Source organism: Mucilaginibacter robiniae (genome assembly GCF_012849215.1).
Lineage (GTDB): Bacteria > Bacteroidota > Bacteroidia > Sphingobacteriales > Sphingobacteriaceae > Mucilaginibacter > Mucilaginibacter robiniae.
This window is the reverse complement of the sequence record NZ_CP051682.1, coordinates 1,325,653-1,383,323: the sequence shown is the minus strand read 5'-3', so window position 1 is coordinate 1,383,323 and position 57,671 is coordinate 1,325,653. Positions and strand designations below refer to the sequence as shown.

At 42.1% G+C, this 57,671-nt stretch carries 55 protein-coding genes and 1 pseudogene (2 of these 56 only partly in view); 24 read left to right on the top strand and 32 right to left on the bottom strand.

All coding sequences use genetic code 11. From position 1 onward, the window contains the following. A protein-coding gene (locus HH214_RS06145; protein ID WP_169606494.1) for a hypothetical protein crosses the window boundary here: on the bottom strand, positions 1 to 233 show its 5' portion. The gene continues 124 nt to the left of window position 1, outside the view; only the first 233 of its 357 coding nucleotides appear in the window; its start codon is at positions 231 to 233; the stop codon falls past the left edge of the window. 623 nt (positions 234 to 856) lie between these two features. Between HH214_RS06145 and HH214_RS06140 the strand changes: the two genes are divergently transcribed. From HH214_RS06140 to HH214_RS06130, 3 genes are read left to right on the top strand one after another with little or no spacing between them, the layout of a single operon-like run. Then, positions 857 to 2,827, top strand: a complete 1,971-nt coding sequence (locus HH214_RS06140; RefSeq protein WP_211166316.1) for an McrB family protein — start codon at positions 857 to 859, stop codon at positions 2,825 to 2,827. Then, the gene (locus HH214_RS06135; RefSeq protein WP_169606493.1) at positions 2,820 to 4,058 is read left to right on the top strand and encodes a 5-methylcytosine restriction system specificity protein McrC; all 1,239 of its coding nucleotides are present in this window, start codon (positions 2,820 to 2,822) and stop codon (positions 4,056 to 4,058) included. The genes HH214_RS06140 and HH214_RS06135 overlap by 8 nt, the downstream gene beginning before the upstream one ends. Next, positions 4,055 to 4,774 carry a DUF2971 domain-containing protein gene (locus tag HH214_RS06130; protein WP_169606492.1) on the top strand — a complete coding sequence of 240 codons (720 nt, stop codon included), beginning with the start codon at positions 4,055 to 4,057 and terminating at the stop codon, positions 4,772 to 4,774. The genes HH214_RS06135 and HH214_RS06130 overlap by 4 nt, the downstream gene beginning before the upstream one ends. A 78-nt stretch (positions 4,775 to 4,852) precedes the next feature. On the opposite strand, the gene HH214_RS06125 is transcribed toward HH214_RS06130, so the two are convergent. The 13 genes and pseudogenes from HH214_RS06125 to HH214_RS06065 all read right to left on the bottom strand — a co-directional run bounded on the left by HH214_RS06125 (position 4,853) and on the right by HH214_RS06065 (position 15,511). Further along, the gene (locus tag HH214_RS06125; protein WP_169606491.1) at positions 4,853 to 5,419 is read right to left on the bottom strand and encodes a hypothetical protein; all 567 of its coding nucleotides are present in this window, start codon (positions 5,417 to 5,419) and stop codon (positions 4,853 to 4,855) included. A 1-nt stretch (position 5,420) separates the two neighbouring features. Next, positions 5,421 to 6,299, bottom strand: coding sequence for a toll/interleukin-1 receptor domain-containing protein (locus HH214_RS06120; RefSeq protein WP_169606490.1), 879 nt, complete (start codon positions 6,297 to 6,299; stop codon positions 5,421 to 5,423). Between the two features lie 22 nt (positions 6,300 to 6,321). Beyond that, positions 6,322 to 7,356, bottom strand: coding sequence for a hypothetical protein (locus HH214_RS06115; protein WP_169606489.1), 1,035 nt, complete (start codon positions 7,354 to 7,356; stop codon positions 6,322 to 6,324). A 40-nt stretch (positions 7,357 to 7,396) separates the two neighbouring features. Further along, positions 7,397 to 9,049 (bottom strand): annotated as a pseudogene (locus HH214_RS06110) (DNA translocase FtsK); the annotation flags it as partial. Then, on the bottom strand, positions 9,042 to 9,734 hold the full coding sequence (locus tag HH214_RS06105) for an ion transporter (RefSeq protein ID WP_169606487.1): 693 nt from the start codon (positions 9,732 to 9,734) through the stop codon (positions 9,042 to 9,044). The gene HH214_RS06105 and the pseudogene HH214_RS06110, both read right to left, overlap by 8 nt. Positions 9,735 to 9,736: 2 nt before the next feature. Next, on the bottom strand, positions 9,737 to 10,315 hold the full coding sequence (locus HH214_RS06100; protein WP_169606486.1) for a peptidoglycan-binding domain-containing protein: 579 nt from the start codon (positions 10,313 to 10,315) through the stop codon (positions 9,737 to 9,739). A 5-nt stretch (positions 10,316 to 10,320) separates the two neighbouring features. Then, positions 10,321 to 10,692 (bottom strand): hypothetical protein, encoded by a 372-nt coding sequence (locus HH214_RS06095; RefSeq protein ID WP_169606485.1) that lies wholly within the window; start codon positions 10,690 to 10,692, stop codon positions 10,321 to 10,323. Further along, on the bottom strand, positions 10,689 to 11,810 hold the full coding sequence (gene hxsC, locus HH214_RS06090) for a His-Xaa-Ser system radical SAM maturase HxsC (protein ID WP_169606484.1): 1,122 nt from the start codon (positions 11,808 to 11,810) through the stop codon (positions 10,689 to 10,691). The genes HH214_RS06095 and hxsC overlap by 4 nt, the downstream gene beginning before the upstream one ends. Then, on the bottom strand, positions 11,807 to 13,309 hold the full coding sequence (gene hxsB / locus HH214_RS06085) for a His-Xaa-Ser system radical SAM maturase HxsB (RefSeq protein WP_169606483.1): 1,503 nt from the start codon (positions 13,307 to 13,309) through the stop codon (positions 11,807 to 11,809). The genes hxsC and hxsB overlap by 4 nt, the downstream gene beginning before the upstream one ends. A 2-nt stretch (positions 13,310 to 13,311) precedes the next feature. Further along, positions 13,312 to 13,833 (bottom strand): class I SAM-dependent methyltransferase, encoded by a 522-nt coding sequence (locus HH214_RS06080; protein WP_169606482.1) that lies wholly within the window; start codon positions 13,831 to 13,833, stop codon positions 13,312 to 13,314. Then, positions 13,826 to 14,194, bottom strand: a complete 369-nt coding sequence (gene hxsD, locus HH214_RS06075) for a His-Xaa-Ser system protein HxsD (RefSeq protein ID WP_169606481.1) — start codon at positions 14,192 to 14,194, stop codon at positions 13,826 to 13,828. The genes HH214_RS06080 and hxsD overlap by 8 nt, the downstream gene beginning before the upstream one ends. Positions 14,195 to 14,196: 2 nt before the next feature. Then, positions 14,197 to 14,415, bottom strand: coding sequence for a hypothetical protein (locus HH214_RS06070; protein ID WP_169606480.1), 219 nt, complete (start codon positions 14,413 to 14,415; stop codon positions 14,197 to 14,199). A 67-nt stretch (positions 14,416 to 14,482) separates the two neighbouring features. Beyond that, entirely contained in the window at positions 14,483 to 15,511 is a 1,029-nt protein-coding gene (locus tag HH214_RS06065; protein WP_169606479.1) for an HNH endonuclease domain-containing protein, read from the bottom strand. 89 nt (positions 15,512 to 15,600) lie between these two features. On the opposite strand from HH214_RS06065, the gene HH214_RS22220 reads away from it, so the two are divergent. Then, positions 15,601 to 15,735, top strand: coding sequence for a hypothetical protein (locus tag HH214_RS22220; RefSeq protein ID WP_256367687.1), 135 nt, complete (start codon positions 15,601 to 15,603; stop codon positions 15,733 to 15,735). Positions 15,736 to 15,748: 13 nt separating this feature from the next. On the opposite strand, the gene istB (HH214_RS06060) is transcribed toward HH214_RS22220, so the two are convergent. After that, positions 15,749 to 16,501 carry an IS21-like element helper ATPase IstB gene (gene istB / locus HH214_RS06060; protein ID WP_169605652.1) on the bottom strand — a complete coding sequence of 251 codons (753 nt, stop codon included), beginning with the start codon at positions 16,499 to 16,501 and terminating at the stop codon, positions 15,749 to 15,751. Positions 16,502 to 16,517: 16 nt separating this feature from the next. After that, complete coding sequence (gene istA, locus HH214_RS06055) at positions 16,518 to 18,047, bottom strand: IS21 family transposase (RefSeq protein ID WP_248282179.1); 1,530 nt, start codon at positions 18,045 to 18,047, stop codon at positions 16,518 to 16,520. 49 nt (positions 18,048 to 18,096) lie between these two features. Between istA (HH214_RS06055) and HH214_RS06050 the strand changes: the two genes are divergently transcribed. Further along, the gene (locus HH214_RS06050; RefSeq protein WP_169606478.1) at positions 18,097 to 18,906 is read left to right on the top strand and encodes an SDR family NAD(P)-dependent oxidoreductase; all 810 of its coding nucleotides are present in this window, start codon (positions 18,097 to 18,099) and stop codon (positions 18,904 to 18,906) included. Positions 18,907 to 19,102: 196 nt separating this feature from the next. Here HH214_RS06050 and HH214_RS06045 read toward each other — a convergent pair whose 3' ends face one another. Together HH214_RS06045 and HH214_RS06040 are read right to left on the bottom strand one after the other, a co-directional pair. Beyond that, on the bottom strand, positions 19,103 to 19,522 hold the full coding sequence (locus HH214_RS06045) for a lyase family protein (RefSeq protein ID WP_169606477.1): 420 nt from the start codon (positions 19,520 to 19,522) through the stop codon (positions 19,103 to 19,105). A gap of 25 nt (positions 19,523 to 19,547) precedes the next feature. Continuing rightward, positions 19,548 to 20,429, bottom strand: a complete 882-nt coding sequence (locus HH214_RS06040; protein ID WP_169606476.1) for a lyase family protein — start codon at positions 20,427 to 20,429, stop codon at positions 19,548 to 19,550. Positions 20,430 to 20,964: 535 nt separating this feature from the next. Here HH214_RS06040 and HH214_RS06030 point away from each other — a divergent pair. Continuing rightward, positions 20,965 to 22,029 (top strand): sodium:calcium antiporter, encoded by a 1,065-nt coding sequence (locus tag HH214_RS06030; RefSeq protein WP_169606474.1) that lies wholly within the window; start codon positions 20,965 to 20,967, stop codon positions 22,027 to 22,029. A 370-nt stretch (positions 22,030 to 22,399) separates the two neighbouring features. Here HH214_RS06030 and HH214_RS06025 read toward each other — a convergent pair whose 3' ends face one another. Further along, positions 22,400 to 23,602, bottom strand: coding sequence for a GTP-binding protein (locus HH214_RS06025; RefSeq protein WP_169606473.1), 1,203 nt, complete (start codon positions 23,600 to 23,602; stop codon positions 22,400 to 22,402). Between the two features lie 74 nt (positions 23,603 to 23,676). Between HH214_RS06025 and HH214_RS06020 the strand changes: the two genes are divergently transcribed. From HH214_RS06020 to HH214_RS05990, 7 genes are all read left to right on the top strand, one after another. After that, positions 23,677 to 24,096, top strand: a complete 420-nt coding sequence (locus HH214_RS06020; RefSeq protein WP_256367686.1) for a MerC domain-containing protein — start codon at positions 23,677 to 23,679, stop codon at positions 24,094 to 24,096. Positions 24,097 to 24,286: 190 nt separating this feature from the next. Beyond that, positions 24,287 to 24,934 carry an ABC transporter ATP-binding protein gene (locus tag HH214_RS06015; protein WP_169606472.1) on the top strand — a complete coding sequence of 216 codons (648 nt, stop codon included), beginning with the start codon at positions 24,287 to 24,289 and terminating at the stop codon, positions 24,932 to 24,934. Next, positions 24,935 to 26,146, top strand: a complete 1,212-nt coding sequence (locus tag HH214_RS06010; protein WP_169606471.1) for an ABC transporter permease — start codon at positions 24,935 to 24,937, stop codon at positions 26,144 to 26,146. Continuing rightward, on the top strand, positions 26,146 to 26,646 hold the full coding sequence (locus HH214_RS06005) for a hypothetical protein (protein WP_248282218.1): 501 nt from the start codon (positions 26,146 to 26,148) through the stop codon (positions 26,644 to 26,646). Before HH214_RS06010 ends, HH214_RS06005 begins: the two co-directional genes overlap by 1 nt. A 246-nt stretch (positions 26,647 to 26,892) precedes the next feature. Next, the gene (locus HH214_RS06000; RefSeq protein ID WP_169606470.1) at positions 26,893 to 27,138 is read left to right on the top strand and encodes a hypothetical protein; all 246 of its coding nucleotides are present in this window, start codon (positions 26,893 to 26,895) and stop codon (positions 27,136 to 27,138) included. After that, positions 27,138 to 28,106, top strand: a complete 969-nt coding sequence (locus HH214_RS05995) for a CobW family GTP-binding protein (protein WP_169606469.1) — start codon at positions 27,138 to 27,140, stop codon at positions 28,104 to 28,106. The genes HH214_RS06000 and HH214_RS05995 overlap by 1 nt, the downstream gene beginning before the upstream one ends. A 208-nt stretch (positions 28,107 to 28,314) precedes the next feature. Then, on the top strand, positions 28,315 to 28,749 hold the full coding sequence (locus tag HH214_RS05990; protein WP_169606468.1) for a Fur family transcriptional regulator: 435 nt from the start codon (positions 28,315 to 28,317) through the stop codon (positions 28,747 to 28,749). A 335-nt stretch (positions 28,750 to 29,084) separates the two neighbouring features. Here the strand turns inward: HH214_RS05990 and msrB are convergent, their stop codons facing one another. The 7 genes from msrB to HH214_RS05955 all read right to left on the bottom strand — a co-directional run bounded on the left by msrB (position 29,085) and on the right by HH214_RS05955 (position 37,182). Then, entirely contained in the window at positions 29,085 to 29,600 is a 516-nt protein-coding gene (gene msrB / locus HH214_RS05985; RefSeq protein WP_169606467.1) for a peptide-methionine (R)-S-oxide reductase MsrB, read from the bottom strand. Then, on the bottom strand, positions 29,600 to 30,187 hold the full coding sequence (gene msrA / locus HH214_RS05980) for a peptide-methionine (S)-S-oxide reductase MsrA (protein WP_169606466.1): 588 nt from the start codon (positions 30,185 to 30,187) through the stop codon (positions 29,600 to 29,602). The genes msrB and msrA overlap by 1 nt, the downstream gene beginning before the upstream one ends. 143 nt (positions 30,188 to 30,330) lie before the next feature. Further along, on the bottom strand, positions 30,331 to 31,311 hold the full coding sequence (locus tag HH214_RS05975; protein WP_169606465.1) for an amidohydrolase family protein: 981 nt from the start codon (positions 31,309 to 31,311) through the stop codon (positions 30,331 to 30,333). 160 nt (positions 31,312 to 31,471) lie between these two features. Then, positions 31,472 to 32,035, bottom strand: coding sequence for a lipocalin family protein (locus HH214_RS05970; RefSeq protein ID WP_169606464.1), 564 nt, complete (start codon positions 32,033 to 32,035; stop codon positions 31,472 to 31,474). Between the two features lie 227 nt (positions 32,036 to 32,262). Further along, positions 32,263 to 33,549 carry a PepSY-associated TM helix domain-containing protein gene (locus HH214_RS05965; RefSeq protein WP_169606463.1) on the bottom strand — a complete coding sequence of 429 codons (1,287 nt, stop codon included), beginning with the start codon at positions 33,547 to 33,549 and terminating at the stop codon, positions 32,263 to 32,265. Between the two features lie 40 nt (positions 33,550 to 33,589). Then, complete coding sequence (locus HH214_RS05960) at positions 33,590 to 34,822, bottom strand: DUF4374 domain-containing protein (protein ID WP_169606462.1); 1,233 nt, start codon at positions 34,820 to 34,822, stop codon at positions 33,590 to 33,592. Positions 34,823 to 34,830: 8 nt separating this feature from the next. Continuing rightward, positions 34,831 to 37,182 carry a TonB-dependent receptor gene (locus HH214_RS05955; protein WP_169606461.1) on the bottom strand — a complete coding sequence of 784 codons (2,352 nt, stop codon included), beginning with the start codon at positions 37,180 to 37,182 and terminating at the stop codon, positions 34,831 to 34,833. A 675-nt stretch (positions 37,183 to 37,857) separates the two neighbouring features. On the opposite strand from HH214_RS05955, the gene HH214_RS05950 reads away from it, so the two are divergent. From HH214_RS05950 to HH214_RS05925, 6 genes are all read left to right on the top strand, one after another. Further along, a complete protein-coding gene (locus tag HH214_RS05950) occupies positions 37,858 to 38,721 on the top strand; it encodes a glycerophosphodiester phosphodiesterase family protein (RefSeq protein ID WP_169606460.1) in 864 nt (287 codons plus the stop codon). A 66-nt stretch (positions 38,722 to 38,787) separates the two neighbouring features. Then, positions 38,788 to 40,035, top strand: a complete 1,248-nt coding sequence (locus HH214_RS05945; protein ID WP_169606459.1) for a YdcF family protein — start codon at positions 38,788 to 38,790, stop codon at positions 40,033 to 40,035. 21 nt (positions 40,036 to 40,056) lie between these two features. Further along, positions 40,057 to 40,929 carry a hypothetical protein gene (locus tag HH214_RS05940; protein WP_169606458.1) on the top strand — a complete coding sequence of 291 codons (873 nt, stop codon included), beginning with the start codon at positions 40,057 to 40,059 and terminating at the stop codon, positions 40,927 to 40,929. 378 nt (positions 40,930 to 41,307) lie between these two features. Then, complete coding sequence (locus tag HH214_RS05935) at positions 41,308 to 44,568, top strand: SusC/RagA family TonB-linked outer membrane protein (protein WP_169606457.1); 3,261 nt, start codon at positions 41,308 to 41,310, stop codon at positions 44,566 to 44,568. A 20-nt stretch (positions 44,569 to 44,588) separates the two neighbouring features. After that, positions 44,589 to 46,118 carry a RagB/SusD family nutrient uptake outer membrane protein gene (locus tag HH214_RS05930; protein ID WP_169606456.1) on the top strand — a complete coding sequence of 510 codons (1,530 nt, stop codon included), beginning with the start codon at positions 44,589 to 44,591 and terminating at the stop codon, positions 46,116 to 46,118. Between the two features lie 172 nt (positions 46,119 to 46,290). Beyond that, entirely contained in the window at positions 46,291 to 47,193 is a 903-nt protein-coding gene (locus HH214_RS05925; RefSeq protein ID WP_169606455.1) for a metallophosphoesterase family protein, read from the top strand. Between the two features lie 93 nt (positions 47,194 to 47,286). Here HH214_RS05925 and hmpA read toward each other — a convergent pair whose 3' ends face one another. Then, complete coding sequence (hmpA, locus tag HH214_RS05920) at positions 47,287 to 48,492, bottom strand: NO-inducible flavohemoprotein (RefSeq protein ID WP_169606454.1); 1,206 nt, start codon at positions 48,490 to 48,492, stop codon at positions 47,287 to 47,289. 122 nt (positions 48,493 to 48,614) lie between these two features. Here hmpA and HH214_RS05915 point away from each other — a divergent pair, with 122 nt between their 5' ends. Together HH214_RS05915 and HH214_RS05910 are read left to right on the top strand one after the other, a co-directional pair. Beyond that, positions 48,615 to 49,052: an RrF2 family transcriptional regulator gene (locus HH214_RS05915; protein ID WP_169606453.1), complete on the top strand. Its 438-nt coding sequence runs from the start codon at positions 48,615 to 48,617 to the stop codon at positions 49,050 to 49,052. A 194-nt stretch (positions 49,053 to 49,246) separates the two neighbouring features. After that, the gene (locus HH214_RS05910; protein WP_169606452.1) at positions 49,247 to 49,939 is read left to right on the top strand and encodes an SIMPL domain-containing protein; all 693 of its coding nucleotides are present in this window, start codon (positions 49,247 to 49,249) and stop codon (positions 49,937 to 49,939) included. A 289-nt stretch (positions 49,940 to 50,228) separates the two neighbouring features. Here HH214_RS05910 and istB (HH214_RS05905) read toward each other — a convergent pair whose 3' ends face one another. From istB (HH214_RS05905) to HH214_RS05895, 3 genes are all read right to left on the bottom strand, one after another. After that, positions 50,229 to 50,981 (bottom strand): IS21-like element helper ATPase IstB, encoded by a 753-nt coding sequence (gene istB, locus HH214_RS05905; protein ID WP_169605652.1) that lies wholly within the window; start codon positions 50,979 to 50,981, stop codon positions 50,229 to 50,231. A gap of 16 nt (positions 50,982 to 50,997) precedes the next feature. Beyond that, the gene (istA, locus tag HH214_RS05900; RefSeq protein ID WP_248282179.1) at positions 50,998 to 52,527 is read right to left on the bottom strand and encodes an IS21 family transposase; all 1,530 of its coding nucleotides are present in this window, start codon (positions 52,525 to 52,527) and stop codon (positions 50,998 to 51,000) included. Positions 52,528 to 52,667: 140 nt separating this feature from the next. After that, the gene (locus HH214_RS05895; protein ID WP_169606451.1) at positions 52,668 to 53,090 is read right to left on the bottom strand and encodes a lecithin retinol acyltransferase family protein; all 423 of its coding nucleotides are present in this window, start codon (positions 53,088 to 53,090) and stop codon (positions 52,668 to 52,670) included. A 141-nt stretch (positions 53,091 to 53,231) separates the two neighbouring features. Here HH214_RS05895 and HH214_RS05890 point away from each other — a divergent pair, with 141 nt between their 5' ends. Together HH214_RS05890 and HH214_RS05885 are read left to right on the top strand one after the other, a co-directional pair. Continuing rightward, positions 53,232 to 53,585 (top strand): helix-turn-helix domain-containing protein, encoded by a 354-nt coding sequence (locus HH214_RS05890; RefSeq protein WP_169606450.1) that lies wholly within the window; start codon positions 53,232 to 53,234, stop codon positions 53,583 to 53,585. Continuing rightward, positions 53,575 to 54,153 (top strand): ImmA/IrrE family metallo-endopeptidase, encoded by a 579-nt coding sequence (locus tag HH214_RS05885; RefSeq protein ID WP_169606449.1) that lies wholly within the window; start codon positions 53,575 to 53,577, stop codon positions 54,151 to 54,153. Before HH214_RS05890 ends, HH214_RS05885 begins: the two co-directional genes overlap by 11 nt. Before the next feature lie 161 nt (positions 54,154 to 54,314). Here HH214_RS05885 and HH214_RS05880 read toward each other — a convergent pair whose 3' ends face one another. After that, complete coding sequence (locus tag HH214_RS05880; protein ID WP_169606448.1) at positions 54,315 to 55,535, bottom strand: site-specific integrase; 1,221 nt, start codon at positions 55,533 to 55,535, stop codon at positions 54,315 to 54,317. A 118-nt stretch (positions 55,536 to 55,653) separates the two neighbouring features. Beyond that, positions 55,654 to 55,989, bottom strand: a complete 336-nt coding sequence (locus tag HH214_RS05875) for an Arm DNA-binding domain-containing protein (protein WP_169606447.1) — start codon at positions 55,987 to 55,989, stop codon at positions 55,654 to 55,656. Between the two features lie 896 nt (positions 55,990 to 56,885). Here HH214_RS05875 and HH214_RS05870 point away from each other — a divergent pair. Next, a protein-coding gene (locus HH214_RS05870; RefSeq protein ID WP_169606446.1) for a S41 family peptidase crosses the window boundary here: on the top strand, positions 56,886 to 57,671 show its 5' portion. The gene runs 582 nt beyond the window's last position; 786 of the gene's 1,368 nt are visible here — the first part of the coding sequence; the start codon lies at positions 56,886 to 56,888; its stop codon lies off the right edge, out of view.

Here is a 57,671-nt window from a genome sequence, read left to right as displayed (position 1 = left end):
TCGCCCAGTTTTTCCAGCAAGGTATAGATCTTATGTCCATCCTTGTGGTCTACCGCTTCTTTTAATTTTTCAAGGTCATGAACGATCGGTGCAAACCCTCTGCGGCCACTCAGCGTCTTGATCCAGGTGCTGATCTGGGTGGTAGAGCCGGTAGCGGATTCGTTTTCGATACTGTGTTCAATGGCGTCAATGGTTTTTTCCAAATGTTCCGCTTCTGTTTTTTCTTCTGCCATGTTTTCTATGATAAATGAACACGGACAACAGCCGTTGCCTGGCCGGTGTTTGAGAGCAGGCGTACTAATTATCGGCCTGTAGCCCGCTCCATCCCCGGGAAGGGGTCTACCGAAGGGTGTATCCCCCGGGCTTTAGCTTACCGGTAGCAGATCACCTCACTATACAAGCCAGAAAGAGCAAAATTGCCAGGGCTTTTTTTCGAAATTAAGAAACCGAGTGAGGTACATGGCGCGCTTGCACTCCCAACAAGCCGTTTCGATCTGGTCGAATTGTGGCTTGCTTAAATATGCTGACCTATCTAAAAAAACTTCATAGATTTTGCATTCTTTAATATGGTTCATACCTCTGCTTCATTTTAGGATGATACTAAGAAGCCCATTGGTGACTATCACCATACGGATGAGTACAGCAGACAAGGATGTGGATAATGTTCAGTTATCCTTTATTGGCAAGCGAGCCATGATTTTATAATGCGTAGTTTGCCGAAAACTACATTAAATCTTTGTTACATTTACGATTTGTTTGGGCTGAAGATTGATATTGAACAAACAGTAAGAGCAAAAGTCAATCGAGAGCGAAAATTGGATTGATCAAATATATCTGAAAACCTTCCTTTCACAAAATGAACGATTACATTGATTACTATGACTGGGTACCCTTCTTTCGAGCCTTGAGTGAAGGTATTGCAGGTTTGGCTAACGCGGAGAATAGAGATGAACTGCTTAGCGAAAAGGCTCGGCTGACTTTCGATTCCGGTAATTCGATCTTGGGTTTTGATTTCACTGACCCATTTTCTTATTTATATGCATTGGCCCAGCGGAACACGGCTAAACAGTCTGATCTCTATTTCGAACGGGCGCGCATGGCCTTTGGGATCACGATTCCAATTCCGACCGATCTGATCTTTCCAACACCGCAACCCAATGCCCTTAGTTTGTTTTACGATGCCGGCAAGTATCATGACAACAACGGGACCGTGATCGGCAGTAACCCGATCTGGGAACTGTTCCTATCCTTACACCGCCATGAACCACCCGACCCAATGGCATTTAAACGTGTGTTGAGCTTGAAAAACGTTGGAGTGGTAAAACTCACTCAGATCATTTTTTTGGTAGATCCCGAACATTATATTCCGTTTGATAACCGAATGAATTCCTTGCCCGTTCCTGACTTCGCCAATTTAGCACTCACGGTAGCAAAAATTTCGGAAGTGGGCCTGCCAGCTTATTTAGAAGCCATCGACAAACTGAAACGTTGGTTTCCGGGGTGCCGGCTTTATGAGATCAATTTGTTGAACTGGTTGATAAATACGAGTGAACCAGATAAATTGATGGTCGAGAAGAAATACGCAGTAATCAGCAGTTATGCGGATGGTCAGGAAAGCAACGATCAATTTGACGACTTTGTGGCAGAGAACGCCGTCTGGACCGGTGGCCCGGAGAGCAGAAATGGTCATAAGGTATATCCGCTGGGTAAGTTCGATCGGGGCGATATTGTTCTGGTACGCAGAGGCACTGTAAGGCTCGGCGGTATCGGGATCATACTTCGGAACGGGTATTTATTGAGCGGCTGGGATGAGGATAAGAATATTCAGATTCTTTGGCTGATCCGGCAGAATAGGAAGATCAGCGATACTAAGCTCGGCCAATGGGATGGTTTTGTCGAAGCCACCGCGAAAACTTTAGCTTGCTTTAGGGATGTTTACCCTGAAACTTTTCAAATTATAGATCAGATCCGCCAAAAACAAAGAAAGATCATGAATCATCGTCTTAACAAACAAAAGAATATTATTTTGAGTGGTCCACCGGGAACGGGTAAAACACGTAAAGCACTCCAGATCGCCCAATGGTTAACGAATGATGGAGATAAAACAGTGAGCCTACTCCAGGCGATTGACGGCCGGATCATTCCGAATACGGACCCAAGTATCGAGCAGATACCCGAGGCCGAATTGATCCAGTTCCACCCATCCTATACTTACGAAGACTTTGTAAGGGGAATTGTGACCGTTACAGAGCAGGAGAAGCTAATCTATCGCGTGGAGAACCGAACACTTGCTAAAATGGCCATGGAAGCTGCCAAGCCCGAAAATAGTGACAAACCTTATGTGCTGATCATCGATGAAATCAATCGTGCTAATTTATCAAGTGTTCTTGGCGAGCTTATTTATGCACTTGAATATCGCGGGAAAACGGTAGATACCTTGTACGCTTACGAAGGCGATACTGGATTAAATTTGCCGGAAAACTTGTATATCATCGGGACGATGAACACCGCTGATAGAAGTATAGGTCATATTGATTATGCCATCAGACGCCGATTTGCTTTTATACCGGTCCCTCCAGAGGTGACTGCAATATCAACGAATGTTGGCCGTAAACTTTATGATGGTGTACAAGCATTATTCGACCATCATACCTCGCCGGAGTTCGACCCTGCTGATGTACGTATTGGACATAGTTATTTTTTGGGTGAGGAAACGGGGTTAGCCATGCGCCTCAAATATGAAATAAAACCGATCTTATTAGAGTATGTTCGGGATGGCATTCTGTTAGAGCCAGCTAAACCGCTGATCGAAAACTTACATGTCTGAAAAATTGATCTATACGGCTGAACATAGCAAGGTGTCCATGACCACTGAGGAATTGTTATTGCTCGAAAAACATGGCAATACCAAACTTATCGAGCATATCGACTTCAAAGCGGAAGTAATACACACCGGTTATTTTATAGGCCTGGATACATTATCACCTTTAGATAAACCCTTATATGTCGGACCTAAACGCGAGGCAGGCAAGCGGCTTGATTATTTAAAAATGCTTTCTGTCTGTCTGCACCACCCCTTGATCAATGTGCACAGCCAAGACCTGTTCGACATCCGCTTTCAGCAACAAACTATCCGCATTCTGCAACAGGATGATTTATTGACACCATTACTGATCGTTCAATTTTTGCGCGCGACCGAGCGGGTTGTTCGCAAGAGTTTACAAAAAGGTTATTACAGCCGAACGGAAAACAAGACCGCAAAAGTCAAAGGCCGGGTATTAGTGGCGGACACGATCAAGCGCAATCATTACCGCAATAATTATCTGCAAACGTGGTGTAAGTATCAGGAGTTTGGCATAGACACCGCACCGAACCGGATCTTGAATAAAACTTTGCAATTTGTTCAGCGTTATGCACAATTATTTCCCGCGGATATCCTTTCGTTAGGTGCAAAACTCCGGTTTTTACAGCCCGCATTTGCAAGAGTGGGTACGGATGTTGAGATGAATGAGATCGAACATTACCGGCCTAATCCCTTTTATGCAGAATACGGCGATGCGATCGCTTCGGCAAGGCTGTTACTAAAGCGCTTCGGCTATCAGCTCAACGCACTACAGTCAGATACTTACACCGACATGCCTCCATTCTGGATTGATATGTCCAAGCTATTTGAACTCTACGTGTTGGGGCAGCTGCAGAAAGTCATTGGCTCGCAAGAGGTCATTTTCCAAGCTGATGGGAAATTCGGTTATCTTGACTTCCTGCGCACCAGTCAGGGTGAAGAAATGATCATTGATGCCAAATACCGATACCTTTATGGCGAAAAACGGTATGAAATAGAGGACGTTCGTCAGTTAAGTGCTTATGCCAGAGACCGTGGTCTCCTGGCCCAGTTAAAGCTACCTAAAACAGAATGGTCTAAAATGGTTTTGCCTTGTCTGATCATTTATCCTGATCCGGAAGCTAGTCCTGAGCTTGAACGCAGCTCCTTACTAGATGATCCTATAAAACAATTTGAAAGTTTTTATCGTCAAGGAATTTGCTTGCCTCGACTATGAAATGGAAGCTGGAATTTTTAAGACTCTTGCTAAGCCGAGACACAGGGCAAGCTTTTGAATTGAAAGCGGTTAATTTGCCATCGATGTTGTATCGTTACCGCAGTTTTAGTGAACATAACTTGGATAACTTGGCAAGTGGCCATGAGTGGATGAGTTTGCCGTTGGATTTCAATGATGTTTTTGATGGTTGTGTCACCAATGTTAAACGTGATATCGATAAGGCGCTCCGCGAATCAGCTGGGGATGGTGAATGGGGTGACCCCGATGACGTCATAACAATGCTTAAAGAGGCTTTTCAGATTGACGATATCGCGGAGATAATGATCCATGGAGTCAATAGGAACCTTCGTGGGAAAGATGTGCATATTTGCTGTTTTTCTGAGCGGATTGACAGTAGTGTGATGTGGGCGCACTATGGTGTAAATCACACCAGGTATTGTGCAGCTTATGACTTCAGCGAGGCTGCGAACGCTAAACATATCTTCCCTGTCTTCTACGAGCCTGTCATTTCTTCCACTATTAATCCAAAATTGGGCGATGAACCGGCATCGGATCATTATCCCTTATTATTTAAGGATAAGGATTGGAGTTATGAGCGGGAGTGGCGATTGATCTATTATGACCTTTTGCAGAAAAATGCAAATTCTCAATTGCTGAAAATGCCGCCCGTGGCAGTATTGTATGCCGGGGGCATTATGCACAGGAGAACAACTTGACGTACTTCGTGCTCAGGCTAATACGTTGAATGTGCCCTTGTATTTGATGAAGATCAACTATGTTAAACGCCAGCTTTTTTACGAACTGGGGTAATTCAGGGGCTGCTCAAATATGGGCGCGCCATAAAACAGGATTTTTTTGATGTTCAAACCTGCGTTTGCCACGCCGCGTCCAAATGCGGTAGCGGTCATAGCGATAGTGTCCGGCTGGTAATCAGAAAATAAAACGATCAAAGTTTTGTCGGCTGTTATAAAAGCATCAAGAATATTGAACTGTTGTCTCAATCCTTCCAAATAGGCCGTTTCACTGACCGTATTATGATTGGTCAAGGTGACATCATAAAGCGCTGCCGCTTTGATCGTCCCCTTTGATAAGGCCCGTAATTGCTGGATGATATTGGGGTTGAACATTTCAATTTTACCAAACAAGGCATTGCGTAGTTCGTGCATTTGGAAACCCAATACCTGCCAGCGTGTAAGATCTGTTTCCTCCAGCCACTCGGCAGCTTGGCTCATCGTTCTCAGTTTAGACAACATTGACTCCACCGTCAGATAATGCTCGTCCAGGTTTTGGCCGTGCAGCAGGTCGGCTTCGATGTTCGCGGCTTTGCTTTCCCAGTCGTCAGTAAATTCTTGAAAGTTCATGTTAGGAAGTATAGTTAATGAATTCAATTTTTATAGGGAGCGCACGGAGGATTTCTGTCAACCCTTCAAATTGGGATTTCGGATGTTTGTAGACGAATTGTTGCAACAATTGCGGCACTTGCGTGGTTTCTCCCGGCTCGGCGATCACTAGGACAATGATTCGAAAGCGATCCCCTTTATCGTAGTGTTCTGTCATCGCATAATCAACTTCGGTCGCCAAATACTTTTCGTCGATGTAATTGCCGGTGATGAAGAAGATCGCTGCGCAGGAATCTTTAAATCCCTGGGCGATACTGCGGTGCAATTTGTCACCGGCTTTCATATCGTCTTCGTCCATCCAGGGTTCAAAGCTTAACGTTTTAAGGATGTCGCGATAGGCTCTTACAAGCGGTTTGTCGGCCGATTTATGGCTCAAAAAAATACGTTTAGGTTGGTTTTCCATTAATTGGTCGTAGGTAAAAATAAAGTTGACCGAAGTCTTCGTTTCTTTGAAAACATCCCATTGACTGACCTCCGGAACGAGATCCAATTCGCCTTTAAAAAGGTCGATCGTAAGCTTGCTTGGAATACTCAGGTCTAGAAAGATCACATTCTCACGTGGCTCAGGCGGCTCGTCCTCCTTGAGCATACCGATCAATTCATCCTGAAAATAGGCTTTAAAAACATCCAGATTTAGCGTCCATTTCTTAGCGTTAAACGTTAACCAACGTTGCTCCTGTTCCGGCAAATGGGTCTTCAGGTAGTTGATGGCTTCACGATCAGATAGTTGGTATGGGGAATGAAAAGTGATCATCACACCGTCATCTTTATAACTATCATCGAACCGGCAGAGTTCCCAGACCGTTTTGTCGCCAATAAATGTGCCGTTGAAATGGAGCATAGGATTTAATTATCCGGTAAATTTAACTAAGCTTTTGGGCAGTTTCCAAAAGGAAAAGCGCATAGCCCTTGGGTTTAAGATGCGGACTTTTAAAATACGTCGGAACTTGATAATGGCTGCTGGTCGCTCCGGTAAGCGCGAATACCGCATTGCCGATTTCGGCAAAGTAAAACATGGGTTTGGCGAAATATACTTTGATCGTTGATACTGTAAATGGCCAGTCTGGGTGATCGCTCGCACAAATGATTTGCGAGCGTGCTGTAGTAACTAATTTCAAGTAGGCCAACGATAATTTGGGAATTGGTAAATAACTATCAGCCGCGGAAACGCTGGGTTCCGTGTATTTCAGACTGCCCAGGTCTTCTTCCTTTAGCAGAATAAAACTGGAGAAATCTCCGTAATACTGACGACCTAAGCTATCGAGGCCATGGGTAAAAAATCGCGAGATGGCCCGGACGCCTTTTTCGATACAAATAATAGCTGCTTTGATCGCGCGCTGATCTTCTTGTTCGTAACTTAGGCCGGAAGTGTCCACGCCTTGATTAAAATCGTAAATAAAATCGGAAAAAAGTTCGAAAGGGTTAACCGCCGGATTGAAGTTGTCCAGAACGATGGTGTCAATATAGAAATAGCGTTGAGCGACCGCGAATTCGGTCAAGATATCCAGCAAGCTATGGAAAGCCGGGTCGTTTTTGAGGTAAGCCAAGTCGTCGGCGACCATAGGGACACTGTTCATCAGTGGTACCTCATCCGCATAAGTCAGCAGTTCTTTCAACAATTCCTCGATGCCATGCCCATTACGGTATTTGCTAAAATATCGATGAGCTTTGACCTGTTCCGGGAACTCCCCGTGGAGATGTTTATGTTTGAGTAGTAACAGGATCTTTAATAAACGCTCGAAACCAGCGGCGAGCAATTGCAAGGTAACATGGTTATTCGCACCGATAAATTTGGTCGACCGTAAATTAAGTAAACCGGTTTCAATGAAGCGGAAAGAAGCTTCTACTTCTTGCGTTACGGCGACGACTTTACTTAAATTCTTTCCAAGATCATTCATGCTTCAAAAGAACGGACTTGGTACGCAATCTATTTGCGCACTAATAATTTTTGTTGAACAATCTCGCCCAAAAACCTTTCGGCTTGGGCTCTGGTTCCGGGATAATGACCGTTGGAACGGTAGTTGCCGGTTTTTCGGCGATGGGTTCGGGGACCATAGTTGGCTGAATTATTTCGGGTTCAGGTGCTGAACCGCTCAGGAACTGTTCGAGTGAATATTCATCAGCGAACAACACATCGCGCGCTTTGCTGCCTTCAAAAGGTCCAACGATGCCGGCGGCTTCGAGTTGATCGATGATGTGACCGGCGCGGTTGTAGCCTAATTTGAGTTTGCGTTGGATCAGGGAGGTCGAACCTTGCTGGTGCAGGACAATCAGCCGGGCAGCGTCTTCAAAAAAGGGGTCACGGTCGTTTGGGTCAAAAAGCAGTGGCGCTGGTTCAGTATTGTACTCGGGTAAAAGTAGCGGGCCGGCATAACCGCGCTGATGGCCGATGAAATCACAGAGGCGTTCGATCTCGGCGGTTTCGATCAAGGCGCCTTGCAGGTGAACGATTTCGGTACCGGTTCCCAAGAGCATAGCACCTTGGCCGTTCAATAGTTCGGCGCCGCTGGCGTCGATGATGATGCGGGAATCGATATTGGAGGCCACACGGAACGCCACACGTGAACTGAAGTTCGCTTTAATGCTGCCGGTAATGATCTTGACCGACGGTCGTTGGGTGGCGATGACCAGGTGGATACCGGCTGGTCGCCCCAATTGGGCCAGGCGGTTGATGGGTACTTCTGCTGTCAGCAGATCAGCAAACTCATCGATGACGGTAACGATATAGGGCAGGTAGCGGTGTCCATCGTTCGGGTTAAGTTTTCGGTTAATGAATTTACGATTGTATTCCTGAATGTTCCGTACGCTGGCAGCTTTCAATAGGTCATAGCGCTGGTCGAGTTCGATACACAGACTATTAAGTGTGTCAACAGCTTGAGCAACTTCCGAAATAATGGGATTGGCCTGGTCGGGTAAGGCGGCGAGAAAATGCCGTGCGATCTTGCGGTAAGGGCTGAATTCCAGTTGATTGATATCGATCAACACCAATTTTAACTCGGCAGGGTGCTTTTTATACAGTAAGGAAGCAATCAATGTGTTCAGGAAAACTGATTTACCCTGACCCGTTGCCCCGGCCACCAGCAAATGAGGTAAAGCAGCCAGATCAGCCAAATAGACCGCATTATCCATCGTTTTACCCAGGGCTATTGGTAAGTCCATGCTGGTTTGCTGGAATTTTTCGGTAGCTAAGACGCTACGCATAGCCACAACGTCAGCTTGTTCATGCGGGATTTCGATCCCCATCGTGCCTCTGCCCGGAATCGGTCCAATAACTTTGACATGCGCTGCCAAGTATAGGCCTAAATCTGATTGCAAACCTTTGATCTTGGCGACCCGGCTACCCGGCGCAGGCGTAATCTCATAAAGTGTTAGAGTCGGCCCGATGGTCGCCCGGATCTTTTCCAGTTGCACATCATTGTGTGCTAATATATCAACGATCTTCTGCTTATTAGCTTCTAATATTTCAGGGTTCAGCTTAGGCTGTGAAACTGGCATTGACAACAGGTCAAACGTCGGGTAGATATACCTTGACAAATCAAGTTTGGGGTCGTATTGACCGAATTGTTCGATCAGTTCATCGATATTATACATGCTGAATCTCCTTTCCACAATGCGGACAGCAGGTTGCCGCCACGCTCCACCACATCGTTTCCGGGATACTGGAGAACTTATCCGGCTGCGCATCGTGTTCCACAAAATACATCAGGCTTGCCGCCAGGATGATCAAAGTCAACACCATGAGCATGCTGATCAACAGCTCGTTCTTTTTAGATGCGAATACCCGCCGGATGACCCGGGACGCATTCAGGAAACGCGCCAGTTTAAAAAATCTGACGAACCGGATTATCCGCAGCGAACGTAATGACCGCAAATCCAGCCTGGTCAGCGGCAAATAGAACGGTAGGATCGCTGCAAGGTCCACCAGCATCCCTGGCGAAGTGACATAGCGTAACCTTCCCCGGACCGGATGCCGGTAGCGCCGCATAGTCGTACACGACCAGATACGCAGCAGATATTCCATACTGAATAGTAGGACAGAAAACAATTCAAAATCCCGGAACCATTGGCCATAACTTACATATAGACTTTGTACCGTCTCCAGGCACACCGCTAGTAAATTCAGCAGGATCAGCGTCACAATGAAACCATTCACCACCCGGTCCCAAACCGTACCACCATCCCCAGGATCGAGCAGCAAATGCACCTGTCTCTTTAAACGATGATAAGGACTGTTCCGCTTCTTTTTCGCGATAGCGATAGGTGAAATACTGATCATGATCAGGGACGTGACAGGAATGATAAAGTCGTGCTGCCGGCTTTGCCGTCTTGTGGCAGATCCATGACCTTCTGAAACTTTTTGACAGCTACCTCGGTCTGCTCGCCGAAATAGCCGCTTACCGGTACCACATAACCTTTTGCTTTCAGTAATTCCTGCATATGTTTAACGTCATCACCTATCATGCCTTTGACCAGCACACGTGCTGTGTCAATGGTGGTCAATGAGGAGCCCGAATAGACGCGTCTGACAGGTGGTGCCGGCGATGGAGCGCGGTAAACCGGGTCGGGCGGTGTATAACTGGGTGAAGAAGAGGCGTGAGAAGCATGCGATGCGTGGGATGCATGAGACGAATGTGAGGTATGCATCATTAACATACTGTCGTCCGGGGCGGCCATGTTCAACTTGAGCACCAGCTTCGGTTTCAGGCGATTTTTACTGACAGCGATATGGGCATCGTTATCTTCGATAGCGTTATGAACCGGAACAACGGCTTTAGCGCGCTGGTTATTTAGCAGTCCGATCGAGGCCAAGGCCAGCGATAGCGCTTTGAATTTTTTAGGGTTGGGTTGAAGTTTCATACATTTTATTTTCGTTTGCTTTTACCAAGTTGATAAGCGCCGTACACGATGCCCCCGCCGACTACCAATGCACCCAATCCACCGATGCCGCTGTCATCACCGCCACCGTAATGACCGGATACATGAGAGCTGTGCGACACGTGCGAGCTATGGGAACTGTGCGAACTATGCGATACGCAGCGTGCCTGGCCGGCGTCAAAATAACGACTGAATTTTAAAACCAGTCGCGGCTTAAGTTTACGCAGGCGGGCCACCACCGGCTCCAGTTCCTGGTTAGCAACAGGCAGGGGTGCCGCGGTGGCTTGCGGAGTGCGCAGCGCCGAAGCTGCTGCCAGGATCAAGGCGGCACGCTGCGCCAGGTTTGGGAATTTTTTCATGCGCTTAAAGGTTGAATATAGGCACTACATTTTTTCAGGTTCCAGGTGAATAGCCCGCCGCAGTCATCCAGTTTACTGCAGCTTTCACAAGCCGGCAGGTAATCGTTCTTCCAATCTGAAATGGATTTGCGGGCATAAGGCCACAATCTTTCCGGCATAACGCATAATTGTGCATTATAAATAGAAACATGCATACCCTGACCGGCCAGGAACTCCACGGCCTCGGTCAGTTCGTTATTATAGTCATAGGGATCGATCCACAACTGTTCGATGTTGTGTGGCGTATAGCCCGTATATTCCAGGCCCATGAACGTGACATGCTCGGCGAATGGCAGGTTCTTAAAGATGTACCGCGCCAAACGGGTCAGCCGCGGGATGGATTGCTGATGGAGTACCACGCGGATCTCCAGGCGTATCCCGTGGCGGGCCAGATTATGCAGGCCCAATATCGTCTGGTCGAAGGCCCCGCGGGCCTGCACGATATGATCGTGCACCTGGTAGTAGTCAGCATAGACCGGGATACCCAGCATGAGGCGCGGGTTGTCGATCCGGGCCAAGCGTTCCGCCAGATGGTCCCAGGCAAATGAACGCCCGTTGGTCAGGACATGCACTTCGGTGTCGGGGAGCTCCCGCGTGATCAGCTCGAGCAGTTCAAAAAAGCGTTCCCCCATCAGGGTCGGTTCACCGCCGGAAACGGTCAGTTCGACACAGTCTTTCGGAATCAGCGGGATGACCCGCCGGTATAGTTCAAACAGGTAAGGTATATCATTTTTGTCTTTGGGCGGTTGCGAGCACATCAGGCAATTGCTGTTACAGCGCTCGGTGGCCAGGATCGTATTATAAAACGAATTTGTGCGATAAACCGTACGGACTATGCCATCCGGTCCGATGGAAACAATGTCGCCGTCTGCAAGATGGTCTAAGGACGAAATATTAAAAACGGTCGGTAAGCCGGTATAACTGGCAGGTGCGCAACTCAGGATAGCCAGGTAATCGCCATACGGCGCAGCGTCACCGATAAAGATCAGTTGTTCGCCCTGTTTTTCAGGATTACGCGTAATGATGCCCACCAAAAGCTCATTGATATGGAGCGGAATTCCTTTAGCCCTGAAGATCATGATGCCCTCCTTTGTGAGACCCAGCCTTCAAAGATCTGTTTCACCTGAGGGTCGCTGTCCATCAGCTCGATCAGATACCGGATGAGTTCCATATTCTTTTGGCAAAAAGTACTTGTCGGACGATAGCCCCAAACGCTGCCCTGCGTCGCGTGATTGTGGACGGGGTCAGCTCCGCAATAGGATTGAAAAGCACATTCCGAACAGCCGGGCAAGGCTTCGTTCACCATGACGTCTGCAAGTTCCTGCGCTTTCTCCCCATAAAAAACAGCTTCATAATCATGGGTGTCCAGGTGGCCTAAGCGAAAAGTATAGTCACCTGACTCCGCCAGCATGCGGCTTTCGTCACTGGCATAGACAGCACCATCATAATTAAACAAGATAGCGTTGGTAATGGAACCTGCCGGAGAATTTAGATCAACATAACCTACCGGAAACGGTGTCAGGATCTTTTTGAGGATGATGGTCGCATATTCTTCGCGGAAAAATTCCCCGTCGCGGTTGTAGTTCAAGATATGCTGTAACGCGGTCTTATAGAATGTGATGAAGCGCTCGATCTCATATTTATTCTTCTTTTCATTTTTCAAGGCAAACCCGTACGGTGAAATCGGCCGCAAAAAGATACTTCGGAAACCTTGCTGAAAGTATTCGTCCACGATGGCCAGCGGATGGTCTAAGGACAGGTTTGTGGTCGTCATCAATGCAGACAGGTTACCCGGTCCGAGCCATTGCCGGGCCATCTCTATACCCTTTATCGTCAGTTCATAACTGTTGTTGCCAGGGCGCCTCCGGTTTTGGTTATGGATGAAGCCCGGCCCATCGAGTGAAGTGGACAGCAATACGTTGTTAGCCTGGCAGTAAGCCAGAACATCTTCGTCCAACACTGCCAGATTGGTGCAGATCACATAGGTCATTTGCTTGCCTTTTTCTAAAGCCAACGGCTTGGTGCGTTCGATGGCATAGACGATCTTATCAAAGGCCAGCAGCGCCTCGCCGCCCTGGAACTCCATGGTCAGGTACTCTCCAGGTGACCGCAGCATGAGATCGATCCCTTTGTTGATATGTTCATAGCGCATATCAAATTCGTCTTTATTGCTCGTGACCCGCGATACCTGGCAATAGTGGCAAGTATGTTCGCAGCGCAGCGTGATCACGAACAAATGCAGGCTGGTGAATTGGTCCAAAAAAGACTTTTTGGTACGATAACGTGTAGCAAGCACATCGATTAATGGCGGTAGCTGTTGTTCGGCAATAAAGAAACCGGCGATCAGGTCACCGTACAGTTCTGCCTCGTCCTCACGCCGTAACTTCCGCTGAACGATTCGTGCCGCCGTCCCAGTGGGTACGACCAAATGATCGCCTACTTCGTTGACCAATACTTCTTTCCGGTCATTTAGCCGGTGGAAACGAAAAGGCAGTAAAAAATATACATTACCTGATCCGGCATAAAAATCCGGAGCTTTGAATTTGCGAGTGTTACGCTGTATTAAGGTTTCAACCATTACTATATTTTCAAGAAAGCTTTTACCGCACCCCGGTCTTCATTATTAGCCGAATGCTTACAGCGTTTAAAATCATATACCAAAAGCTCAGTCTCCCTGAACAACTCCTTTATTTCTCCGTCTGTAGGCAAGGTTCTAAAATTCTCACCGTGACAGGCCGGCGTTTCGATTAGCAAAAAAGCGCCTGTATGCATCGCTTTCAAGAGGGATCTCAAAAATGTAACATTAAAAAAATGAACAATACAAACGAACTTGAACGAAGCAATCTCAACATCTAGAGGTGCCTTCAGGTCCACAGTTTGCAACCTGACATTGGTAACTTCCCCGGACTGTGCTATCATATGCAGCGCAGATTCATCAATATCGACTGCCAGCACCTCCCGAAAATATTGCGCCAGAAAAAAGGTGTTCCGGCCGCTGCCGCTGGGTGCATCCAGACACTTATCTTGCGCAAAATCATGCTGGACATGATAAGCCTTGATGACCCGTTTGACGAAAGGCGAAACAGCCTTATCATCATTCATAAACGGAAAAACCAACTGGATCACTGATCTCACCGGGCGGCTCCTCGTCCAGTTCGCCATGTGAGAAAGCCTTTGCGATCAATAGGTCCCGTACATTTTGCGTCTCTCTTGTCACGATGTCCCGCAAATTAAAATCCACCAGGTCCCGCTCTAGCTTTTGCAAAAAAAGTTTAAGTTCTTCCGCAGGCATTTCGCCTACTGGGGTGAGTTGAATCTGATAATAGCCATCGGTTAAGGAAACTTCCGTATGAAAGCGGTCGCCATACCAGTACAGGCACTTAAAAACCGCCTCTTTCGAAAACAACTTTTCATCTGCAAATACGACGATACGGCCATTTGCAATGTAGTTCTGCACCTTCATGACTAGCGATGGCGGGAATGATGTGAATGATGTGAAACGTGGGATGCATGTGAGGCGTGCGAGGCATGATTGGAAACCCGCACCTCAGCTTGCGGATCTTTAAAGTTTAGTTTTAAAACCGGCATCGTCTTGGGCTTTTTACCTACAACGGTTAATGATCTTAAAACGGTTTTCTTTGCAAACGCACCGATCTGGTTGGACTTTCGTTGAAAATTTGACATATTGTGTAAGGTTATTTATTTAAAGTTAGTAATAATATATTAAAATACAAATTGTTAAAAACGGCGCTCAACCCAAGAGTTCAAACCCATTATTCCGTGCGATCGTTGCCATCGGCTGTATTTGCTCAAAAACTCTTTGTTGCTCGAATAGTGATACATCCGGCACGATGGTCAGATAGTCTTCTAAAAATTTATGCTTGGGTGCTTTATGCTGTATAATTTCTAAAGCAGACCGTTGCAATTCAAAGTATGGCTCAAAATAACGCTCTAGTGGCGGGAGCTTATCACTTTTTGTGCTATTAAATGATCGGTCAGCAGGTATCAGGTTCCACATCAGGTCATGCGAAACGAAAGCGTAGGGCAGGAAATGCTCGACTGCATAGTCCCCAACAATCAACTTCTTATTGGTATAAATACAGCCCACACTACCCAATTCGCCCACAACAATATCCCAAAACTTACGCTGTTCCGTCAGCGCCTTACGAACCGGCAGCTTGATCAGCTTATTCGGAATGTCCGGCACATTCGGATTCTTAGCCTGCAAATAGACCGCTAGGTTCCAATAACAAAACTGCCGCAAATTGCCAGCATGACGCTTCAAATAATCGACCCATATCGGATTGATCTCAATCTGATCGGCATAAAGCGCATACAAACACTTGTTCTCAAACCGTTGCGAAGCCGTATAGGTTGCCTGGGTATCTGCCGCCCTAAACCAAGGACTCAAAAAACGATGCGGCACCTCCCCATTAAAATAACGCAGCTCTTTTAACGTCGCCTTATTTGCAGAACTGGATAGTTGCTTGAAAATATAGCCTCGGTCAACATCAATTGTTAAAGCCTCTAAAGCTTTGATAGATAGTATAGCCTCTTGCAACTTATCCTGCTTCCCAAACGAAACCTTAAAATAGTTCACCGTATACCAAGCATGCGCCACCATTTCAGCAAAAAGATCCCGTTTAGCAATTCTGACCTCACCCAATTCCACCCGGCCCAACACCGCCAAAAACCAATAAAACTTATACGTCGCCGAAGTATTATTAAAACACCCCGCCAACAAATGCACCGGTAAATCTTCGTCATAAGGCAACTCCATGCCCAAATATAGGAAATATGATATTTGTATAAATATTGCTGATATTTGTGTTTTAACAGATTATTGCCTAAGCATTTATCCTAATTATTATGAATACTTCAGAATTGGTAGACATCGATAGGTATTCCGGGGATGTTGACCAGGCTATTCCGTGGCAAACTGACCAGTCTGAGAACTGGCGGAATGATGCAGCCAATGCTGTAGAAGCATTATTACAAAGTTAGCTATCTCAAGTTATTATTGGTAACTGATTTCCTTTTCATCAGCCCTGCGTTTTTTTCTCATGGATTCACCCTTGAGATCCAGCCGGTGAGCGCTGTGTACGATACGGTCTAATATTGCATCAGCTATTGTTTTTTCACCGATGACCTCATGCCATTTACTGACCGGAAGCTGTGAGGTAATGATCAGGGATGCTTTACCATGCCGGTCTTCAATGATCTCCATCAGGGCAGCCCTGTTTTGTGCATCAAAAGGCTGCAAGCCAAAGTCATCGAGTATGAGCAGTTGCTGGCGTTCAATCTTTGCGATCTCTTTGATGTAGGAGCCATCAGCCTTGGCCATCTTGAGTTTGGCAAATAGCTTGGGTGTACTGGCATAGAATACCCTATAGCCCTGCATACAGGCCTGGTAACCAATAGCAGAGGCGATGTAGCTTTTGCCAATGCCGGTGCTGCCGGTCAGGAGCACATTCTCATTGCGCTCAATGAAGGTGCAGTCCGCCAGGCGCATGACCAGGTTGCGGTCAATGCTCCGCTCTGCCTGGTAGTTCACCTCTTCAATGGACGCTTTGTAGCGGAACTTGGCATGATAGATCTGGCGCTCTATACGCCGGTTATGCCGGTCATCCCATTCGGCATCCACCAGGTAGGCCAAGAGTTCATCGGCCGTGTAGTGATCTGTTTGCCCGGTTTCCAGGCTGCTTTGAAAAGCATGGAACATGCCGAAGAACTTCATCTTCCGCAGTTTGTCTAAAGTGTTTGTATTCATATGACTTGATTCGTGTTTACTGGTAATAGTCTTCGCCTCTGATGTTATCATGCTCGGGCATGGTAAGTTCATTGGCAAATAAGCTTTCTTCGTACTGATCGAGGTTCTTTTCCAGGATCATTTGTATGGTCTTGTAACTGTACATGCCATAACTCAGGCCTCTTCTGCAGGCCAGGATCAGGCGTTCATTCCCGGCTTTACGGGCAAAGCCCAGCACACCGATGCAGGATCGGTAAGCCTGCTCTGCATGGTGCCTGCGGCTAAGGATATGCTGGATATAAAGGCGCACATCCTCATGGATCGATGCGGCCCAGGACAGGAACTTTTCCGGGTTCCACTCGGCAACGAACTGGTGGGTGGAAGCCAGATGGTCTTTATCCGTAATGTAGCGGTGCAGCCCCTTGGTACGCTTGTGAATGGCTATGCGTTCATAATGATAGAAGGCCTCTACCGTCGTGCTGGAATACAGCAGCTTGATCTTTTTGCCGATGAAGCGGTAAGGCACACTATAGTAGTTCTTATCAGGCCCGAGGCTGACATGCCCGTTTTTCATCACGGTGGCATGAAACTGCTTTTTAAGCTCATAGCGCAACACGGGTAAAGGCATAAGCGTTTCACGCTCTACCTCCTCGAATTGCTGCCTTCTGCTGTAAGGCCGGCTTTGCATCAGCCGGTTATTATGGGCTTCCAGCAGTTCATGAATAGCGGCATTCAGCTCTTGCAAGGAATGATAAACGCTCTTGCGCAGGGGAACATAAATGCGGCTATAGATGATTCTTACGGCACCTTCTACCAGCGCTTTATCACGAGGGCGGAATGCCCGGGCAGGTAAGATGGTCGTGCAATAATGATTGCTGAAGTCTTCAAACGTTTCATTCAGCGTAGGTTCGTAACGGTTACTTTTAGTGACGGCAGCTTTCAGATTGTCCGGAACAATGGCCTCCGGCACGCCGCCAATGTAATGCAGGGTATGCTCACAAGCGGAAATGAAGTCTTCTTTTTGCTGGCTCATGACCGCCTCGACATAGGTCAGCTGGCTGGCCCCAAGTATGCCGATGAAGACCTCGACAGGAATGATCTCCCCGGTATCCCGGTTTGTGATGCTCAGCTTTTGACCGGCAAAATCCACATACAGCTTATCACCGGCCTTGTGGTCGATGTGCATCACAGGGTTAACCCGGGCCTGCCACTGGGTATAATAAAAGCAAAACTGGCTATACTGGTAACCGTCCGGAAACTCTTTACGATAAGCCTCCCAAAGCATTTGACGGGTAACACCGGTACGTTTCAGCTCTTTGTCTACTTTGGGAAAGCAGCGCAGCATGGCTTGCATACGGCTGTTGGGAGAGCGCTCCTTAGCCTTGCCAAACAAGTCTTCCAGCTCTTTATCATTCAAAGCATTGACTTCATCAAAGCTGAAGCCGCTCTCCTTGAAAGAGGCCAGATACTTCTTTACGGTGTTTCTGGATGCGTCTGCCTGGGCTGCTATAGACATGATGCTGCGCCCGTTGGTGTACATCCTTAAGATCTTTCTTATCTTACTCATACTGATCGTAGTGTTAGCCATACTTTGAGAGTTTTGTAACCCTACAAAGATGACGGCTGCTACCGCATCAGCTGCATTCCAGGGGTGGTCAGTTTCGCCCGGAATCCCTGGTCAGTTTGCCCCGGAATGGGGTGGTCAGTTTACGCCGGAACGCCTGACCTCTTTAAGACAGAACACCTGGTCATTTTCAGCAGAATACCCAGTTTATCTAGGCAGCCGCAATTTGGAAAGCGGATCTGCCGCAGTAGAAAAGCTTAAAGCTGATGGGATCAGCAACGTTGAAGCCATTCAGCTGGATGTCACCGACCAGGAATCGGTAAATGCCGCCGCCGCAACAATCGGTGGAAAAACGGACATCTTGGATGTACTGATTAATAACGCAGGTGTTTCGGGTGGGTTTCCGCAATCGGCACTTGATGCCACTATCGATCAGTTCAGAACTGTTTATGAAACCAACGTGTTCGGCGTTGTTCGCGTTACACAGGCATTTATAGAGTTGCTCAAAAAAGCTTCCGAGCCTCGCATTGTCAATGTCAGTACAGCAATGGCCTCTCTGTCCCTTTCAGCAGACCCTTCCAGCAGCATGTATCACAATAAGCTGGCGGTATATCAATCAAGTAAATCAGCGTTGAACATGTACACGGTTAATTTGGCCTACACACTACGTGACACCGCGTTTAAAGTGAACATGGTTTGTCCGGGGTATACCAAAACTGATTTTACTGGCCATCAAGGTACTAGTACCGTGCAGGAAGCAGGCGCCCGTATTGCTAAATATGCGCTGATTGGCCAAGATGGTCCCACCGGAAAATATATTAGCGAAGAGTATTTTCCGGAACCGGAAAGCTGTCCTTGGTAAAACTAGAAACCCATAAGAACTATTAAGACTAATGATGAGTTAGTAACTGTGGTTACTAACTCATCATTAGTCTTAGAATAAAGTACATATTATAGGCAGATGAGCGGATATATTCTTGATACCTTGAGCTTAGATTGATTAAAATAAGCTTTAAAAACATAAGTTTCAACTAACAGCAAAGCAATATTCTAGTATGCTACTTATAGTTGTTAATGGTTTGTGTTAACAGTGTATAAGTTAGTTTTAAGTGTTCTTCTTGCTTTTTCAACCAGTTAGTTTTATCAGCAATGTCGGCCTGACTACTGGCAAGCATTTGTTTTACAGAAGAGGTAGCAGGCATACCTATACCCGTTTTTCGTTCAACACTTTGAGCAGGATCTAATGCCACTTGTAATTGTTTGTTTAAAATAGGTAGCGTGTGCCCCAATCGTTTGCGGGCAGCATCCTGAATCATGTTTACTATAATTTGATTTGCGGTTTTCTTTTGCGCCAATGCACGATTAACCACATCTGCAATCAGTTCATGCGCATCACGAAAGTCCAAACCCGCTTGTTGTACCAGTAAATCAGCCAAATCAGTCATTGTAGAAAAGTTTTCCTGGGCATATTTCGACATTATTTACTTGTTCACATGTAATGTTCTAACCACCCCTCATGGCATGCGTTGCCGCCAATACAGTATCTAATGATTTTGGCTCAAGCATTACTCTCACACCGCTATGCTGGTACTCAATGCTGTTTAATGAAGTTAATACGGCCATCAACTGCCCGGTTGTGATAGCAGCCGCTTTTCTGGTTCTTTCTAGTGCATCCGGGTTCTTTTTCTGTGGCATCATACTGCTAATTCCTGCAAAAGAATTATCCAGTTCTACCGAATTGTACTCATCCGTACTCCAAAGCTGAATTTCTGATGCTAGTCGGCTAAGGTCACTCATGTAAATTGCGTTGTCGGAAGCAAACTTTGCAATATGGTCCCACACGGCAGTTCCTTTAATAGTGTTTGCCACAAGTCCGTTAAAGCCCAAGAGCTGAGCTACTCTTTGCCTGTTTAAGGGCCAGCTAGTACCTCCGCTTGCACCAGCGCCTAAAGGGCATTGATCTATCCGGGCATAAAGTTCAATGTACCGACCTAAGCTTTTGGTCAAGCTTTCATCAATAGCCATGAGGTAATGCGCCAGTGTGACGGGCTGTGCTTCTTTACGGTGGGTGTAAACTACCATAACGGTTTGCAGGTTTTCCGGCGCTTTTTCTTGAATTACGTTACGCAGTTGAATAATCGATTCGATGATTTTAAGCAGTTGGTTACGCAGATACATGCGGTTGGTAGTATTATCCATATCATTGCGGCTGCGACCAGTGTGCATCTTGCCGCCAACGCTTCCTATTTCTTTAATAAGTGCTGCTTCATAAGGAAGATAAACCTGTAATGACGGATCTGCGTAGGCTAGCTGGTCAACTTTTTTCAACTCTTGCAGGATGGTACCGGCTTCTTGATGACTGATAATGTTTTGCTCAGCAAGCATAATGACATAAGCTTTATGCAAAAAGCTTTGGTAAGGAAAGGTAGCGCTAATAAGGTTTTCATTACTGGTTTCGTAATCATAAAGTTCCTGAAACTCCGGCGCTTTTGAGCCTGATGTTCATCCAATCCGGCTGGCATCTTGCAGGGAACTTTGATGATTGTTGGCTAGGCTGTCTGTGGTGAATTATTTTGAATGGAGTAGCTGGGCCTTTAATAAGTTCGGTAAAGCTAAACTAATAACTGTTGCTAAAACAAGCCTATAATGATTTTGGTGCTTCATATAATATAAATCCAAACAGTAAATATATATAATTGCAACAATGTTTCATTTGTTGTTAATGGGACTTTTTTACTAAGATTGTTGTTAAAAGCGGGTATGCGCTTTACTATCATTGTGCAGAGCTGGTATAAAATACTCAGGTTGGTAGACATAGTGAGCATTTGTACCAGCCTGAGCTTCTTTCTGTTCAGAGAAATGCAAGTTTAATTTAACCTTTCAAGTGCTTTCATGTTAGTTAACCATAAATAAATATTTGATGGATTTATCCGCACTTTCTTTGCCAGTACTTTTAGCGATCTTTATCGTAGCTGCAGTTGCTATCTGGTTAGCTGGCATCAAGCTATCTGATACAACTGATATTCTATCGTCCAGATTAGGTTTGGGAGAGGCATTAGGCGGAGCAATCATTCTTGCTGTGGTCACCAATTTGCCAGAAATAGCGATTACAGTAAGTGCCGCTCTAAAGGGTGACTTAGGAATTGCTATCGGTAACATTTTAGGTGGCATTGCCATCCAAACCGTTGTGCTGGTCATATTGGATGCATTTGGTTTGGGCAAATCTGGTACACTCAGCTTTAAAGCTGCCTCCATACCCTTAATTCTGGAGGCGCTATCCGTAGTTACTATTTTAGCTGTGGTAGTGCTCGGGCACCAGTTACCTGCATCTTTAATCTACTTTCACATACCACCGGCCAGCTTGCTGATTGTCATCATCTGGATGGTAAGCTTATGGTTAGTCAATAAAGCAAATAAAGATCTGCCTTGGAAAGAACAGGGGCAAGCACCCGACAGCCAAAAGGAAGCCAAAGGCCATGCTAAGGATAAAAAGGATCAGCAGGCTAAAGCCAAAAGTACTGGCAAAGTAACTATGCTATTTTTATTGTGTGCACTCGTTACCTTAGTGGCTGGGGTGGCCTTAGAAGAAAGCGGCGATGCTATTGCTAAAGAGATTCACATGGGTGGCGTGGTGTTTGGAGCAACAGTACTTGCGCTGGCTACCTCTCTGCCTGAAATATCCACTGGCTTAACTTCTGTGAAGATGGGCGATTACAAAATGGCTATGAGCGATATTTTTGGTGGAAATGCGTTTTTGCCAGTATTATTTTTGATAGCTGCTCTACTGTCAGGAAAAGCACCTTTACCACAGGCTCAGAATACAGATATTTATTTAACGAGCTTGGCCATTCTGTTAACTGTTATTTATATCTGCGGTATGATATTCAGACCGCGAAAGCTGTTCTTGAACATGGGTGCTGATTCCTTATTAGTTCTAATCATTTATTTACTAGGTGTGGGTGGGTTGCTCGTCATTGCTCATTAGCGCAGTGGTACCATCTAGATAAGTCCAGTTACTTTGTCTATTGAATACAGCTGCACTGTATTGAACAATCTTGCCATCTTTATTAATAACCAATATTTTACACTCATTTTCTAAGTTTATAATCCCTAATTATGGCATCATACAGACTACCTGCCGAATAATCTACATGGTAATAGTATTAAGGTAAGAAAAGTATTATGCTTTGCCGGCTTAATTAAGGCATTTTACAGCCAACACTACGCATTTCTTAATAGACGCTTCCTTGTAGGATAATGGTAGCGCTATTACTAACGCTACACTCGTTTTTCTTGATGATTAAAGTAATGTATTTTAGAGCATAACCAAGGATGAGGCCAACACGAAAGCAAGTCTATAAAACTTTTGTGAAAGGATCTGTAAAAAATTGTTGGCTTTTATAGGCTTCCATTTCTGCATTGCTAATTAAGCAAGCTTGTAATTCGGAAATTACATGGTCTTTATCCATGTTTTGCCCAATAAAAACAAGTTCGTTCATGCGGTCGCCAAAGTTAACAGACCAACGTGCTTCAATTTCATGCTGGTTGTTTATAAAATCCGCATATTGGATACGTTCTTTGTAAGGCATAGATGCCCACCAGGTACCAGCATGATCAACTTTGAGCGAACCACCAGCCTGAGAGAAAGTAAGCGCCTCATGACGCCTTGAAGCCAGCCAGAACATGCCTTTAGCTCTGATAATGTTATGTGGATAATCTTCATTTAAGTAAATCCAAAAGCGCTCAGGGTGAAACGGCTTTTGTGAACGAAATACTACTGAGCTAATGCCATATTCTTCTGTTTCAGGTGTATGATGCCCTTCCAGTTCCTTAATCCAGCCGGCAGATTGTGACGCCTTTTCAAAGTCAAAACTGTTAGTATTTAATAGCTTTTCAAGCTGTACTTTTCCAAATTGACTCTCCATTAGCTCAGCTTCCGGGTTTAATTTTTTAATAAACGCTTTGAGCAGCTCCAGATTATGCGGCATAATAAGGTCGGTTTTATTCAGCACAATTACATTGGCAAATTCAATCTGATCTGTAAGCAGGTTAACGATGGTTCGCTCATCAGCTACATTTTCTGTTAATTGGCGGTCCTGCAATTTATCACTGCTCACGTAATCATTAAAAAAGTTAAAGCAATCAATTACTGTTACCATGGTATCCAAACGGCTGAAGCGGCTCAAATCTATGTTCTGGTTATCATCGGCATAGGTAAACGTTTGCGCCACAGGTATAGGCTCAGATATTCCGGTACTTTCAATTAGCAGATAATCAAAGCGTTTTTCCTGTGCCAAGCGTTCTACTTCCATCATTAAATCTTCGCGTAAGGTGCAGCAAATACAACCGTTGCTCATCTCAATCAGCTTCTCTTCTGTTCTGGATAAAGTGTTTTCGCCCGCAACTAACTTGGCATCAATGTTTACCTCACTCATGTCATTTACAATTACGGCTACGCGTAAATATTCTTTATTGTGTAAAATATGGTTGAGTAATGTGGTTTTACCAGCGCCTAAAAAGCCGCTGAGTACGGTTACCGGTAGTCTATTGTCTTTCATGTACACTTTTTTACAAAAGTAGATTAAAAACATATTAATGCAACTATGTTGCCTTTGTTTGTTATTTTTGTAAAATGATAACGCAAGGTATTTACCGCCGACTCGACCATATTGGTATAAGTTTGTCTTTATTATGTGCAATTCATTGCGCAATGCTGCCATTAATATTAACTGTACTTCCACTACTTGGATTAGGCTTCTTAGCAAGCGAGTACTGGGAGATAGGTATTATTGGAAGTTCATTAATTGTTGGCTGCACCTCTTTAATCAGTAGCTATATCAAGAATCGTGTGGTTATGCCATTGTTGATTCTGGTAGCCGGTTTTACAATTATTACTATTGGAAAACTATGCATTACTGAAGCGTATGAATGGATGTTTATGACTGCCGGAGGATTGCTGGTAGCAACTGCACATTTTTATAATTGGAGGCTAATTCATAAAGAAGTTGAAAGTTCTACATGCTGTGCTAGCAATCAATGTCCTAATGCTTAATGTAGCAACAGTATCTCAAGTAAGTTGATTGGATAAAATAAATATAGTTCTGCTATGCCTAACCATAAAAAACTAAGGTGGTGCTTCATTATACTAACTTCTATGTTAAGCCCTGCCTGCAAACATTCTTCATCCAGCCCACAGGTTGTTTACCAGCAGTATATACATGCACATTTAAGTACTAAGGTTTATGTTAAATAAACAAATAGCCTTGCAGCTGAATGGTATATGGCACCAATATAGAGGACAATCCCCGCTGCATTTTGCCAATTGGCAGATTGCACAAGGCGAACAGTGGCTTATGCTGGGAAAGTCGGGTAGCGGTAAAACTACGTTAATGCATATTATGGCAGGGTTGCTCAAGCCTCATAATGGCGAAGTTATTCTACATCAACAATCCTTGTATCAATTACCGCCAGGCCAGTTAGATCGTTTACGTGGCCAGCATGTGGGCATTGTTTTTCAGCAGCCTCACTTGCTGAAAAGTTTAACTGTAGCTGAAAATATGTTGCTAGCGCAATATGTAGGTGGAAAAGCACAAAGCAAGTCATTGGTAAACCAAGTGCTTTCTTCACTACATATTTATCAGGAAAGACATAAAAAGCCGCATCAGTTGAGCCAGGGGCAGCTACAGCGGGCTGCAATTGCCAGAGCAATAATTAACCAGCCCACCATATTGATAGCGGATGAACCAACTTCAAGCCTTGATGATGGTAATGCTTATTCGGTACTGGAATTGTTGCTGGAGCAATCATCCACTACAAACATGACCCTTATTATAGCCACGCATGATCAGCGGGTGAAAAGCCGGCTATCCTTACAATATATACTTTCCTGAATGAATCTCTTAAAATTAAGCTATCTGGATTTAAAAGCAACAGCATTAACTACCTTGCTTAATTTACTGCTAATTGCTTTTGGCATAGGTATCTTAACTATACTGATGCTGTCCGATCGACAACTTAATGATCAATTGGAAGCCAATACTAAAAATATTGATTTGGTTGTAGGAGCAAAAGGTAGTCCATTGCAGCTTGTATTAAGCAGTATATTTTATGTTGATTTCCCGACAGGAAATATACCACTCAAAGATGCACAACAGTTGATGCACAACCCTATGGTGAAACTGGCGGTACCTTTAGCTTTGGGCGACAATTATAATGGTTACCGTATCGCAGGCACTAATACTTCGTTTATTCAACTTTATAATTTAACACTGCAAAGTGGCTGTTACTGGAAGCGGGATTTTGAAGTAACCGTAGGCTGCAACGTAGCTCGGGAGGAGCATTTACACCTGGGTAGCCATTTTTTTGGCGCACACGGGTTAACCTCACAGAGTGATGTGCATAAGGCACATGCCTATGTCGTAACCGGCATATTAAGGCCACAACATAATGTAACAGATAATTTGGTACTAACAAGCGTTGCTAGTGTATGGCGTATGCATGAGCATGAAGATGAACATTTGATAACACAAAGCGAAATGCACGATAGGAGTGGCAATAGCAAAGAAATTACTTCCATCTTAATTCAATACTGGTCACCTATGTCGGTAGCTATGTTTCCGCGTATGGTTAATCAAGTTACTAATCTACAAGCAGCCTCGCCCGCAATGGAAAGTGCGCGGCTGTTTAGCTTAATAGGCATAGGTATAAAAACATTACAAAATTTAGCTTACCTGATTATGCTCATATCTGGAATTAGCGTTTTCATCAGCTTGTACAATTCTTTGAAAGAGCAGCGATATGAATTGGCTATACTCCGCAGTATTGGGGCATTACCAAGCACTTTGTTCAGCTTAATGGTATTAAAAGCATTGCTACTCACGTTTTGTGGTTCATTATTCGGGTTAATAGCAGGCCATGTTATTTTGATATGGATTGGATTTCACCAGCAGGCAGATCAACCTACTCTTGATAGCACCTCATTTATTTATAATGAAGTTTATCTTGTTTTAGCTGCTTTAGGCGTGGGCTTTTTAGCGGTACTTATTCCTGCTATACAGGCTTACCGAACACCAATTTCTCAAACCCTGGCTCAATTACAATAATGAGGTACATTTTAGTTCATTCTTTTTGTAAAGCCTTCAGGCTCTTGGCGGTGTTGATTTGCCTTGTAGCTGGATTGTATTTGTTTTGTACAAATACTGTCTATGCACAACGGCCTCATCTAGCCAGTGATCAGATTGACTCTTTTAACTGGGGCATAATTGGACTTATAAAATTTAACCAAGTAAGTAGTACCGAAGTTTATCCGGTATATAGTGAAACTGTAAAGCGGTTTGAAAATAAACCTTTTGAACTGCAGGGCTATATGATACCAGTACAAAGCGGACGTAATCAGAATTGTTTTTTGCTGGCAACCCTCCCCGTTAACCAGTGTTACTTTTGTGGTAAGAATGGTGTGCCTATAATGATATTGGTAAACATGTCTGCACCTATCCAATTAACTTTTAAATCAATCAAGGTGACAGGAAAACTTACACTTGAAAATACCAATGCTGTAAAATATGTACCGGTTAGTTTGGAACATGCAGTTTTATTACCATAATTTCTCAAAGGGGGTAGTAATTGAAACGGACTATCCGTAAATGATGAAGGATCAGGTCATCAATATTCCGCATGTTTTTAACTTGTGCATTCATCTTATACCCATTTTCTACTAATTGCGAGCTACATGAACAAAAGTATGATATTACAATAAGTAAGTGAGCTGATGCAAAATTCTTTGACACATGGATAAGGGGAGAATTCAGACCAATGTGAAAGTTTTGTTAAATGCAATTAAGTTGCAATTATGGAATTTAATTATATTTGCATCAAGAAATTGCCTATGTATTTACCTCAGAACTATCAGGAATGGTATCGTTGTATAACTGTTGATTGTAAAATTGAACCCAGTGCAGAGTTTTTTAAACAACGCATACAAGCATTATTAAATGAAAGTGACAGCTATACTCAAGATTTTATCAGCTTATATGGTATAGAATATCATCAGCAGGTGGTGCAATGGTTTGAACAGGCCAGTTTGCAAGTAAGCTGATGAGTAAGCTTTTAGCTAAACCGGTGATGTTAATTACCGGTTTTCTGGGTGCGGGTAAAACTACCTTTTTGAATGCGCTTATTCAATACCAGCACAATCAGCGACTGGCTATTATTGAAAATGAATTTGGCGAAGAACCTATAGATGGTGAATTGATTATCGGTGCAGATAACGACATTTATGAATTGAGTAATGGTTGCTTGTGCTGTAGCCTTAATCAAGATTTTTACGTGTTATTGGAAGAACTTTGGGGCCGAAGGAATGAGTTTGATGAACTGGTAATTGAAACAACTGGCATTGCTGATCCTGCATCAGTAGCTTCACCTTTCCTTACCTCTCAATCTATATCTTGTTATTACCAGCTTAAGCGTGTGGTTTGCTTAATAGATGCACGACATATTGAAGAACAGCTCAAGAATACTGTTGAAGCGCGTAAACAAATCAGTTTTAGCGATATTTTGCTGATTACAAAAACAGATCTTATTGAAGATAATTACTTACCTTACCTAGAAAACCTACTGGACGAAATCAATCCGTTTGCACAAATGCTTTCTGGAAACAAAACACAATATCCTTTTGCAGAATTATTCGCTATTGAACGACATGCTATAGTAAAGAAGCGGCCTAAGTTTAGCCTTGCACCTGTGCCAGTTAAACACCATCAGCATGATGATCTGGTATCATTAAGCTTTACGTTTACAGAACCATTTAGTATATCCCTACTGCAGCATCAGCTCACCGCGTTTCTCATTTTTCAAGCAAAAGATGTATATCGGGTAAAAGGTATTATATATGTAGAAGCTCATTCTAGAAAAATTATTGTACAATCTGTAAATGCCAATCTGGTAGTTGAATATGGTGAGGAGTGGCAGGATGATGAACTCAAACAAAGCCGAATAGTATTTATTGGTAAACAGCTAAAACCAGCAGGGTTTGAACGGATGTTAAAGCTCTGTTTGATAGCTTAGTGGTACTTTATAGATGTTGAATTTGAGAGTGGGTAACCTACAAATGTACAACAATAGCAGTTTATTAGGCGTACCGTTGCACTTGCCTTAACGTTACCTGAAACAGGCTGTGTTCTGTAAGTGCATGTAATAAATTAGATAAAAGTTTGACAAGCTAACTACTAATGGAGTTTTAGCTAGAGCAACTTATTGTTAAATTTGTGTTGATATGGAAACCGATTTTGAAAACTTGTTACGCAAGAACCATTTAAAGGTTACCCAACCCCGACTGAGCGTGCTTCAAATTATTGCTGAGCGGGATGCAGCCATTTCTCAACCTGTTTTAGAGAAAATGATGGGCGATGAAGTAGACAGGGTTACGTTGTACCGAATACTAAAAACCTTTGAAGAAAAAGGAATATTGCATAAAGTAATGGACCTAAACGGGACAGCTAACTACGCAATATGTTCTTCTTCCTGTACAGAACACGAGCACCATGATGAGCATTTTCATTTCAACTGCACTAATTGTCATCAGGTTTATTGTATGAACAATTTCCATTTGCCACCTATACAATTACCTAGCGGTTTTAAAGCTGGTTCTTTAACCTTAGCCATCACCGGGATTTGCAATCATTGCAACGAGAAAGTACAAAGTAGCTAAATATTACTTTTTATATTCTTGCCCGCCATCCTACGCTCGCTTTCCTGCATTTTGAGAATAGTAAATAAATTGTTAAATACAAGATGCTAATCTTTTCCGGGTAGTCGTTCTTTTAGCTGATGAATTTTAGGGTGTACAAAGCGCTAAAATATTTTAGGCTGATCTAGTAAACTTCTCTGCAGAGAGCAACAAGATGTAGGTAACCTTAACAGCAGATCCCAATATCGGCTTGTAGGTAAACATGCGCACAAATGATCTACACATCATTGCTTTTTAGATATTACTTATATAATAACTAAAAGGAGGGGAAATAACTTTTACTAATTAGTTCCAACTTAAAGGCCTTGATCAGGCTGGAAATCTAGTGAAACAGAATTCATGCAAAAACGCTTGTGGGTAGGTGGTGGGCCATCATCAAAAATGTGCCCTAAATGTGATTCGCAACGAGCGCAACGTACCTCCACGCGGTGCATACCATAAGAGTTATCTGTTAAATAAACCACACTATTCTTACGCACAGGCTCAAAGAAACTTGGCCAACCACAATCGCTCGCAAATTTAGCATTCGAACGAAATAGCTTATTACCACAAACAGCACAATAATAAGTACCCTTAGCGCTGCTATTCCAGTACTTGCCGGTAAAAGCCTGCTCTGTGTCACTTTCCCGGGCTACTTTGTAAAGCTTGGCCGGAAGTATCTTTTTCCATTCGGCATTACTCACCTTTAACGGACGAATATCAGTATTAGAATAATATGGATTTTGCTCATGGCCCTGACTACTTTTTAAGTTTTGAGCCCATAAGTTTGTATTTAGCAGCAAAAGAAATGCTATGAGGATGTTAAATTTCATTACTTAAGTTTGTTTTTGAATACTGCCTTAAACTTATCTAGTTCTGGTTGTATCACGTATTTACAATAAGGCTGGCTGCCGTTCTGGTTGAAATAGTTTTGATGATAATCTTCAGCCTTGTAAAACACGGTGAATGGTACAACTTGTGTTACAATTTTGCTCTTATAAGCATTAGCTGCATTTAGTTTAGTAATATAATACTCAGCTTTTTGTTTTTGCTGAGCGCCATGGTAGAAAATAGCTGAGCGGTATTGCGTGCCTACATCATTACCTTGACGGTTAAGCTGTGTAGGGTCATGTGCTACGAAAAAGGCTTCTAGTAATTCATCATAGCTGATAACAGCAGGGTCATACACAATATTACAAGTTTCAGCATGGCCTGTTGTACCAGTACAAACCTGCTTATACGTAGGATTAGCAACATGACCACCGCTAAAACCAGATACAACCTTTTTCACACCACGCAACTGCTGAAATTTGGCTTCTGTACACCAGAAACAACCTGTAGCAAAAGTAGCAGTGTCTGTTTTAGCCGGTTTAAGAGCTGAGTGTGTAAACAACGATATAAATAGAAGTAATCTTATCATATTATAACTAACGTTAAAATTAAAAGGATAGATGTTGGCTGAACTTTGTTTGAAATTTAAATGACAAATAATTTATCTGCACAAATGTATTAGCTCGCTTAACCTGAAGGGTTTAAATGCGGATTCATTTTTGTTGCGTCAAATCAAAGTCCTAATAATTTATCTGCATTTTCATGAGCAATCTTTGCCACTTGGTCAGCGGGTAGCTGTATATTATTCAAAAATTCAATACCCATCTGGTTACTGCTGAAAGGATAATCTACCGATAGCATGATATTGTCAATCCCAATAGTATCTAGCGCTAACTGTAGTGGTGGTTGCGTGAAAAAACCGCTAGTAGTAATATGAAGTTGCTGCCGGAAAGTATCAGCCAAAGTACGCTGGTTCTCTCCACCTGCTCCTAGTTTAAAAGCGCGTTCCGAGCGTACCCACATTATAGGTAACATTTCGCCCATGTGGCCAATGATGATTTTCAGCTTTGGGTATCTATCAAATGTACCAGCCGCCAAAAGCCGAAGTACATGAATTGCTGTTTCGGAATGCCATCCCCATCCCCAGCAGGCAATGGCTTCAAATGGACCAGTTTTGCTCCCAACGTTACTGTAGTAAGCATCCATAACCGCTTGAGGTGGAATTCCAGGATGAATATAAATCGGAACACCCAGCTTTTCAGCTCTTTCAAAAACAGGAGCAAATTTGGGTGCGTCCAAGAATTCACCGTTGATGAGTCCTTTAATCATAGCTCCTCGAAAGTTGTAGTCCTTCACTGTACGTTCCAACTCGTCAGCAGCTGCTGCTGGTGCAGTCATCGGCAAATGTGCAAAAGCTGCAAATCTTTCAGGATGATCTTTAATTTTTTCAGCTAGCAGGTCATTATATTTTGAGGCGAAATCTGGAGCAGAGCTATTATCTAATAAATTTACATCCGTATTTTCTACTGAGAGCACCTGCATCGATATACCAGATTCATTCATGGAGGCTAAACGTTCACCAGTGATGTCTTCCAGTTTGGGCATCATCTGCAGGGCAGCGTTGGATGGTCTCCTGTTTCCTAAAATACCATCGGGTATCAAATTAATCATCTCGGGAAAGGATACATGTTCTTCTAAGGTTACTACTCTCATTTTAATGGATTTTTAACAATGCAGACCAACACTTAAAATGAACCAATGATGCTGGCAACACTACTCTTTTTGATCAAAGACTAAAAAATACGTTTGTATAAGAAAAGTGCATAAATGGAAATAAGACACCTTTAAGTAAGTGCGTTTGTACTATATAGTATTACTCCGTGCTACTATGCTTTGTCCAAATCAACTTATCCGTTTGATAGCCTAAACTTTCTGCAAGTTGTAGGTATTGTGTTTTGACGTTTTCTGGTATAGAAGTAACCCTTGATAGGATCCATAAATAACTCAGGTTATGGCCAGCAACTAATGCATAGTTGTAATCTGCATCTATAGCCAACACGTTGTAGCCTGCATAAAAAGGTCCAAAGAAAGAAACTTTGAGCCTTGCCTCATTCGGATCATTTACAATCTTCGCTTTACCGATGCTTTCCTTCCATTTTTGTTCTTTAACATCGTAACCCCTGTTATCCACACGAATGCTATCATCTGAATTTAATGTATAAACGGCAGTTACATCTCGCAAACTTTTCTCAAACCTAAACGGCATTCGAGCTATCTCAAACCACTTGCCCAAATACTTTTGCAGATTAAATGGTTGAACTGCTGTAGCTCCTTTGGGAATGCTTACCCAAGAAGAAGATAAGCCTACAGTTAAGGCTACAGCACCTAAGCCAGCACCTACAATAAGTGGCCATTTATTTGATTTAATATCATGCATAATTTGCGTTGCTGATTTTTTAAAATAATCAACTTAGATTTTAACAGTCGCAATCCGCATTTTGTTCAATGTTATAACGCATGATACTTTATAGGAGTACAAATATTGTGAATAATAGAAGGTGCCAATTATAAATTTTATCTATAATCAAAGAAGTCTTTAACTTGATATGGCTAAGGACTTCTTTGATTGTTAAGATATAAATTTCAGTGAGCTTTTTAGCTTAACTACGTTTCAATAACAGGTATCTTTCTGTTGGTACGTTTAACTAAGTATAACTTTTTTTCTTTAATATTAGCCTCTTCAATAAGAGCCGATTTTCGAGGTTTTTTGTTGCGCTTGCCCCACCATACCAAGAAGCCGGTTATGGGTAAACTGGCCCCAATTAACGATGCTAAAAAGGCCATGATTTTTCCTGGAAAACCAAGTACTGTACCAATATGAATATCATAATTCATTTTGCGCAATTTTTGACCAAATCCAGCTTTATCGTAAGATATGGCATAAGCGTCTTTGCGTTTCATGGGCTGTAACGTGTACTGATCAAAAGTATAGCTTTTATTGTTGTAAAACTGGCCGGCTGTAGGATAAACCATGATGTCAATAGCTGATTGTGCATCTTCAGGATTAGGAAAGTTGTAGTAAAAACCCATTGATTGTGGATTATCTGCCAATACTTTGTTCCAAAGTATATCCATAGCTATCTTAGGTTCTAATGCTTTATTGCGCTGTAAGCTATCTGATGATGAACGTCTAAACTCTTTCATCTTTTCCCCACCGGTAGTTACCCAATACAAACCATTACTGAACCAACTTAAGCCGATAACCATGCCTGTAAACGCAATGGCTAATAGAAAGAGCATGGAATAGAATCCTAATACGTTATGCAAATCCAAGTTTACCCGCTTGAAAGAAGCACCCCATTTAATTTTAAAACTTTTGTCGCGTGTGGCTCTATTCCATTTTTTTGGGTACCACCATACTAATCCTGTAATAAGCAGAACTACAAAAACCAGCGTGGCATAATTTACAATGGGGCGACCAATGTTGTATGGTAGCCATAATGCTCTGTGCCCGTTTAAAATAAACCGGAAAAAGTCTGTTTGTCCTCTTTTACTAATCTGTTTTGAAATGATTTGTCCGGTGTACGGGTTTATTTTTAGTAAAACGCCTCCACCTCGGCGGTCTACAACTTTTCCGGCTTTGCGCAAGGTAAGGTTAATAGCTCTTCCTTGTTGGTAATTGGCGTAAAAAGGAACAAAGTTTGGGTATTCAGCTTTTGCAATATTTACCAGAGCCGATGGTGTCAATACCGGCTTTTTCTGGTAAGTAATTTTTGATTCGGGTTCTAGTATGCCGGTAATTTCTTCATTAAATACCCAAATGCACCCGGTAATACATACAATAAACACAATGATACCAGAAGCAAGTCCCAGCCATAAGTGCAGCCAATTATTAATCCGCCTCAATAATGAATCTTTTGATTTTTTTGATACAGTAGTTTGGGGTTTCATTGTGTTAGGTTTTATATGTAATTATTCTATTGCAAAATGATTATTTCAGGTACTGAACAGCGGTAATGGTTCCACCTGATACTTTTAAACCGCGGGTAGCTGTTTGTGTAGAAGCATCAACTTTATAAATGTAGCCTGTACCATCTTTCAGATTGACGCCGATGTAGCCAATCTTGCCATCTTTAGGTGTATAGTTATTAGTGGTTAAGCTGTTAATTTCAGTATTAGCCGGTAATCCACTAACTTTTTTGAAGGTTTTATCTACCACGTTAATAATGCCAACATTTAGCCCGTTAGTGTAAGCACCTTTTTCTGCTTTAGTAGTAGCAGCAACAATAAATGTATTATTACCTAGGTACAGCCAATTGGTGATATTCATGCCAGCGCTTGCGTCTTCAAAGTTGAACAAATAGGATTTATCAAACTCTGTTGTGCCGGCTTTGATACGGACAATAGCTGATGGTTTGGCTGAGCTAAGCTTAGTTCCATCAGTGGCTACTGACCCAGAGAAGCCATAAACATCATTATTTTCGGTAACCGCTAAACCATCTGTAAAATACTTACCAATAAAACTGGTGCGGTTATCTTTAATCACCTTCTCCAGCTTCATATCAGCATAATTGAAAACAGCAATCCAAGCACTATCAGGATAGGCGGTTTTAAAAGTATTGTCTTTAATACAGAAATAAGGCGCATATACCTTGTTACCTACTTGTTTTATCCAGCTAAAGTGAGCTAACTCGCCATTGCCTGCAAGCTGTAAGGTATTCGTTGTACCTTCAGAGGTAATTAGCAGATTATTCGTATTAACTTTATACCAGGTAGACAGCGGACTTGCAGGGCTTCTTGAAATTTTAAACAATAATAAATCATCATCAACAGGAGCAAAGGCCTGAACTGTTTCTGTTTGGAAGTTGGTGAGTTTGTTTAGCTTACCATCTTTAATATTGTAAGCTGTTACTGCACCCGGGTTTCCCTGGCCATATAGCATACTGAAAAACTTATTATTGCTGGTTACATAGTAACGGTATGTGCCATCCTGTTCTACCCCGCTACGAACGGTAGTTATAGAACCGGTATCCAAACTGCTGGAAGTAAGTAAGTAGTCTGCTACACCGGTGGAAGCTGCCGGAGTAATTGTTACAATGTATTTGCCCGAGTTGCTAGAAGATCCACCAGAGTTGTCAGGATTTACAGTATCGTTTGTGCTTTTTGAGCAAGACGCTAAAGATGCTGCTATCAATAGCGTTGCTAGTGTAGTTTTAATATTCATATTAAAAATTATTTGTGGGTTTTGTTAAAGAAATATCTGAGGTTAAGGTAGAATGCGCGTCCAGGCTTTTGCAAACTGAAGTTGTCGTATAGGTAAGCATTAAAGAGATTACGACATTCAAGCCCAACATTGTATTTACCGCCTGCCATGGTGTAAACCAAGCTAACATCATGGCTTATTTGCTGTGGAATACCATATTTTTTTTCAGTTTCATTTCTGCCGCCATAGCTTGGCCAGTAAAGCCAGAAAGCATGTACATATAGTAGGTTGTAACTGATATTTAAATTATTACCCGACCTTCCTACGTTTTTGAGCGATACAGAAGCATCACTGTTGCCAAATAAGAAAGGAATGTTTGGCATTTGATCTTTGTACAATAAACTTACGCTGGTATAACCAGGTTCATATTTTTGCAAGTTTTGCAGGTACTGGTAAGTGAGCGTTGTCCCAACAGAAAGCCAGCTCCGATAGGAGTATCTGATTTCGCCATCACCACCAATGGTGCTTACGCCATCACGATTATCTGCTACCAATTTGGTTTGGTTATTATTTAGCCTGTAAAAGATGAAGTTACTTGCATGCCGATAGAATGCATTAGCATTTACTAAAAACCGGTTATCTGAGTTAATAGCAAAGTTGTAGTTCAAACCTAAGTTCACATTTTTGCTTTGCTCTGGCTTCAGGTTTGGATTGCCTTCTTGATTTTCAACATCACCGAAAATCTCTTGAGCCTCTGGTAATCGATTTGTTAATTCGTATGAAGATTTTATTTGCAGGTTAGGGATTACAAAATAGGTTGCTGCAACACCATACCCGAATTTATTGGTTGAAGCCTGGCCTTGAGCATTGCCGGTAACATTGTGTTGGTACAACTGTTTACCAAAAATTGAGGCACTCCACTTATCTTTTATATCATAGGTATAGCCAATCCCTAATACATTCTTTTGCGTTTTCTTCGGTAGCTCGTTTGCGGTAACAGTAGGATTTAGTACATCGCTGCCTTTGCGATTAAAGGTGTTAAAAACATCGCTTACTGCAATGCTTTGATTATCACTCAGGCGGTAGTTCGCCATTGCTGTGGCAATACCATTATGGTTTTTGTATTTGTACAAACTTCTGGACCGTTCACCATTAGATCCAGTAGGTTTAAGAGTTCCATACCAATCATACCGGCCATTTACGGTATCAATATTTTGTTCGGTACCTAAGTTGTAGTTGGCATTTAAGGTTAAATCAAGACCTTTAATGAGGTTTACTTTTTTGTATTTGAAGGTGGGCATTACAATATCACCCCGACGATGCCAAGCTCCAAATACAGAAACCATGCGAGCGCCTGTTTGTATCTCTTTATAGTTTTTACCTAGAGTAATACCGAATAATAGTTTATCGGCAAATCTCTTGTCAACCACGCCAATATTGGCAATTAATGTTTCATTGTGATACTGATCATGAAACCGGCGTACAATAGCGTTTGGTGTATAAGCTCCTGTATAAGCATCAGAAACATCAACTTTAACTTTATAGTCGTTATCCGAATAATTTTGAAATGCATTTAGTTGTAGGGTATAGCCCTTTTTGCTGGTAACTGCTGCGTTAATTACGCTACGGTGCGTATTAAAAGAACCATAGGAGTATGATGCATCGATGTAGTTGCGATAACGGTCGCCAGTAATAATGTTAATTGCGCCTCCCAATGCATCGGAGCCTAACCATACAGGTACAACACCCTTGTAAACTTCAACGCGTTCGGCAATATTGATAGGGATATTGTTGATTTGGAAAGAACTACCAAAGTTTTCCATGGGTATTCCATCAATGAAAAAACGCACGTGATTGCCTGACAAACCATTGAGTGATAAGTTAAAATCTGAACCTACACCACCTGACTCCCGAACACGTACACCCGATACCCTATCAAGCGCATCTGCTAAGTTTAGCGTAGTATTATATAACTTTTTAGCATCTACAGCTGTTACATTAAAGGCTTGACGATTACTTTCCTGAACAGCACTACGTCCGGTAACAGTAACTGTTTGCATGTCAACAGTATTGTCGTCTAGGGTTATTTTTAAAGTAGCATTGTTAGTTTGGTTCAGGCTAACCTGTTTTACTTGTGTTTTATACCCTATAGCACGTAGTACTAATGTATAATGACCTGGTTTTAAATTGCGTAGCATGAAAAAGCCTGAATCATCAGAAATAGTGCCGGAAGTAGTGTTCTGTAGAGTAACGGTAACTCCTGCAAGAGGCTCGTCTGCATTGTTTTTCAGATAGCCCTTGAGCGTTGATAAGTTTTGAGCGTAGGTAAAAAAACTACAGGCACACAAGAATGCCAATAGCAGATTTTTTGTAAATTGCATTGCTTTTTAAATGACTCTTTGAGAAGCATCCCAGTTCCCGCTGGGAAGAGCCGTATAGTTCCCGCTGTACGGCTCAATTTTTATATTGCTTTGACAAATATAGTCTTATTTAGATTAATTCCAAACAGTGTTCTTTGATTTGTAGTTTATATGAATTGTTATTTGCATATAAAATTCTGTAATACAAGGTATTATATTGAATTAAAAAAGCTAAATATTTAAAACGAGGCTATTCAATAAAAATATAGGAAGGGATATAATCTTCTAATGAAATGTAAATAATAGTAATTCGGGCAGATAAGGCAAGTACCCGAGTCAATTTGGATAATTCTATATTTTCAATATCAAAATTAGCTTTGGTTTTTGCCATCAAGTGTCAAAATTGTTTTTATGGTCGGATTATAGTTCTGCTTAAAACTCTGAAATGCATAAGTTTATTCGGTAGATACGCATTACTGATCGAATACAGTCTGCTTTTCTGTTGAAATAGAGTTTGCGTTGTTAATAGTATGTTTATAAAGTCTTGTATTATATAGATTAATCCATTGCTGGGCATTTGAAAGCTTGTTAAGGCATTCCGTTAACGCTAAATAATTGTTAGCGGAATATTATATAATTAATTGGCTGGTAGCCGTAGGCAAGTAAGCTATACTTTTATAGCACAAACTAAATTGTATGAAAGTATTTACTCTAACTATCATTAGTTCATTTTTTGCGTTTCAGCTTGCTACTGCTCAAAGCAAGGTAATGGTGGCTGCACACCGTGGAGACTGGCGTAATGCTCCGGAAAATTCACTAAGAGCATTTCAAAGTGCTGCTGCCATGGGGGTTGATATTGTGGAGTTGGATTTAAAAAAGACTAAAGATGGCGAAATCGTAATTATGCATGATGAAACCATTAGCCGTACTACTGATGGTAAAGGTAAACCTGCCGATTATACTTTTGAAGAGATTCGTCAATTGAGATTGAAAAACGGGTTAGGACGTGTAACTGCCTACAATCCGATACCAACGCTTAAAGAAGTAATGTTGGCACTTAAAGGTACTTCGGTTAAAGTAAACTTGGATAAAAGCTGGCCTTATTACAATGAGGCTTACACCATTTTACAACAAACCGGCACATTAAAGCAGGCCATATTCAAATCTGAACTACCTTATGATAGTTTGAAAGCTCGATATCCACAATTGATAAGCAACATTATTTATATGCCGGTGGTCAATTTAGATAAACCCTACGCTAAAAAGTTTATTACTGATTACCTGAAAAATATGAAGCCTTATGGTTTCGAAATGAACTTTACACGAGATACTTCAAAAATATTGACTGATCATCAGTTTATTACCAAGACAGGTGCTAAAATTTGGATTAACTCATTATGGGCATCATTGAATGCGGGACATGATGATGACTTAGCTGTGGATGAAAATAATAAAAAAGATAGCTGGGATTGGATCATTGCCCATGATGCCGCCATTGTTCAAACAGATAGGCCACAGCAGTTGCTTGATTATTTACGAAAAAAGAAGTTACATGAGTAACCTCTTATGCTAACCTATAGTTTATATTAAATATGAGTTGTTCGTGTTTTCGCTTAATCATGTAATATGAAAAAAATACTATTGTTTGTATTGTTCGCTTGTACAAGTTTTACTGCTTTTTCACAAGCAGTAAAACCCATGCTGCTTGACAAAGCCAATGTATCTGCCAATTGGATGCAGATTAAAAATTACTATCTACTTACCTTGTTACAGCAAGACGTAGAAGTTAGTAAAATGTTAATTAATGATCCGCAACTTGCACGGCTTACCAAAGAAAAAGTAGATGCCTGTACGGCATCTTTAAACTGTAAAGAGGTTTCGTGTTTTACCGCTAATAACAAGTTTTCTGATACGGAAATCAAATTGGTGAGTGATAGGTTACAGGCATTGTATCAGCCAGCAAACCCATTGGGTAAATTGGTACAGGGAAAACTTACTCCATCAGGTAGGTATAACCTCTATAAAGATGCTTCACCTGTTGAACTTTTAGTAAAAGCCTGGGAGCAGGATGCAGCAGGTATCAATTACGTAATTGATGTTTATGCCGGAGGGCAAAAGCCCAACTATCCACAAATTGATTCTATCAGCTTTAACGTTAAAGCGAAAAGCTATCCTATATTTTTATACAATGCGGCTGGAGTTTTGGCAGAAGATGCTAAAACTGAAAAGTTGTTCTTTGAACCCGGAATGCAAGCAGCGCTGCTTTATTTGGAAATAAATGGTAGGCATGATCCTGCAAATTATGAACCTATGCAAAACACGGTAAATAAGGCTGCCGTCGAACAGATTAAAATTACAAAGTGGAGTACCTACCCATACAGTGTAATTCTGGTCCCCGGGGCTGGTGCCGACGATCTCACCACTGAAATTACTCCCGATGGTATGCTAAGGTGTCGTTTGGCAGCACAGCAGTACTTTAAACATGCTGCACCTTTTATTATGGTATCTGGCGGTAAGGTACATCCTTATAAAACCAAGTACTGCGAAGCTGAAGAGATGAAGAAGTTTTTGGTTGAAACGGTGCATGTGCCGGCAAGTGCCATTATTATGGAGCCACATGCACGGCATACAACTACCAACATGCGTAATGGTGCTAGATTGATGTTCAAGTATGGCATACCATTAAATAAACCCGGAATAGTGATTACCGACCGATCGCAAACTAATGGTATTATCAACATGGCTGCGCGTTGTATGAGGGAGTTAAAATATGTGCCTTACAATCTAGGCAAACATATCTCTGATACCGAAATTGAATTTTACCCTCTTACAAGTGCTTTGCAAATTAATCCTTATGAGCCACTCGATCCATAGAATTTTAATAGAAGCTTAACAATGAAAAAAATACTTTGTCTGGTAGTTGTACTTTGGGTGTTATCCTCTTTTGCAGGTAACCAGTTTAGTATGCGCATTAATAAGGAAACTACGGTTGATTCATTAGGGGCATGCCAGGGTGTTTCCTATCAGCGTGGGCGTATTTTCCTGTATGGTGATCGTGAAGTGGGCGTAATCAGGGAATACAAGCTAATTCATGATAGCTTGGTATACCAGCATAAAGAAAGTAAATTAACCATTAATGGACAAGATGTAATTAATCATCCAACCGGGATTGCTTATAACGGTTCAGGGCCTACGTTTATTGGTAATTCTGTCAGGCTGAACGCAGATGGCACAAAGTGGCGTGCAGTAATTTACTTAGTAAATTGGAACGGCCTGCTTAAAACCGGCACTTTAGATGGGAACTTACTTAATACCATTGAAGATGATGTTTGCATTCAAGGTACACGGCCCGAGTATGTAAAGTATCATAATAAATGGTACGTTGCCACTGCTGACTATGGTAAAAACGGCAACGAAGTGCGCTTATACGATCCTGAAAAATTAAGTAGTTGTAAGAAGACTAGTGAACCGGGCGTGTTATTTAAAAACTTCACCTGTACACCTTGGGTTCAAAATCTTCACTGGTTAGCTGATAAAGGCCAGCTAATGCTCATTCAAAACAAAATTGAAGGCAGACAATGGTGCTTTACCTATGTTGATTTGGAAAAATCACTCAATACAGGAAAGCAGGTGGTAATAAATCGGCAAGATAATTTTATGCGTGACGATGAACTGGAAGGTTTTGCTTATTTAAGCAGTAGTGATAAAGGTATTGCCGTAACCTCATTTAAAAAAAACAATGTAAATTACATAAGTACACGCTGGTAGAAAGCTAGCTTATAAAGGTACTGAAGAAGCCGGACACCCGTCCGGCTTCTTATTTTCTATTAATATAAACTTAACTTTAATGTAGCTCAGGGTTAAGATACCTAGTATAGCTTTGTTGTCAATATTACAAGGTATTCTTTTAAACTTTGCACTTGTGTTATAGATAACAAAGTTCCATTGGGAGGATTGTAATTAGAACTATTGATTCAACTTAAAAGCGATGCCTATGTAAAACCGACAACTACGCTCCGTATCGGTTCCGGCGATTAAAAAGAACCGGTGAATGTTGGCGCATTCACACGGTCCGGTCCATTGTCAAGTCTCTGTATTAAGCGCTCACAAGCTTCATGTCTCTTTAAACAATAAACCTTTAAAAATATGAATAAAAAGATTACCTATAATCTTTTAAGGAAACTCCTTTTTCTTTTTATTATGGCTTTTCTGGTTACGGAACAGGTAACAGCACAGAATAGTCAGAGCTCAATAAAGATATCCGGTACTGTAAATGATGAAAATGGCCGTTCGCTGCCAGGAGTTACAGTACATATGAAAGACTCTAATAAAGGTGTATCTACAGACGCAGATGGTAAGTATTTTATCTCTGCTCCTAAAGGTACTGTTCTTGTTTTTTCATTCATAGGTTATTTTACCCAGGAAAGAACAATAGGTGATGATACTAACATTACTATTCAGCTAAAACCACAGGCAAACACGCTTAACGAGGTGGTGGCTATTGGTTACCAAACCATACGTAAAAGCGATGTTACCGGTTCTATTGCCAGCGTAAAATCAAGCGATCTTAACCTTTCTTCACCTACATTAGGCCAAGCGCTTGTTGGTAAGGTATCTGGTGTACAAGTTTCACAAACTGGCGGTGCGCCTTATACCAGTCCAAAAATCAGGGTTAGGGGTATAGGTTCATTCAACGCCAGCTCTGATCCATTGTACGTTATTGATGGTTACCCTTCTGGAAATGACATTTACATTAATCCTGAAGATATTGAAAGTATCGACATTTTAAAAGATGCCGCCTCTGCCGCAATTTATGGATCACGCGCTTCAGGTGGTGTTGTGTTAATCACTACCAAAAAAGGTAAAAAAGGCAAAGGTCAGTTTGAGTATGATGTGCAAACCGGCGTCAACCAGTTGGCTCATAAAGTAAAGTTGCTTGATGCCGATCAAGCTGCTTTGTTACTTATTGATGGCCGTAACAATGCTTACCATGACCTTTGGGTTAACAGTGGCCATGTGTGGAACGATGCTATGTATTCTGACAATAATGCGACCCGTGTAGCTAACGTTAGTAATACAGGCAGTGTGAGTATTCCTGATGGGTTGTATAACTTTGCTACACAAACCCCTATTAAGCAAACGGTAAATACCGATTGGCAGGATGAGCTTTACCGCAATGCGATTATGCAAAGGCATACCTTATCGTTTTCGGGCGCATCAGATGCTATTCGTTATTATGTAAGCGGTTCATACCAGAATCAGCCAGGTATTATTTTAAGTACTGGACAACAGCGGGTTAACTTCCGTACCAATGTTGACGGTGATGTTAACAAGCGTATCCATATCGCAGCTAACATTTCTTATACACAAAATAACAACCAGGAAACCCAGGAAGGACGTTTTGACCATAGCCCAATTCTTGGTGCGCTTATTTATATGCCTTACCTGCCTGCTTATAATGCAGATGGATCATTGGCTACAAATGCTGAAGCAGCCGGCTCAACTCAATATGGTTACCAAGGCATTGAAAATCCGCTTGCACTTGCAGAGCGTATCAAAATTAATAGAAAAGGATACCGTAGCCATTATAATGCAGCTGCAACGTATCATATTTTACCAGGCTTTGATTTTAAAGCTAACCTGGGTACCGAAACCTACACTGAAAAGTATGACTATTATTACCCAACTACGTTAAGTAGCGGTACTTTTGCTCCGGGCTCACAACAATCAATCTTAGCTGCTAATGCACAGGCATCAAACCTGGAAACTGTTGACAAACTTGCCGAGTTTACCTTAAACTATAACAAACAAATAGGTAAACACCACTTTGATGCTTTGGCTGGTTACACTGCGCAAAGAACTACTGCTGATTATATTAGCGTAAAAGCTAATGGCTTTCAGAATGATAACATTCCGGAAATATCAAATAGAGGCGCCTTGGCTGCTAACTTTTCGTTAAACTCAGCTTACAAAAGCGCATATACGTTGTTATCATACCTTGGCCGTGCCAATTATAACTATGCAGGCAAATACTTTTTAACAGCTTCATTCCGTGCTGATGGTTCTTCTCGTTTCGGACCGGCAAATAAATATGGCTACTTCCCATCAGTTGCTGCAGGGTGGAACTTGTCTGACGAAAACTTTTATCATGACTTCCTTGGTGAACAGTCAACTGTTAAGCTTCGTGCAAGCTGGGGTAAAAGCGGTAACTTCAATATTCCAAACTACCGTATCCAGCAAACATTAGCAACAAGCCCTAGCGGTGCTGTGCTTGATGGTAATAGCGCGGTAACTACAACTTACCCAGGTGGTATTCAAGATAATAAGTTGAGCTGGGAAACTACTTCGCAGTACAATATTGGTACAGATATCTCTTTGTTTAGAGGCCGCCTTTCAATCATTGCCAACTACTACTTAAGCTATTCCTACAATTTATTGTATAATCAGCCCATTTCGGCAATAGCTGGTAGCACTACCATTTTGACCAACCTACGCGATTCGAAAATCCGCAATACTGGTTTTGATTTACAGTTAGATGGCAAGATCATCAATACTAAAGATTTCAACTTTGGTGCAAGTGGTAACATTTCACTAAACCGCAACAAAGTGGTTAAACTGCCACCTAATAACACAATTATTATCAACGGTGCAGAGCGCTCTTACCTTACCAGCATTACTCAACAGGGACAGCCAATCGGTATGTTTTATGGTGTTAAAGTTGGTGGTGTAATCACTGCTGAAAACCTTGGCAAGACGGCTCCGTCTGCATCTCAAACCAACCCGGCCAAAATTGGTGACCTGTGGTTTGTAGATACCAACAACGATGGTGTGGTAAACGATGCTGATAAGACTATTATTGGTACACCATATGCTAAGTTTACTTATGGCTTTGCCTTAAACACCAGCTACAAACGGCTTGACTTTAATGCAGGATTTAACGGTTCATACGGCAACCAGATACTTGATGGTCAAGATTATTACCTGTACAATATGGAAGGCTCAGGTAACCAGTATGCCGACGTAGCGGACCGCTACCGTAATGCTGCTAATCCGGGTAATGGTACAGTTTACCGTGCTTCACGCGCTGGTACGCAAAGTAACAGTACACGTTTATCAACTTTTTACCTGCAAAGCGGCTCATACCTGCGTTGTACTAACTTAACATTAGGTTATACTCTACCAAGCTTTTTACAACACACCTTAGGCCTAAGTAAAGCACGTGTTTTTGCAAGCGTTGTTAACGCATTTACCATTACAAAGTATAAAGGCTACAATCCCGATGTAGATTATAACTACTCTGGCGCTGCTACAAACAGCACGCAACCTGCTAACCTTGCACCTGGTATTGATTATGGTACTTATCCGCTGGTTAGATCATACAACCTTGGTGTTAATGTTACTTTCTAACAAAGATTAAAGATTTAGAGATGAAGAAGCAAAATATATTAATTGCAACACTGGGCCTTAGTTTGTTGATGGGCACATCTTGTAAAAAAGACTTTCTAAACGAAAGCGATCCTAATGCCATTACAGTCGATGCAAGCTATCAGTCACCAAACGACGTATTATTAGCTGTTAATGGTATTTACCAATCATTACGTAGTGGAAATAACGTTGGTGAAACCAGTGATTTGTGGACAGATCAACGCTCTGATGATACTGGTACCAACGATAACCAATCGAACTCGGGCGAGCCTTTTCAATTCAACAACTTTTCAATACTGCCAAGCAACACTTATCTGAAAAGCCATTGGGTATCTTTATATACAACCATTAGCCGCGCCAATGTAGTGTTATCACACATTGATGCTGTGCTTTTTACTGATAATACTTTAAAGCAGAAATACGCCGCCGAAGCTAAATTCTTGCGTGCGTTTACTTATTTTCAATTGGTGCGCCTTTGGGGGGATGTTCCTTTGGTAACTAAAGAATTAAAATCAGCAGACGAAGTTGCTGCGTTAACCGCCAGAGTTCCACAAGCTACAGTTTATCAGCAGATAATTTCCGATTTGACAGACGTTGTTAATAGTCCTCTACCAAACCTTCAGGCATCAACCGGCAGAACATCTAAAGCTGCTGCTAATTTCCTGTTGGGTCAGGTATACCTTACCATGGCAACTACTCTGGATCAGGCCAACCGTACAACAAATTTAAATAATGCTAGAACTGCATTATTAGCTGCATACAACATGCGTACTTTTGGTACTTTAAGCAGTATTCCTTATACCGACGTTTTTGACGTATCTAAGAAAACAACCTGTCCTGAATTAATCTTCCAAATCGTAAACATCCAAGGCGATCTTAACTATTACTCGTCAATTGCAGCAAATAACCAGGCTAAAGGTGAAACTATCAATTCACAAAAGATATCTTCTGGTGTAGGTTATAACGTTACGCATGACTTAATCAATGAATACGAAACAGGCGATCCTCGTATGGCTTTCTCTGTAAAATATGCTAACGATCCAATTGTAAAAGATTGGTTTGTTACCAAATTCAAGGACGTGAGCACTGCAGCTGGTGTTAACGGCTACGGAGGTAACGATTGGATTTTAATGCGTTATGCAGACTTAATCCTGATGTTAGCTGAAGTAAGTAACTATCTTGGCGATACCGCTGGTGCTATCCAGTATTTAGATATGGTACGTACCCGCGCAGGTATGCCTACTTATGCTGTGTCAATAACTAATGCTGATTACAGTAGCAGATACCCAACCCTTAAATTGGCTATTATGCATGAGCGCCGTGTTGAGTTAGCGTTTGAGCATCATCGTTGGTTTGACCTTTTACGTACACTTAACAACGATGAACTGGTAGCTTATTTTAAAGCTAAAAAACAAACAGATTTTGGTTTGGCTCAATTAAGTAACTTTACCAACAAAGACCGATACTATCCGATACCGTTTGATGAATACAAACTCGACCCGGTAAAAATGTATCAAAATCCGGGATATTGATATTAATAAAAAAAAGAGAGAGGTGTGCTTCTCTCTTTTTCTTTATATGCTAATGAGGTAAGAGAACTGAATAGCAATATTTTAATAGAGAGTTTTTAAAACAGCATTAAAATTGGTTTTTTACCAAACAAAAGTTACATTGAAAGCAGGATAGTGCCTGTTCTATTTAACCATGAAAAGACGTTCAGCTTTAAAAAGTATTGGCGGTGCAATGTTGATGCCTGCTATAGCGTCGGCTATTCCGTTAGCTGACAAGCGCCCTGTTTTACGCATTGCTCATATTACGGATGTGCATTTGAAAAATGATTTAGGTGCACCGGCTAAATTTGTACAATGCCTGCACCATGTACAGCGTCAAACACCTAAAGTGGATTTAATACTTAATGGGGGAGATATGGTGTTTGATATGAACAAAGAGAGTATCATCACTATTGATGCGCAGTGGAAATTAATGCATCAGCTCACGAAAGCTGAATGCAGTTTGCCTATTCACTACATTTTGGGTAATCATGATATCTGGTGGAATGAAAGCGATAAAGGGCAGGCTTTATATGGCAAACAGTATTCGTTAGAGCAACTGCAGTTGAGCAAACCTTATTATAGCTTCATCAAGACTGGTTGGAAATTTATTATGCTGGATAGTGTTCACTTAGATATTGATGGAACCTGGTATATTGGCAAACTAGGCGATGAACAGTTTGCATGGCTGGAGAATGAACTAAACCAAACCTACGATATGCCGGTGCTGGTAATGTCGCACATTCCTATCCTAACAGCCACTAACCTGATTGAAGACAATATTGTTAACAAGTGGGTAATGCTGGGTGGCGATATGCATACTGATACTTCAAAAATTATACAGCTATTCTACAAGCATCCTAATGTAAAGCTGTGCCTGAGTGGTCATATTCACTTGCGTGAGAAATTAATTTATAACCATGTTACTTATATATGCAACGGCGCTGTAAGTGGTGCCTGGTGGAAGGGCAATCGACGGGAAACAGCGCCAGGCTATGGTTTGCTTGAATTGTATGCGGATGGAAGCTTTGATGAGCAGTACATAAGTTATTTATAACTCACTGATGACACATCAGATAATAAAGCCCTACAAATTTGCAGGGCTTTATTTATAATCAGAATTATTGTCAAAGCTGACTTGATAAATTTTTTATTCCACAACCAAAATGGCTGGACCAAACTCTTCAAAGTGTATTGCCTGCGGGTTGACACCTTGTAGACGTAAATAATCAAAGTGTTTTTTGATAAATAGACCCGGGCCGCAGATATAATAATCGGCATTGGGAACTATCGCATCTTTAACTTTTTCTAAATCCACATATCCTTCGTAATAATTATCTTGAGTTTCCTGATCTAGTTTGTCATAAAAGTTATGGATTGACATAGAGGTGTGTTGGCTGCTCAGCTCGGTTACTCTGTTTTTGAAAGCATGTACAGCATAGCCCCGGCAACCATGTATCCAGGTAATGGGCCTGCTTTTTCCTGATTGGGTAACGTATTCTAGCATGCTCATAAAGGGGGTTAAGCCTACACCGCCGCTAATAAATACCACAGGTGTGTTTTTATCCATATCTAGAGTGAAATCGCCAGCAGGTGGAGCTACCTCAATAACATCACCCTCCTGAATTTTATTATGCAGTAAGTTGCTGACAAAGCCTGCCGGACGTTCTTCGGTACCTCGTTCTCTTTTTACAGAAATACGGTAATATTCACCATTTGGAGCGCATGATATACTATATTGACGAGGTTGTAATACTTTCAGTTCAGGTACATATAAACGTACGGTAATATATTGGCCGGGTAAAAAGTCAGCTACTTTGCCACCATCACAAGGGTAAAGATAAAATGAAGTAATTTCTTCCGATTCGTGTTCTTTTCGTTGAACTACAAATGGGCGCCAACTGCTCCATCCACCTTCTTTAGCAACCGAGCCGCTGTATAAATCAGCTTCTACACCGATCATGATTTTTGCCAGCTGGTTGTAAGCGGCAGCCCAGGCATCAATGAGCTCAGCGCTTGCAGCTTCACCCAGTACCTCACTTATAGAAGCCAACAGGTGTTTACCTACTATAGCATACTGTTCTGGCCGAATATCCAAGCTTACATGTTTGTTAGCTATTTTGTTAACAGCATAACCCAAAACAGCAGGATTGTCAATATGCTCTGCATAAGCTAGCACTGACATAGCTAAAGCTGTTGGTTGGGCACCTGTATGCTGATTGGCACTATTAAATACGTTCTTTAACTCTGGGTTTTGAGTAAGCATACGGTTGTAAAAATAGGTAGTTAAGGCTACACCATGTTCTTTTAAAACCGGAACTGTTCCCCTCACTAATTCTTTCTGCTCGTTTGTCATAACTTTTATTTAATATATAAATATCTTTTTATCTTTTATTGGTTGTGCAAACATAAAGAAGTATTTATTAAAGGACAAAATTATCTTTTATTATTTTTTATATCTTTGCTTGCTTATTAGCTATGGCGGTATTTTCAAAAACTTGTGAGTATGCAATTCGTGCTGTGTTTTATATTGCGCATAAATCAGCTTCGGGCACCAGGGTAGGCATTAAAGATATTGCTTTCGGAATTGATTCGCCGGAACTATACCTAGCTAAAATTTTACAAGATTTGAGTAGAAAAGGGATCATCAGTTCTGCTAAAGGTCCTAATGGTGGCTTTTTCGTAGATGAAAGCTCTCTTGCTAGACCTTTAAGCGATATTGTAGAGGCTGTGGATGGTAATGCAATTTTTTATGGATGTGCTTTGGGTTTAAAGCAATGTTCAGAAATCAATCCATGCCCATTACACAACCAGTTTAAAGCTATAAGAGATCAAATACATCATCTGCTGCATCATACTACCATTGGTAACTTTAACGAAGAATTGATGGCTGGACTACTTTCTTTGAAGAAATAGTACAAGTTCAACATTAAAAAAGTACTTGATAACGCCTCAATTCTGTTTCAGACACTAAAAGAAATGAATCCATAACTTCTGCACTACTCTTCAATATGCTATCGGCAAAAACAATAGCTTACATTAATTTGTAACATTCCTGTTTCAAACTAATCTTCCAAGCCGTATTACATCTATATACTAAAATAAGATACATGAAAAAATTAATGTTATTAACCACTTTATGCTTATTCATTCAAACCGGTTTTGCACAAAATATGGACTTACGCAATCGTATTGAAGTAACCGGCAATGCTACACAAGAAATTACTCCAGATATTATTTATGTTTCTATATCGCTCAAAGAGTACATGGATGGTAAAAACAAAGTAACTATCGATCAACTGGAAAATCAATTGGAGAAAGCAGTTAACAGCGCTGGCGTACCTAAAGCTGATTTTACCATTAACAATGTTTCTGCTTATAACAATACATACCAGAAAAAAAAGAACCCTGATTTTTTGGCTGCTAAACAGTACCGGCTTAAACTACAGGATTTAAACCGATTAAACCAAATATTGGCTGTTGTAGATGCTAAAGGAATACAATCAACTAATGTTGATAGCTATGATTATTCAAAAATGGATGCAATAAAACGCGATCTGAAAATTAAAGCTTTATTAAATGCACGTGAAAAAGCCGGATATATGTTAACCGCCGTAGGTGAGAAGTTGGGGCACCCTATTGATATTACCGAAAATGATGATATAAACCTGCCAGCTCCACGTCCGGTCATGTACATGGCCAAAATGGCTACTGCTGATGCAGCCCCAGCAGAAAGTGATATTGACTTTAAAACCATTAAGCTTAACTTTACAGTGAGAGTTATATTTGAAATAGTCAAATAAAATCAATAATAGAAAAGCCTACGAATGAGTAATTCGTAGGCTTTTCTATTATTGCTACCAAGTTTTGCGGAGAGGGAGGGTGCAGAACTTTTGTCTGTAACTAACTCACTGTCAATATATTAACGCGGTAATTTTTTCGAACGCTACGAATCACGCAATGGACGAATAACTAGGTATTCCGGGGATGTTGACCAGGCTATTCCGTGGCAAACTGACCAGTCTGAGAACTGGCGGAATGATGCAGCCAATGCTGTAGAAGCATTATTACAAAGTTAGCTATCTCAAGTTATTATTGGTAACTGATTTCCTTTTCATCAGCCCTGCGTTTTTTTCTCATGGATTCACCCTTGAGATCCAGCCGGTGAGCGCTGTGTACGATACGGTCTAATATTGCATCAGCTATTGTTTTTTCACCGATGACCTCATGCCATTTACTGACCGGAAGCTGTGAGGTAATGATCAGGGATGCTTTACCATGCCGGTCTTCAATGATCTCCATCAGGGCAGCCCTGTTTTGTGCATCAAAAGGCTGCAAGCCAAAGTCATCGAGTATGAGCAGTTGCTGGCGTTCAATCTTTGCGATCTCTTTGATGTAGGAGCCATCAGCCTTGGCCATCTTGAGTTTGGCAAATAGCTTGGGTGTACTGGCATAGAATACCCTATAGCCCTGCATACAGGCCTGGTAACCAATAGCAGAGGCGATGTAGCTTTTGCCAATGCCGGTGCTGCCGGTCAGGAGCACATTCTCATTGCGCTCAATGAAGGTGCAGTCCGCCAGGCGCATGACCAGGTTGCGGTCAATGCTCCGCTCTGCCTGGTAGTTCACCTCTTCAATGGACGCTTTGTAGCGGAACTTGGCATGATAGATCTGGCGCTCTATACGCCGGTTATGCCGGTCATCCCATTCGGCATCCACCAGGTAGGCCAAGAGTTCATCGGCCGTGTAGTGATCTGTTTGCCCGGTTTCCAGGCTGCTTTGAAAAGCATGGAACATGCCGAAGAACTTCATCTTCCGCAGTTTGTCTAAAGTGTTTGTATTCATATGACTTGATTCGTGTTTACTGGTAATAGTCTTCGCCTCTGATGTTATCATGCTCGGGCATGGTAAGTTCATTGGCAAATAAGCTTTCTTCGTACTGATCGAGGTTCTTTTCCAGGATCATTTGTATGGTCTTGTAACTGTACATGCCATAACTCAGGCCTCTTCTGCAGGCCAGGATCAGGCGTTCATTCCCGGCTTTACGGGCAAAGCCCAGCACACCGATGCAGGATCGGTAAGCCTGCTCTGCATGGTGCCTGCGGCTAAGGATATGCTGGATATAAAGGCGCACATCCTCATGGATCGATGCGGCCCAGGACAGGAACTTTTCCGGGTTCCACTCGGCAACGAACTGGTGGGTGGAAGCCAGATGGTCTTTATCCGTAATGTAGCGGTGCAGCCCCTTGGTACGCTTGTGAATGGCTATGCGTTCATAATGATAGAAGGCCTCTACCGTCGTGCTGGAATACAGCAGCTTGATCTTTTTGCCGATGAAGCGGTAAGGCACACTATAGTAGTTCTTATCAGGCCCGAGGCTGACATGCCCGTTTTTCATCACGGTGGCATGAAACTGCTTTTTAAGCTCATAGCGCAACACGGGTAAAGGCATAAGCGTTTCACGCTCTACCTCCTCGAATTGCTGCCTTCTGCTGTAAGGCCGGCTTTGCATCAGCCGGTTATTATGGGCTTCCAGCAGTTCATGAATAGCGGCATTCAGCTCTTGCAAGGAATGATAAACGCTCTTGCGCAGGGGAACATAAATGCGGCTATAGATGATTCTTACGGCACCTTCTACCAGCGCTTTATCACGAGGGCGGAATGCCCGGGCAGGTAAGATGGTCGTGCAATAATGATTGCTGAAGTCTTCAAACGTTTCATTCAGCGTAGGTTCGTAACGGTTACTTTTAGTGACGGCAGCTTTCAGATTGTCCGGAACAATGGCCTCCGGCACGCCGCCAATGTAATGCAGGGTATGCTCACAAGCGGAAATGAAGTCTTCTTTTTGCTGGCTCATGACCGCCTCGACATAGGTCAGCTGGCTGGCCCCAAGTATGCCGATGAAGACCTCGACAGGAATGATCTCCCCGGTATCCCGGTTTGTGATGCTCAGCTTTTGACCGGCAAAATCCACATACAGCTTATCACCGGCCTTGTGGTCGATGTGCATCACAGGGTTAACCCGGGCCTGCCACTGGGTATAATAAAAGCAAAACTGGCTATACTGGTAACCGTCCGGAAACTCTTTACGATAAGCCTCCCAAAGCATTTGACGGGTAACACCGGTACGTTTCAGCTCTTTGTCTACTTTGGGAAAGCAGCGCAGCATGGCTTGCATACGGCTGTTGGGAGAGCGCTCCTTAGCCTTGCCAAACAAGTCTTCCAGCTCTTTATCATTCAAAGCATTGACTTCATCAAAGCTGAAGCCGCTCTCCTTGAAAGAGGCCAGATACTTCTTTACGGTGTTTCTGGATGCGTCTGCCTGGGCTGCTATAGACATGATGCTGCGCCCGTTGGTGTACATCCTTAAGATCTTTCTTATCTTACTCATACTGATCGTAGTGTTAGCCATACTTTGAGAGTTTTGTAACCCTACAAAGATGACGGCTGCTACCGCATCAGCTGCATTCCAGGGGTGGTCAGTTTCGCCCGGAATCCCTGGTCAGTTTGCCCCGGAATGGGGTGGTCAGTTTACGCCGGAACGCCTGACCTCTTTAAGACAGAACACCTGGTCATTTTCAGCAGAATACCCACCTGTTTCTGTTTGCTTTCTGCCAGCCCAGTCGTCACCTCTGTGGCGAAATGTTCACAGTTATATTGCACCAGGTCATAGGACTTTCCCGCCAACCGCAACGCACGCAGGATAACCTGGTGCCGTTCCTGTTCAGTCCCGCTGAAACGGTCGATGCGCACCAGGCTGCGTTCCCCGGCAGCATAATTCCGCACCGTGACCAGCCGCACCCCACCCGTGTGGTGATGGTTCTCGGCAATCCATTCCTGCCCGTCCGACAAGCGTCCCAGGTAGACCGCGAAATGTTTGGTAAGTCCAGTGGCAAAAATGGATTCCACCAACTGGTCACCGGGCTTTAAGAAATACTGTTGCAAATTTTCCATGGTTAAATAAATTTTGTATATATGTTTAAAGTATTATAGATTTGTATCACCAACGTGACATTGTTTCATTTGTCAAATATATACATTGTATCGTTAATGTAACAATGTCTTATTTATAAAACTTTTCAACAACTTACCCACATGGAATCCACATTAAATTCAGAACTGTTGGCCAGTATGCTGAAATCCAAGCGCGGGAAAATGGGCTTAAGGGATACCGCGACAGAGATCGGCGGAATCAGTTCGGCGACGCTCTCGCGTGTTGAACAAGGTAACCTGCCCGATGTCGAGACCTTTATCCGGCTGTGCAACTGGCTCGGCGTATCCACAGAAACCTTTATTACCGGTGAGAAGATCGAGGCGGCAGACATCTCCGAAAAGGAAAAGATTGTCTTCCAACTGCGCTCCAGCCGCGAACTGGATACCGACACCATCAATGCCATGGTACACATGGTCGATATGGCTTTCACCAAATCCAAACGCAATGCCCAGTAAGTCTGTCCTGGCGCGCGGTTTTATGGCAGAGGCTGAACGGATATCCGAAGCCTGCCGGAAAGACCTTGGCATTTCCAAATTCGATCCGCTGGACGCCTTTAAGCTCGCCGAACACCTCCAGGTGGACGTTTTTACCGTCGACGAAATCTTTGGCGATCAAACAGATCATCCGGACTACAGCCGGATGACAGATCCCGATAAATTTTCGGCGATGTGGACGCCAAATGTTCACGGCGAAAAGATCATCATCCATAACGACCGCCATTCCCGCTTCCGCCAGCAAAGCAATCTCATGCACGAGTTGGCCCATATAATCCGTAAACATACCGTCCCGCTGGAATCTGCCATACTATGCGCACAATATGGGTTGCATTATTTTAACCCCGTCCACGAACAGGAGGCCAAATACTTAAGTGGCTGTCTGCAGATCACCCGCGCAGGTTTGCAATGGGGACTCAAACACCTCTCCACCATAGAAAGTATTTCAGACCACTTTTGCGCCAGCGTCGATATGGTCAAATACCGCATAGGTATTACCGGTGTGTCCAAACAGTATAGATTTAGATAACGGTCATTCGACAATAATGCCATTTACCTAAACTGGCATCAGGTATCTTAGTCGTAGTTTCGAAACCAACATTGATCGCTTGTTGCGCAAATTTGAAATCACCCTACAATCCACTCTATATCGGGCAACTTAACGTCCACAAGTCATGATTAACGAATTAGTCAAATTAATTCCAATCGCTTTTTTAATTGCTTCATATCTTCACTGATTTTTACATCAACAATTTTGGCATAGTGCTGTGTTTGCTTTAGTGATTTGTGACCAAGCATTTTTGAAACCGTTTCTATTGGTACCCCGTTAGTTAGTGTGACTGTAGTGGCAAAAGTATGCCTGGCAGTATGAAACGTTAAATTTTTCTTTATACCGCAAGTGTCCGCGATTTCCTTTAAATAAGAATTCATTTTTTGGTTGGTCAATACAGGTAGGACAGTACCATTACTCATACATTTGGGATGCTTTTCGTATTTGGCAAGAATTTTTAGCGCCGGTGGAAGCAAAGGAAGTCTTGTAAATGAATTTGTCTTTTGCCTGGTTGTGATGATCCATTTTTCACCATCTATTCCAATGGTTATATCTGAGTCTTTTAAATTATAAACATCAATATAAGCTAGCCCTGTATAACAGCAAAAAAGAAATATATCACGTACATGAATAATTCGTTCTATTTTAAATCGCTTGTTAGAAATTGCAAGTATTTCTCCTTTTGTTAAAGCAACTGGAATTACTTCCTGTCGTTTAGTTTTGAAGCGTATGAATGGGTCCTTTTTTAACCACCCCATTCTCAGGCACTCCAGGACAATCTTCTTAAAGTTGCCCACATATTTTATAGCCGTATTATGATTGCATTTCTTTTTGCTTTTTAGCCAGAATAAGAACTGAGTAATAAATTCATAATTCAAATCACCAACGTCTATATCATTCTTCTTATATTTCCACTTGATAAAGTTACCTACATGGGAGTATGCGGTTTTATAACGGGTTAGTGTACCAGCAGCAACTTCTAGACCTACTAAAGCTTGCATCTGGACATTGTGTTCAAGGAATGCGGCCATAATGAAATGTTTCTTTTCATCTGCTCCTAAAAGCACTTCTTTAATGCCTTCTGCGGTTATAGGTTTACTGTTTTCAATGAGTTTTATTTTTGCCTGATAGACCTTACAGGATATAAGTTCTAAATATGAATTCAGTTTTTTTACATCTTCGCTTTCACCGGTTGCCCTACCTAATGATGAGTCCCATTGATCAGTTATCCATTGCCTTTTGATGGACAGTTCGCGATGGCTTCCATTTACAGTGATACGGAGATAAACATATCGTTTTTCATTCTTTTGATTTTTTGCTTGCTTTAAATAAAAAAACAAGCCGAAGCTTTTTTCTAACATAACAAATTTTAAATGTCAGCAAAGCTTGAAAGTGATCTTCTTAAATCAAAAATTTAACGATTAGATGTGGAATCAATACCGTAGAGAAACTGCGAATGTAACTTTAATAAAAAGGCCCTTAGGAGATTATTCTCGGTTTTCCGTAATTACCCGTCATTACTTCTTTTAGGGCCTGAGCAGACACTTCTTTTTTGTTTTCCATTAGCCATCTTTTGGCTTGATACACTTGCATGGCAAATACATTAAGAAAACGGTTAAGTTCTTTTGTCGCCACGTTGCTACCATTTACCCTTCCTGAACGTGCGTCCCATTTTGACGGTTCACATTTTCGCTTAGTTGAAATCTCGTTTGATTTACCATTAACTGTGATCTTCAAGTAGATAAATCTGACATCATCACATTTGTTTTTGGTTTGTTTCAAGAAGAAAAAATAACCGAAACTTTTTTCTATCATAAATATGATTTTAAACGATTAACAAATTTAAAGCTAAGACCTTTGCAAAACAAGATGTTCATATTGTAAACATGCTGTTATACGGGCCAATGTTAATGATTTAGTTGAAAATGGTTTCTGACATTTAAAATGATAACTATCTGATTATCAATATAAATTGTTTTCTGACGAAAAACATTTTTAATTTTAGCTTAAATACTTCAATTGCAATTATTTAAGCCTTTAAAGCGTCTTTTTGGAGATAAAAAAGACGCTACGAATGACGCAATGCGGTTGTGAAGATTTTTTGATATTCAAAAGGGCTTAAAAAAACAAAAACCCCCTAATTAGCGAAATTAGAGGGTTTTTTAACTATAAAAGATTCAAGGTTCGAATCCCTCTTTCTTTTAATTTTTACTTGTAAATAATTGATTTTCAATCAGTTATAAACTATTTTTACTTTCAGCGGAGAGGGGGGGTTCAGAACACGCCTTTGTATATAGCTGATTATCAATGTTTTGATTTTAACATAATATAGCCACTCTACGAATCACGCATAGAAGCAAATAACTCTAATTGTCTACATCTAAGTTAAGGATTATTTACTATCAAAACAAATGTTAACGCTTTAGGCACATTCAAATCTATAGGAAGTTACTAGAAGCTATCTTATAAACATTCAAGTTGTTAAGAGGGGGCTAATTTAACCTCTATATTGAACTCAATATTAAATGAATTACCACTGAGACAGCCCTACAAGCGGTAGTATTGCTCGTTTCAATAACGACAAAATTGGCTGATGGTTGTTTATGAAGTAACTTCTAATCTGCTGATTACAAAAAGATGTAACTTGATATAAAATTCAGTCGGAACGCAACTATTTACTGCAAACTTGCATCTTGGATTAAATTTGTTATATGAAAATCGTTGTACCTGCATTTTTGATCATGTTTTATAACCTTCTCTGCCAAGCGCAGACACTTACACGAAGCCAGGCAATAGCGGATATAGATGAGTACAATAAGGTGCTTCGGGAAGTACACTACAATCCTTTTTTATACATAGATGCTGAGGCTTATGATCGTAAGGTGGACAGCCTGAAGCAGACGCTTGATGATACGATAAGTATAAAATCGATGTTACTAAAAGTTTCTCAGCTAACTTCAGCCTTAAATGATGGCCACACGATGCCTGCCGTTGTTCAGCCGCAGTTCAAGGCTGACTTCCGTAAACCGATCTATTTTCCCTTAACTGTTGGAGATAGCCGGAATGGAAAGCTCTATATTATTGATTCATACACACCGGCACAGATTCCATCTGGAGCAATACTGCTCACCGTTAACGGTTTAAATATGATGAAATTTTACAACGATGTACTGACTTACGTTGGCGGATTGCTGCCTTACAGGAAACAACTGGCTCTAGGTCTGCTGAGCAATTATTTATATGATGCTGGTGTTACTGCACCCTTCAATGTTACTTATTCAGTCGATGGAAAGAAATATACCACCACGATTAAGGAAGGTGTAATCTTAAAAGAAAGTTTAGCTGTTGCCTTTCCACAATTTAGAGGAATTGATTACAGCTTCAGGTTAATTGACGGCAAAGTGGGCTATCTGAACCTAATTACGATGGGAGATGACTACAAAAGGTACGGACGTTTCTTTGACTCTTGTTTTACCACGATGAAGAAGGCCAACATC

Bases quoted from the DNA above. Each gene is read 5' to 3' on its own strand.
- HH214_RS06140 (WP_211166316.1), top strand. From the start codon at position 857: ATGAACGATTACATTGATTACTATGACTGGGTACCCTTCTTTCGAGCC.
- HH214_RS06135 (WP_169606493.1), top strand. From the start codon at position 2,820: ATGTCTGAAAAATTGATCTATACGGCTGAACATAGCAAGGTGTCCATG.
- HH214_RS06130 (WP_169606492.1), top strand. From the start codon at position 4,055: ATGAAATGGAAGCTGGAATTTTTAAGACTCTTGCTAAGCCGAGACACA.
- HH214_RS06125 (WP_169606491.1), bottom strand. From the start codon at position 5,419: ATGAACTTTCAAGAATTTACTGACGACTGGGAAAGCAAAGCCGCGAAC.
- HH214_RS06120 (WP_169606490.1), bottom strand. From the start codon at position 6,299: ATGCTCCATTTCAACGGCACATTTATTGGCGACAAAACGGTCTGGGAA.
- HH214_RS06115 (WP_169606489.1), bottom strand. From the start codon at position 7,356: ATGAATGATCTTGGAAAGAATTTAAGTAAAGTCGTCGCCGTAACGCAA.
- HH214_RS06105 (WP_169606487.1), bottom strand. From the start codon at position 9,734: ATGATCAGTATTTCACCTATCGCTATCGCGAAAAAGAAGCGGAACAGT.
- HH214_RS06100 (WP_169606486.1), bottom strand. From the start codon at position 10,315: ATGAAACTTCAACCCAACCCTAAAAAATTCAAAGCGCTATCGCTGGCC.
- HH214_RS06095 (WP_169606485.1), bottom strand. From the start codon at position 10,692: ATGAAAAAATTCCCAAACCTGGCGCAGCGTGCCGCCTTGATCCTGGCA.
- hxsC (WP_169606484.1), bottom strand. From the start codon at position 11,810: ATGATCTTCAGGGCTAAAGGAATTCCGCTCCATATCAATGAGCTTTTG.
- hxsB (WP_169606483.1), bottom strand. From the start codon at position 13,309: ATGGTTGAAACCTTAATACAGCGTAACACTCGCAAATTCAAAGCTCCG.
- HH214_RS06080 (WP_169606482.1), bottom strand. From the start codon at position 13,833: ATGAATGATGATAAGGCTGTTTCGCCTTTCGTCAAACGGGTCATCAAG.
- hxsD (WP_169606481.1), bottom strand. From the start codon at position 14,194: ATGAAGGTGCAGAACTACATTGCAAATGGCCGTATCGTCGTATTTGCA.
- HH214_RS06070 (WP_169606480.1), bottom strand. From the start codon at position 14,415: ATGTCAAATTTTCAACGAAAGTCCAACCAGATCGGTGCGTTTGCAAAG.
- HH214_RS06065 (WP_169606479.1), bottom strand. From the start codon at position 15,511: ATGGAGTTGCCTTATGACGAAGATTTACCGGTGCATTTGTTGGCGGGG.
- HH214_RS22220 (WP_256367687.1), top strand. From the start codon at position 15,601: ATGAATACTTCAGAATTGGTAGACATCGATAGGTATTCCGGGGATGTT.
- istB (WP_169605652.1), bottom strand. From the start codon at position 16,501: ATGAATACAAACACTTTAGACAAACTGCGGAAGATGAAGTTCTTCGGC.
- istA (WP_248282179.1), bottom strand. From the start codon at position 18,047: ATGAGTAAGATAAGAAAGATCTTAAGGATGTACACCAACGGGCGCAGC.
- HH214_RS06050 (WP_169606478.1), top strand. From the start codon at position 18,097: ATGACGGCTGCTACCGCATCAGCTGCATTCCAGGGGTGGTCAGTTTCG.
- HH214_RS06045 (WP_169606477.1), bottom strand. From the start codon at position 19,522: ATGTCGAAATATGCCCAGGAAAACTTTTCTACAATGACTGATTTGGCT.
- HH214_RS06040 (WP_169606476.1), bottom strand. From the start codon at position 20,429: ATGCTTGCTGAGCAAAACATTATCAGTCATCAAGAAGCCGGTACCATC.
- HH214_RS06030 (WP_169606474.1), top strand. From the start codon at position 20,965: ATGGATTTATCCGCACTTTCTTTGCCAGTACTTTTAGCGATCTTTATC.
- HH214_RS06025 (WP_169606473.1), bottom strand. From the start codon at position 23,602: ATGAAAGACAATAGACTACCGGTAACCGTACTCAGCGGCTTTTTAGGC.
- HH214_RS06020 (WP_256367686.1), top strand. From the start codon at position 23,677: ATGATAACGCAAGGTATTTACCGCCGACTCGACCATATTGGTATAAGT.
- HH214_RS06015 (WP_169606472.1), top strand. From the start codon at position 24,287: ATGTTAAATAAACAAATAGCCTTGCAGCTGAATGGTATATGGCACCAA.
- HH214_RS06010 (WP_169606471.1), top strand. From the start codon at position 24,935: ATGAATCTCTTAAAATTAAGCTATCTGGATTTAAAAGCAACAGCATTA.
- HH214_RS06005 (WP_248282218.1), top strand. From the start codon at position 26,146: ATGAGGTACATTTTAGTTCATTCTTTTTGTAAAGCCTTCAGGCTCTTG.
- HH214_RS06000 (WP_169606470.1), top strand. From the start codon at position 26,893: ATGGAATTTAATTATATTTGCATCAAGAAATTGCCTATGTATTTACCT.
- HH214_RS05995 (WP_169606469.1), top strand. From the start codon at position 27,138: ATGAGTAAGCTTTTAGCTAAACCGGTGATGTTAATTACCGGTTTTCTG.
- HH214_RS05990 (WP_169606468.1), top strand. From the start codon at position 28,315: ATGGAAACCGATTTTGAAAACTTGTTACGCAAGAACCATTTAAAGGTT.
- msrB (WP_169606467.1), bottom strand. From the start codon at position 29,600: ATGAAATTTAACATCCTCATAGCATTTCTTTTGCTGCTAAATACAAAC.
- msrA (WP_169606466.1), bottom strand. From the start codon at position 30,187: ATGATAAGATTACTTCTATTTATATCGTTGTTTACACACTCAGCTCTT.
- HH214_RS05975 (WP_169606465.1), bottom strand. From the start codon at position 31,311: ATGAGAGTAGTAACCTTAGAAGAACATGTATCCTTTCCCGAGATGATT.
- HH214_RS05970 (WP_169606464.1), bottom strand. From the start codon at position 32,035: ATGCATGATATTAAATCAAATAAATGGCCACTTATTGTAGGTGCTGGC.
- HH214_RS05965 (WP_169606463.1), bottom strand. From the start codon at position 33,549: ATGAAACCCCAAACTACTGTATCAAAAAAATCAAAAGATTCATTATTG.
- HH214_RS05960 (WP_169606462.1), bottom strand. From the start codon at position 34,822: ATGAATATTAAAACTACACTAGCAACGCTATTGATAGCAGCATCTTTA.
- HH214_RS05955 (WP_169606461.1), bottom strand. From the start codon at position 37,182: ATGCAATTTACAAAAAATCTGCTATTGGCATTCTTGTGTGCCTGTAGT.
- HH214_RS05950 (WP_169606460.1), top strand. From the start codon at position 37,858: ATGAAAGTATTTACTCTAACTATCATTAGTTCATTTTTTGCGTTTCAG.
- HH214_RS05945 (WP_169606459.1), top strand. From the start codon at position 38,788: ATGAAAAAAATACTATTGTTTGTATTGTTCGCTTGTACAAGTTTTACT.
- HH214_RS05940 (WP_169606458.1), top strand. From the start codon at position 40,057: ATGAAAAAAATACTTTGTCTGGTAGTTGTACTTTGGGTGTTATCCTCT.
- HH214_RS05935 (WP_169606457.1), top strand. From the start codon at position 41,308: ATGAATAAAAAGATTACCTATAATCTTTTAAGGAAACTCCTTTTTCTT.
- HH214_RS05930 (WP_169606456.1), top strand. From the start codon at position 44,589: ATGAAGAAGCAAAATATATTAATTGCAACACTGGGCCTTAGTTTGTTG.
- HH214_RS05925 (WP_169606455.1), top strand. From the start codon at position 46,291: ATGAAAAGACGTTCAGCTTTAAAAAGTATTGGCGGTGCAATGTTGATG.
- hmpA (WP_169606454.1), bottom strand. From the start codon at position 48,492: ATGACAAACGAGCAGAAAGAATTAGTGAGGGGAACAGTTCCGGTTTTA.
- HH214_RS05915 (WP_169606453.1), top strand. From the start codon at position 48,615: ATGGCGGTATTTTCAAAAACTTGTGAGTATGCAATTCGTGCTGTGTTT.
- HH214_RS05910 (WP_169606452.1), top strand. From the start codon at position 49,247: ATGAAAAAATTAATGTTATTAACCACTTTATGCTTATTCATTCAAACC.
- istB (WP_169605652.1), bottom strand. From the start codon at position 50,981: ATGAATACAAACACTTTAGACAAACTGCGGAAGATGAAGTTCTTCGGC.
- istA (WP_248282179.1), bottom strand. From the start codon at position 52,527: ATGAGTAAGATAAGAAAGATCTTAAGGATGTACACCAACGGGCGCAGC.
- HH214_RS05895 (WP_169606451.1), bottom strand. From the start codon at position 53,090: ATGGAAAATTTGCAACAGTATTTCTTAAAGCCCGGTGACCAGTTGGTG.
- HH214_RS05890 (WP_169606450.1), top strand. From the start codon at position 53,232: ATGGAATCCACATTAAATTCAGAACTGTTGGCCAGTATGCTGAAATCC.
- HH214_RS05885 (WP_169606449.1), top strand. From the start codon at position 53,575: ATGCCCAGTAAGTCTGTCCTGGCGCGCGGTTTTATGGCAGAGGCTGAA.
- HH214_RS05880 (WP_169606448.1), bottom strand. From the start codon at position 55,535: ATGTTAGAAAAAAGCTTCGGCTTGTTTTTTTATTTAAAGCAAGCAAAA.
- HH214_RS05875 (WP_169606447.1), bottom strand. From the start codon at position 55,989: ATGATAGAAAAAAGTTTCGGTTATTTTTTCTTCTTGAAACAAACCAAA.